This is a genomic window from Streptomyces sp. 35G-GA-8, from assembly GCF_023534745.1.
Classification (GTDB): domain Bacteria; phylum Actinomycetota; class Actinomycetes; order Streptomycetales; family Streptomycetaceae; genus Streptomyces.
Window position 1 is genome coordinate 334,008 of record NZ_JAMHJQ010000007.1, and the last position, 56,417, is coordinate 390,424.

The 56,417-nt window shown below is 71.9% G+C and carries 53 protein-coding genes and 2 riboswitches (2 of these 55 cut by a window edge); of the genes, 24 read left to right on the forward strand and 29 right to left on the reverse strand.

Annotated elements, in window-relative coordinates:
- A protein-coding gene (locus tag M1203_RS18305) for a DUF58 domain-containing protein (protein ID WP_249950799.1) crosses the window boundary here: on the forward strand, positions 1 to 433 show its 3' end. It extends 926 nt beyond the left edge of the window; 433 of the gene's 1,359 nt are visible here — the last part of the coding sequence; its start codon lies off the left edge, out of view; it ends in the stop codon at positions 431 to 433.
- Positions 430 to 2,871 (forward strand): DUF3488 and transglutaminase-like domain-containing protein, encoded by a 2,442-nt coding sequence (locus M1203_RS18310; protein ID WP_249950800.1) that lies wholly within the window; start codon positions 430 to 432, stop codon positions 2,869 to 2,871. The genes M1203_RS18305 and M1203_RS18310 overlap by 4 nt, the downstream gene beginning before the upstream one ends.
- A gap of 143 nt (positions 2,872 to 3,014) precedes the next feature.
- On the opposite strand, the gene M1203_RS18315 is transcribed toward M1203_RS18310, so the two are convergent.
- The 3 genes from M1203_RS18315 to M1203_RS18325 form a co-directional block, all read right to left on the reverse strand.
- Positions 3,015 to 3,416: a DUF3040 domain-containing protein gene (locus M1203_RS18315; RefSeq protein ID WP_249950801.1), complete on the reverse strand. Its 402-nt coding sequence runs from the start codon at positions 3,414 to 3,416 to the stop codon at positions 3,015 to 3,017.
- 440 nt (positions 3,417 to 3,856) lie between these two features.
- Complete coding sequence (locus tag M1203_RS18320; RefSeq protein WP_249950802.1) at positions 3,857 to 4,642, reverse strand: bifunctional 2-polyprenyl-6-hydroxyphenol methylase/3-demethylubiquinol 3-O-methyltransferase UbiG; 786 nt, start codon at positions 4,640 to 4,642, stop codon at positions 3,857 to 3,859.
- Between the two features lie 93 nt (positions 4,643 to 4,735).
- The gene (locus tag M1203_RS18325; RefSeq protein WP_249950803.1) at positions 4,736 to 5,275 is read right to left on the reverse strand and encodes an SAV_6107 family HEPN domain-containing protein; all 540 of its coding nucleotides are present in this window, start codon (positions 5,273 to 5,275) and stop codon (positions 4,736 to 4,738) included.
- 250 nt (positions 5,276 to 5,525) lie between these two features.
- Between M1203_RS18325 and M1203_RS18330 the strand changes: the two genes are divergently transcribed.
- The 4 genes from M1203_RS18330 to M1203_RS18345 all read left to right on the forward strand — a co-directional run bounded on the left by M1203_RS18330 (position 5,526) and on the right by M1203_RS18345 (position 10,995).
- Entirely contained in the window at positions 5,526 to 6,293 is a 768-nt protein-coding gene (locus M1203_RS18330) for an ATP-binding cassette domain-containing protein (RefSeq protein ID WP_249950937.1), read from the forward strand.
- Positions 6,265 to 8,394 (forward strand): YhgE/Pip family protein, encoded by a 2,130-nt coding sequence (locus tag M1203_RS18335; RefSeq protein WP_249950804.1) that lies wholly within the window; start codon positions 6,265 to 6,267, stop codon positions 8,392 to 8,394. The genes M1203_RS18330 and M1203_RS18335 overlap by 29 nt, the downstream gene beginning before the upstream one ends.
- Before the next feature lie 28 nt (positions 8,395 to 8,422).
- Positions 8,423 to 9,031 (forward strand): TetR/AcrR family transcriptional regulator, encoded by a 609-nt coding sequence (locus M1203_RS18340; RefSeq protein ID WP_249950805.1) that lies wholly within the window; start codon positions 8,423 to 8,425, stop codon positions 9,029 to 9,031.
- Between the two features lie 440 nt (positions 9,032 to 9,471).
- Positions 9,472 to 10,995, forward strand: a complete 1,524-nt coding sequence (locus M1203_RS18345; protein ID WP_249950806.1) for an NAD(P)/FAD-dependent oxidoreductase — start codon at positions 9,472 to 9,474, stop codon at positions 10,993 to 10,995.
- 114 nt (positions 10,996 to 11,109) lie between these two features.
- Here the strand turns inward: M1203_RS18345 and M1203_RS18350 are convergent, their stop codons facing one another.
- The 5 genes from M1203_RS18350 to M1203_RS18370 form a co-directional block, all read right to left on the reverse strand.
- Positions 11,110 to 12,090 carry a hypothetical protein gene (locus M1203_RS18350; RefSeq protein WP_249950807.1) on the reverse strand — a complete coding sequence of 327 codons (981 nt, stop codon included), beginning with the start codon at positions 12,088 to 12,090 and terminating at the stop codon, positions 11,110 to 11,112.
- A gap of 51 nt (positions 12,091 to 12,141) precedes the next feature.
- The gene (gene metF / locus M1203_RS18355) at positions 12,142 to 13,059 is read right to left on the reverse strand and encodes a methylenetetrahydrofolate reductase [NAD(P)H] (protein WP_249950808.1); all 918 of its coding nucleotides are present in this window, start codon (positions 13,057 to 13,059) and stop codon (positions 12,142 to 12,144) included.
- A 174-nt stretch (positions 13,060 to 13,233) separates the two neighbouring features.
- The gene (gene thiE / locus M1203_RS18360) at positions 13,234 to 13,884 is read right to left on the reverse strand and encodes a thiamine phosphate synthase (protein WP_249950809.1); all 651 of its coding nucleotides are present in this window, start codon (positions 13,882 to 13,884) and stop codon (positions 13,234 to 13,236) included.
- 97 nt (positions 13,885 to 13,981) lie between these two features.
- Complete coding sequence (locus tag M1203_RS18365; RefSeq protein WP_249950810.1) at positions 13,982 to 14,347, reverse strand: Rv2175c family DNA-binding protein; 366 nt, start codon at positions 14,345 to 14,347, stop codon at positions 13,982 to 13,984.
- A gap of 103 nt (positions 14,348 to 14,450) precedes the next feature.
- Complete coding sequence (locus tag M1203_RS18370; RefSeq protein ID WP_249950938.1) at positions 14,451 to 15,614, reverse strand: NAD(P)/FAD-dependent oxidoreductase; 1,164 nt, start codon at positions 15,612 to 15,614, stop codon at positions 14,451 to 14,453.
- Between the two features lie 192 nt (positions 15,615 to 15,806).
- A riboswitch (TPP riboswitch) is annotated at positions 15,807 to 15,920 on the forward strand.
- Here M1203_RS18370 and thiO point away from each other — a divergent pair.
- From thiO to M1203_RS18395, 5 genes are all read left to right on the forward strand, one after another.
- The gene (gene thiO, locus M1203_RS18375; RefSeq protein ID WP_249950811.1) at positions 15,918 to 17,117 is read left to right on the forward strand and encodes a glycine oxidase ThiO; all 1,200 of its coding nucleotides are present in this window, start codon (positions 15,918 to 15,920) and stop codon (positions 17,115 to 17,117) included. It overlaps the preceding riboswitch by 3 nt.
- Positions 17,114 to 17,314 carry a sulfur carrier protein ThiS gene (thiS, locus tag M1203_RS18380; protein ID WP_249950812.1) on the forward strand — a complete coding sequence of 67 codons (201 nt, stop codon included), beginning with the start codon at positions 17,114 to 17,116 and terminating at the stop codon, positions 17,312 to 17,314. Before thiO ends, thiS begins: the two co-directional genes overlap by 4 nt.
- A gap of 3 nt (positions 17,315 to 17,317) precedes the next feature.
- Entirely contained in the window at positions 17,318 to 18,115 is a 798-nt protein-coding gene (locus M1203_RS18385; protein ID WP_249950813.1) for a thiazole synthase, read from the forward strand.
- Between the two features lie 586 nt (positions 18,116 to 18,701).
- The gene (gene pknB / locus M1203_RS18390; protein WP_249950814.1) at positions 18,702 to 20,609 is read left to right on the forward strand and encodes a Stk1 family PASTA domain-containing Ser/Thr kinase; all 1,908 of its coding nucleotides are present in this window, start codon (positions 18,702 to 18,704) and stop codon (positions 20,607 to 20,609) included.
- A gap of 5 nt (positions 20,610 to 20,614) precedes the next feature.
- Positions 20,615 to 21,469 carry a deoxyribonuclease IV gene (locus tag M1203_RS18395; RefSeq protein ID WP_249950815.1) on the forward strand — a complete coding sequence of 285 codons (855 nt, stop codon included), beginning with the start codon at positions 20,615 to 20,617 and terminating at the stop codon, positions 21,467 to 21,469.
- 6 nt (positions 21,470 to 21,475) lie between these two features.
- Here the strand turns inward: M1203_RS18395 and M1203_RS18400 are convergent, their stop codons facing one another.
- Entirely contained in the window at positions 21,476 to 22,108 is a 633-nt protein-coding gene (locus M1203_RS18400; RefSeq protein WP_249950816.1) for a sulfite oxidase-like oxidoreductase, read from the reverse strand.
- Positions 22,109 to 22,263: 155 nt separating this feature from the next.
- Between M1203_RS18400 and bfr the strand changes: the two genes are divergently transcribed.
- Positions 22,264 to 22,743 carry a bacterioferritin gene (gene bfr, locus M1203_RS18405; RefSeq protein ID WP_249950817.1) on the forward strand — a complete coding sequence of 160 codons (480 nt, stop codon included), beginning with the start codon at positions 22,264 to 22,266 and terminating at the stop codon, positions 22,741 to 22,743.
- Positions 22,744 to 22,745: 2 nt separating this feature from the next.
- Here the strand turns inward: bfr and M1203_RS18410 are convergent, their stop codons facing one another.
- The gene (locus M1203_RS18410) at positions 22,746 to 23,012 is read right to left on the reverse strand and encodes a (2Fe-2S)-binding protein (protein WP_249950818.1); all 267 of its coding nucleotides are present in this window, start codon (positions 23,010 to 23,012) and stop codon (positions 22,746 to 22,748) included.
- Between the two features lie 160 nt (positions 23,013 to 23,172).
- Positions 23,173 to 24,525, reverse strand: a complete 1,353-nt coding sequence (locus tag M1203_RS18415; RefSeq protein ID WP_249950819.1) for a class II 3-deoxy-7-phosphoheptulonate synthase — start codon at positions 24,523 to 24,525, stop codon at positions 23,173 to 23,175.
- Positions 24,526 to 24,798: 273 nt separating this feature from the next.
- Between M1203_RS18415 and M1203_RS18420 the strand changes: the two genes are divergently transcribed.
- The gene (locus M1203_RS18420) at positions 24,799 to 26,709 is read left to right on the forward strand and encodes an anthranilate synthase family protein (RefSeq protein WP_249950820.1); all 1,911 of its coding nucleotides are present in this window, start codon (positions 24,799 to 24,801) and stop codon (positions 26,707 to 26,709) included.
- 96 nt (positions 26,710 to 26,805) lie between these two features.
- Here the strand turns inward: M1203_RS18420 and M1203_RS18425 are convergent, their stop codons facing one another.
- The 4 genes from M1203_RS18425 to M1203_RS18440 all read right to left on the reverse strand — a co-directional run bounded on the left by M1203_RS18425 (position 26,806) and on the right by M1203_RS18440 (position 30,628).
- The gene (locus M1203_RS18425) at positions 26,806 to 27,834 is read right to left on the reverse strand and encodes a 6-phosphofructokinase (RefSeq protein WP_249950821.1); all 1,029 of its coding nucleotides are present in this window, start codon (positions 27,832 to 27,834) and stop codon (positions 26,806 to 26,808) included.
- A 145-nt stretch (positions 27,835 to 27,979) separates the two neighbouring features.
- Positions 27,980 to 28,654 (reverse strand): response regulator transcription factor, encoded by a 675-nt coding sequence (locus M1203_RS18430; RefSeq protein WP_249950822.1) that lies wholly within the window; start codon positions 28,652 to 28,654, stop codon positions 27,980 to 27,982.
- Positions 28,651 to 29,832 carry a MacS family sensor histidine kinase gene (gene macS / locus M1203_RS18435; protein WP_249950823.1) on the reverse strand — a complete coding sequence of 394 codons (1,182 nt, stop codon included), beginning with the start codon at positions 29,830 to 29,832 and terminating at the stop codon, positions 28,651 to 28,653. The genes M1203_RS18430 and macS overlap by 4 nt, the downstream gene beginning before the upstream one ends.
- Positions 29,833 to 29,914: 82 nt before the next feature.
- Positions 29,915 to 30,628, reverse strand: coding sequence for a 1-acyl-sn-glycerol-3-phosphate acyltransferase (locus M1203_RS18440; RefSeq protein ID WP_249950824.1), 714 nt, complete (start codon positions 30,626 to 30,628; stop codon positions 29,915 to 29,917).
- A 148-nt stretch (positions 30,629 to 30,776) separates the two neighbouring features.
- Here M1203_RS18440 and M1203_RS18445 point away from each other — a divergent pair, with 148 nt between their 5' ends.
- Complete coding sequence (locus M1203_RS18445; protein ID WP_249950825.1) at positions 30,777 to 31,556, forward strand: carboxylesterase; 780 nt, start codon at positions 30,777 to 30,779, stop codon at positions 31,554 to 31,556.
- Positions 31,549 to 32,202, forward strand: coding sequence for a hypothetical protein (locus M1203_RS18450; protein ID WP_249950826.1), 654 nt, complete (start codon positions 31,549 to 31,551; stop codon positions 32,200 to 32,202). Before M1203_RS18445 ends, M1203_RS18450 begins: the two co-directional genes overlap by 8 nt.
- A 27-nt stretch (positions 32,203 to 32,229) precedes the next feature.
- Here M1203_RS18450 and M1203_RS18455 read toward each other — a convergent pair whose 3' ends face one another.
- The 6 genes from M1203_RS18455 to M1203_RS18480 all read right to left on the reverse strand — a co-directional run bounded on the left by M1203_RS18455 (position 32,230) and on the right by M1203_RS18480 (position 37,181).
- Complete coding sequence (locus tag M1203_RS18455; RefSeq protein WP_249950827.1) at positions 32,230 to 32,982, reverse strand: endonuclease/exonuclease/phosphatase family protein; 753 nt, start codon at positions 32,980 to 32,982, stop codon at positions 32,230 to 32,232.
- Positions 32,983 to 33,104: 122 nt separating this feature from the next.
- Positions 33,105 to 34,046 (reverse strand): ROK family glucokinase, encoded by a 942-nt coding sequence (locus M1203_RS18460; protein ID WP_249950828.1) that lies wholly within the window; start codon positions 34,044 to 34,046, stop codon positions 33,105 to 33,107.
- Between the two features lie 102 nt (positions 34,047 to 34,148).
- Positions 34,149 to 34,619: a DUF5304 domain-containing protein gene (locus M1203_RS18465; RefSeq protein ID WP_249950829.1), complete on the reverse strand. Its 471-nt coding sequence runs from the start codon at positions 34,617 to 34,619 to the stop codon at positions 34,149 to 34,151.
- 89 nt (positions 34,620 to 34,708) lie between these two features.
- Entirely contained in the window at positions 34,709 to 35,890 is a 1,182-nt protein-coding gene (locus M1203_RS18470; RefSeq protein ID WP_249950830.1) for an ArsA family ATPase, read from the reverse strand.
- Between the two features lie 5 nt (positions 35,891 to 35,895).
- Positions 35,896 to 36,339, reverse strand: a complete 444-nt coding sequence (locus M1203_RS18475; RefSeq protein WP_249950831.1) for an SRPBCC family protein — start codon at positions 36,337 to 36,339, stop codon at positions 35,896 to 35,898.
- Positions 36,340 to 36,413: 74 nt separating this feature from the next.
- On the reverse strand, positions 36,414 to 37,181 hold the full coding sequence (locus M1203_RS18480; RefSeq protein WP_249950939.1) for a metallophosphoesterase: 768 nt from the start codon (positions 37,179 to 37,181) through the stop codon (positions 36,414 to 36,416).
- 287 nt (positions 37,182 to 37,468) lie between these two features.
- On the opposite strand from M1203_RS18480, the gene M1203_RS18485 reads away from it, so the two are divergent.
- Positions 37,469 to 39,265, forward strand: a complete 1,797-nt coding sequence (locus M1203_RS18485) for a long-chain fatty acid--CoA ligase (protein ID WP_249950832.1) — start codon at positions 37,469 to 37,471, stop codon at positions 39,263 to 39,265.
- A 527-nt stretch (positions 39,266 to 39,792) separates the two neighbouring features.
- Here M1203_RS18485 and M1203_RS18490 read toward each other — a convergent pair.
- Positions 39,793 to 40,947 (reverse strand): glycosyltransferase family 4 protein, encoded by a 1,155-nt coding sequence (locus tag M1203_RS18490; RefSeq protein ID WP_249950833.1) that lies wholly within the window; start codon positions 40,945 to 40,947, stop codon positions 39,793 to 39,795.
- A 113-nt stretch (positions 40,948 to 41,060) separates the two neighbouring features.
- On the opposite strand from M1203_RS18490, the gene M1203_RS18495 reads away from it, so the two are divergent.
- On the forward strand, positions 41,061 to 42,311 hold the full coding sequence (locus M1203_RS18495) for a glycosyltransferase family 87 protein (protein WP_249950940.1): 1,251 nt from the start codon (positions 41,061 to 41,063) through the stop codon (positions 42,309 to 42,311).
- Here the strand turns inward: M1203_RS18495 and M1203_RS18500 are convergent.
- From M1203_RS18500 to M1203_RS18520, 5 genes are all read right to left on the reverse strand, one after another.
- Positions 42,268 to 43,518, reverse strand: a complete 1,251-nt coding sequence (locus M1203_RS18500; protein WP_374403320.1) for a hypothetical protein — start codon at positions 43,516 to 43,518, stop codon at positions 42,268 to 42,270. The genes M1203_RS18495 and M1203_RS18500 overlap by 44 nt on opposite strands.
- A 39-nt stretch (positions 43,519 to 43,557) precedes the next feature.
- On the reverse strand, positions 43,558 to 44,592 hold the full coding sequence (locus M1203_RS18505; RefSeq protein WP_249950834.1) for a C40 family peptidase: 1,035 nt from the start codon (positions 44,590 to 44,592) through the stop codon (positions 43,558 to 43,560).
- 232 nt (positions 44,593 to 44,824) lie between these two features.
- Positions 44,825 to 45,862 carry an NlpC/P60 family protein gene (locus M1203_RS18510; RefSeq protein ID WP_249950835.1) on the reverse strand — a complete coding sequence of 346 codons (1,038 nt, stop codon included), beginning with the start codon at positions 45,860 to 45,862 and terminating at the stop codon, positions 44,825 to 44,827.
- A gap of 360 nt (positions 45,863 to 46,222) precedes the next feature.
- The gene (locus M1203_RS18515; protein WP_249950836.1) at positions 46,223 to 47,587 is read right to left on the reverse strand and encodes an NYN domain-containing protein; all 1,365 of its coding nucleotides are present in this window, start codon (positions 47,585 to 47,587) and stop codon (positions 46,223 to 46,225) included.
- 37 nt (positions 47,588 to 47,624) lie between these two features.
- Positions 47,625 to 47,867: a hypothetical protein gene (locus tag M1203_RS18520; protein WP_249950837.1), complete on the reverse strand. Its 243-nt coding sequence runs from the start codon at positions 47,865 to 47,867 to the stop codon at positions 47,625 to 47,627.
- Between the two features lie 205 nt (positions 47,868 to 48,072).
- Between M1203_RS18520 and M1203_RS18525 the strand changes: the two genes are divergently transcribed.
- From M1203_RS18525 to M1203_RS18555, 7 genes are all read left to right on the forward strand, one after another.
- Positions 48,073 to 48,783, forward strand: a complete 711-nt coding sequence (locus tag M1203_RS18525; RefSeq protein ID WP_249950838.1) for a rhomboid family intramembrane serine protease — start codon at positions 48,073 to 48,075, stop codon at positions 48,781 to 48,783.
- Complete coding sequence (locus tag M1203_RS18530) at positions 48,780 to 49,061, forward strand: Lrp/AsnC ligand binding domain-containing protein (RefSeq protein WP_249950839.1); 282 nt, start codon at positions 48,780 to 48,782, stop codon at positions 49,059 to 49,061. The genes M1203_RS18525 and M1203_RS18530 overlap by 4 nt, the downstream gene beginning before the upstream one ends.
- A gap of 89 nt (positions 49,062 to 49,150) precedes the next feature.
- Complete coding sequence (locus tag M1203_RS18535) at positions 49,151 to 49,456, forward strand: small hydrophilic protein (protein ID WP_249950840.1); 306 nt, start codon at positions 49,151 to 49,153, stop codon at positions 49,454 to 49,456.
- Positions 49,407 to 50,870 carry a cell wall metabolism sensor histidine kinase WalK gene (locus tag M1203_RS18540; protein ID WP_249950841.1) on the forward strand — a complete coding sequence of 488 codons (1,464 nt, stop codon included), beginning with the start codon at positions 49,407 to 49,409 and terminating at the stop codon, positions 50,868 to 50,870. Before M1203_RS18535 ends, M1203_RS18540 begins: the two co-directional genes overlap by 50 nt.
- Positions 50,867 to 51,526: a response regulator transcription factor gene (locus tag M1203_RS18545; protein ID WP_249950842.1), complete on the forward strand. Its 660-nt coding sequence runs from the start codon at positions 50,867 to 50,869 to the stop codon at positions 51,524 to 51,526. Before M1203_RS18540 ends, M1203_RS18545 begins: the two co-directional genes overlap by 4 nt.
- Before the next feature lie 80 nt (positions 51,527 to 51,606).
- Complete coding sequence (locus tag M1203_RS18550) at positions 51,607 to 53,040, forward strand: SLC13 family permease (RefSeq protein ID WP_249950843.1); 1,434 nt, start codon at positions 51,607 to 51,609, stop codon at positions 53,038 to 53,040.
- Entirely contained in the window at positions 53,037 to 54,212 is a 1,176-nt protein-coding gene (locus M1203_RS18555; protein WP_249950844.1) for a glycerate kinase, read from the forward strand. Before M1203_RS18550 ends, M1203_RS18555 begins: the two co-directional genes overlap by 4 nt.
- 2 nt (positions 54,213 to 54,214) lie before the next feature.
- Here M1203_RS18555 and M1203_RS18560 read toward each other — a convergent pair whose 3' ends face one another.
- Both M1203_RS18560 and trpD read right to left on the reverse strand, forming a co-directional pair.
- Positions 54,215 to 55,597, reverse strand: coding sequence for an aminotransferase class V-fold PLP-dependent enzyme (locus M1203_RS18560; protein ID WP_249950845.1), 1,383 nt, complete (start codon positions 55,595 to 55,597; stop codon positions 54,215 to 54,217).
- 197 nt (positions 55,598 to 55,794) lie between these two features.
- Positions 55,795 to 55,912: riboswitch (SAM riboswitch) on the reverse strand.
- A gap of 471 nt (positions 55,913 to 56,383) precedes the next feature.
- Positions 56,384 to 56,417, reverse strand: the 3' portion of a protein-coding gene (trpD, locus tag M1203_RS18565; protein ID WP_249950846.1) for an anthranilate phosphoribosyltransferase. 1,031 nt of this gene lie beyond the right edge of the window; the window shows 34 of its 1,065 coding nt (coding positions 1,032–1,065); its start codon lies beyond the right edge, outside the window; it ends in the stop codon at positions 56,384 to 56,386.

The window sequence follows — 56,417 nt, forward strand, 5'->3', positions numbered from 1 at the left end:
CGACGGCTTCGCGGGGGCGACCCAGGAGTCCGCCGACTCGGCCGGACTGATGATGGACACCCTCGCGGTCGTCGAGCACTCCGACAGCGTGGACCTCTCCCCCGCGTACGCGGTCCTGCGCGGCGGCACCGAAGGACTGCTGGTCGCGTTCTTCGGCGATCTGGACGAGGAGCAGACGGCGGTGGCGGCCCGGATGCGGCAGCGCAGCGCCGTGGCCGTCGCCTTCGTACTGGACAGCGCCGGCTGGACGCAGGGCGCCGGACCCGCCGGGACCGTCGAGGACCGGCTGCGGCAGCTGCGCGAGGCCGGGTGGACGGCGCTCGCCGTGCCCTCGGGGGCCGCGCTGCCCGAGCTGTGGCAGCAGGCCGCGCGGCAGCGATCGGAGTCGGCCGTCACGGGCGGTACGACAGGCTTCTCCGGAGGTTGGTCATGAGCGGTAGCGGAAGGCTGGCGCTGTGCGCTTTCGCCGCCACGCTGATGGCGGCGGGCGCACTGCTGCCGCTGGTCCAGTCCACCGCCTGGCTGCTGCACGCCGGGATCATGCTGGCGGTCGTCGGCGGGGTCGGCGCGCTGACCCGTCGGGTGCCGCTGGCCAGGACCCTGACCGTCGCGCTCCAGGGCCTGGCCGCCCTGCTGATGCTCACGGTGGTCTTCGCCCCGGACCAGGCGCTGCTCGGCATCGTGCCCACCCCCGAGGTGTTCGCGCAGTTCGGCCGGCTGCTCACCGAGGGCGGCGACGACGTCGGGCGGTACGCGATACCGGCGCCCGCGACCGACGGCATCCGGCTGATGCTGATCGGCGGCGTGCTGGTGATCGGGCTCGCGGTGGACGCGATCGCGGTGACCTTCCGCGGCGCGGCCCCGGCGGGACTGCCGCTGCTGGCGCTCTACTCGGTCGCGGCGGGGCTCTCCGGCGGCGCCGGGGGCTGGCTGTGGTTCCTGCTCGCGGCCGGCGGCTACCTCCTGCTGCTCCTGGCGGAGGGCCGGGACCGGCTGTCGCAGTGGGGCCGGGTGTTCGGCGGGGCGCCGCGCGCGCCGGGCCGGTTCTCGTCCGGCTCCGACGCCTCGGGCGGGCGCGCCCCGGTCCGTACCGGACGCCGGATCGGTGTGGTGGCGCTGGGTGTCGCGCTGGTGGTCCCGGCCGCCCTGCCCGCGCTGGACGGCGGCCTGCTGGCCGGCACCGGCGCAGGGAACGGCTCGGGGGTGGGCGGTGGGGGCACGATCTCCGCCGTCAACCCGCTGGTCTCGCTCCAGGACAATCTGAACCAGCCGGAGGACCGCGAGGCGCTGCGTTACCGGACGAACGCGCCCGACACCCAGGACATGTATCTGCGGATCATGGCGCTGGACAAGTTCGACGGCACGTCCTGGCGGTTCTCGCAGCGCAAGGTCGAGGACGTACCCGACCGGCTGCCCGGCTCCCCCGGGCTGGGCCCCGGGATCAGCACGACCGAGGTCAGGACCAATATCTCCGCCGCCGAGTGGTACCGGCAGAACTATCTGCCGATGCCCTACCCGGCGACCCAGGTGGACGTCGAGGGGCGCTGGCGCTTCGAGCCCGCGGGCAGGACGCTGGTGGGCGACCGCGGACAGTCGACGCGCGGCGTGCGGTACGAGGTCTCCAGCCTGCTGGTGAACCCGACCCGGGAACAGCTCGCCGCGGCGCCCCCGGCGCCGTCGTCCCTGCGCCGTGAGTACACCGAGGTCCCTGCGGTCCTGCCGGACGTGGTGAAGTCGACGGCGCTCGATGTCACCGAGGGCGCGGCCAACGACTACGAGAGGGCCGTCAGGCTCCAGGACTGGTTCGCGCTGGACGGCGGCTTCACCTACAACACCGAGGTGGACTCGGGCACCGGCGTCACGGCGATCACGCGGTTCCTCAGGAACAAGGAAGGCTTCTGCGTCCACTTCTCCTTCGCGATGGCCGCGATGGCCCGGACGCTGGGCATCCCGGCGCGGGTCGCGGTGGGCTTCACGCCGGGCACGCCGCAGCCGGACGGCAGCGTGTCCGTCGGGCTGCGTGACGCGCACGCCTGGCCCGAGCTGTATTTCGAGGGCGTCGGATGGACCCGGTTCGAGCCGACGCCGAGCCGAGGCAGCGCGCCCGACTACACCCGCGAGGACGCGCCGTCGGACGGGCCGAGCGACGCGGCCCAGCCCGACGCCGGCGCCACGACCGCCCCGTCGGCGGAGCCGTCGGCCTCGGACAGCTGCCAGGCGCAGTCGCCCCAGGCGGCCGAGTGCGGACCGGTCGCTCCCGGCGCCGCCGTGCCGCCGACGGACCCGGGGTTCCCCCTGAAGACCGTGGGGTGGATCCTCCTGGGCGGGCTGGCGGTGGTGGCTCTGCCGCTGCTGCCGCTGCTCTGGCGGACCAGAACCCGGGCCCGGCGGCTTGGCTCCGCCGGGCGGCTGGGCTCCGCCGGGCGCGCCCCGGCGGACGCGACGGCCCGGACGCTGATGGCCTGGCGGGAGATCACCGATACGGCCTGGGACCACGGTGTGCCGCCCGACGAATCAAGAACGCCGCGGAAGGCGGCGGAGCGCATCGTGCGGCTTGGCCGGCTGGAGGGAGCGGCGGCCGAGGCGGTGCACCGGGTGGCCGGTTCCGTGGAGCAGGTGCTGTACGCGCCCGAGCCACGGCCGGGTACGGGCCTCGCCGACGACGCCCGGCGGGTCCGGGAGGGGCTGGGTGCCTCGGTCGGCCGCTGGACCCGGCTGCGGGCACTCCTCGCGCCGCGCTCGTCCGTACGGGTGGTCTGGGCCGCCTCGAAGCGCTGGACGTCCCTGACGGCCCGCTGGAGCCCCCAGCGGCTCTCGGGGGCCACCCGAGCGGTCACCGCGCGCTGGCGCCCCTCGCGTCAGCGGGGCTGAGCGGTACGTGGTCGTACGGCCGCGCGGCGCCGAAGGGGCGCCGTGCAGCCGCCCGGGAACGACTCAGGGACGCGGAAAACGACTGAGGGGCGAACGCCTTCGCGTTCGCCCCTCAGTCGTACCGTTCAACGAACCTGATCGTCTCACTGGCCCTGTTCATCGCGGCGGCGCTGCCACCGCTGCTCGATGCGGTTCATCATTGAGCGGCGCTGTCTCGATTGTGCGGGCGCGGGGCCGCCGGATGCGCCGCCCGCCGCCTGCTGCTGACCTGGTTTGGGCGCTTTGCGCCAGCCGGTGACCGCCAGGACCGCACATCCCAGCATGACGAGGAACCCCACCACGCTGATCCAGATCTGCTGGGCGACCATTCCGGCCATGAGGAGCGCGATACCCACCAGGAAGCCTGCGACCGCCTGGTAGACCCGTCGCCGGGTGTACGTACGCAGCCCGCTTCCCTCAAGCGCTGTCGCGAACTTGGGATCTTCGGCGTACAGCGCTCGCTCCATTTGCTCGAGCATTCGCTGCTCGTGCTCCGAGAGCGGCACGGAGTCCTCCTAGTCGTCGGTCGCGGGGGGCGACCGGTATGCGGCTCCTTCAAGGATAGGCAGGGAATCGCCCCCGTGAAACCCGCCCTCAACGCCAATTCGCCATTCCGGGCCGCCATGTCGACTCGGCCGCTGAGGCGTTGATTCCCCAACCGTCGATCCGTCATGCCGGATGTCGTACCCCGATCATACGGCGCTGAGGGCCCCACTGGGGGGCCTGTGGCGTACTCCATGTGCCGCTGCGCCGCTGATCAGCAAGGCGATCAGCGTCCCGGAGGAGCCCCGGAGGAGCCTCGGAGGTGCCCCGGAGGTGCCCCGAAGGGGCTCCGGACGGCCCAGGACGGCTCCGGAACGGCTCGGCGAAGGGCCGGGGAAGACTCCAGGACGGCTCGGAGAAGACTCGGGAAAGACTCGGGGAAGACCCCGGGGCCGGGTTCGCGTCAGTCCCGCTTCTCGCCCAGAACGTGCAGCTGGGTGGCGATGGAGTGGAAGGCGGGCAGCTCGGCCGCCGCCGCTTCCAGCTGGAGCAGCGCGTCCAGGGCGCCCGGCTGGGTGTCCACCAGCCCGCCGGGGACCAGGTCCGCGAAGACCCGTACACCGTGCACGGCGCTGACCCGGAGGCCGGCTCCGGAGGCCAGCTCCGTCAGCTGTTCGGCGGTGAAGCGCCGGGGCACCGGGTCGCCCTGCCCCCAGCGGCCCGCCGGGTCGGTGAGCGCCTGCCGGGCCTCGATGAAATGCCCGGCGAGCGCCCTCGCGAGCACGGCGCCGCCCAGACCCGCGGCGAGCAGGCTGAGCGCCCCGGCCGATCGCAGGGCGTCCACGGCGTTCCGCACGCCTTCCGCCGGGTCGTCCACGTACTCCAGGACGCCATGGCAGAGCACCGCGTCGAAGCCGCCGCGCTCGACCACGTCGAAGAGGCCGTGGATGTCCCCCTGCACCCCGCGGACGCGCTCGGCTACCCCGGCCTCGGCCGCTCGGCGCTCCAGGGCGAAGAGCGCGTTCGGGCTGGGGTCCACCACGGTGACGCGATGCCCCAGACGGGCGACGGGCACCGCGAAGCTGCCCGTGCCCCCTCCGGTGTCGAGCACGTCCAGAACGTCGCTCCCGGCCGCCTTGGCGCGGCGGCCGAGGGCGTCTTTCAGGACCTCCCACACCACGGCGGTACGCAGGGAGCCGCGGGGGCGGGAGGGCGCCTCCCCACCGGTAACAGGGGAACGGTCCGACACGGCAGTTGACTCCTCGGCGCGGTGCCACCCGTGGTGGCAGGGCGTGAACGGTGCGGGCTCCGCCCACCCTATTGCCTCGGCCGCACGTCCCGGTCACCCAGCGGCATCGCCCTGCCGGGGGTGTTCGGCACGGGGCTGGGGCAGCACCGGATCGAGCACGAGCAGCCGCTCGACCAGGCGCAGGAACATGGCGGCGTCGCGCAGCAGATCGTCCGCGTCACGGCCGGTGGCCGCGCCGGGTATGCCCGCCTCGGCGCGCGCCCTGCGCGGGGCGCCCGAGGCGAAGAGGGCGCTCCACTCCGACAGCTCGGGCGCTATCTCGGGCAGGACCTCCCAGGCGCTTCTGATGCGCCGCCGCCGCTGCGGGGTGGTCTCCGGGCGGCCACGGGCGGCGAGCACCGCGGCGGCGGTGCGCAGGGCGGCGAGATGGGCGGTGGCGTAGCGCTCGTTCGGAGTGTCCAGCTCGGCGGCCTCGCCCAGGCCCGCGTGTGCCTGGGCAAGGAGATCGAGGGCCGCCGGCGGGGCCGTGGCCCGGCGCAGGACGGGGTGGACATCGCTCGGCGGACCGGTCAGGGCGGGGGCAGGGCCGTCTGTACGGCGCCGACGTGCGGCACCGGCGTAGGAGCTGGCCATGACGGAACCTCCTGTCGTCGTGTGACGGTGCTGTAGCCGTATGTGTCCATGGTGGAGGGCACCACTGACAATCGGCCCTGACCTGCGACTTTGTATCGCACAGCGGTTCGGGGTAGCTTTTGAACTGACCAGTCAGTACAAAGAAATCGAGGCACCCGTGGACAGCCGGGAACGCGTGGACAGCCGGGAACGCACAGGCAGCCGGGTACGCACAGGCGGTCGACCGGACGGCCCGCACGGCGCGGCCGTCATCGCCGAGGACTTCGGGCTCAAGGGCGCGCGCGGCTGGGCGTTCCGCCATGTGCACGTCGATGCCGCGCCCGGCACGGTCGTGGTGATCGAGGGCCCCTCGGGCTCGGGGCGCACCTGTCTGCTGCTCGCGCTCACCGGCCGGATGCGCCCCACCGAGGGCCGCGCCGAGATCGCCGGTCTGCCCCTTCCCCGCGCCATGGCGGCCGTACGCCGCGTCAGCGGTCTCGGCCATGTCCCGGGCGTCAGCGATCTCGATCCGGCGCTGACCGTCGCCGAGCATCTGCGGGAACGCGCGCTGCTCCAGCGCCGGTTCGGCGGCTCCCCGCGCGCCCTGCTACGACCCCGCGCCCAGCGGGCGGCCGAGGCCCGAGGCCGTATCGACGCCGCGCTGACGGCCGCCGGGCTCGACACGTCCGCCCTGCCCAAGGGCGAGCGCACGGCGGCGCGCGATCTGGAGCGGCTGGAGGCGCTGCGTCTCTCGGTCGCCCTCGCGCTGATCGGCCGGCCCCGGCTGCTGGCGGTGGACGATCTGGACCTCAAGCTCTCCGACGCCGACCGCGCGGAGGCCTGGCGGCTGCTGCGGTCCGTCGCCGAGGACGGCACGACCGTGCTCGCCGTGTGCGGCCAGGCCCCCGGAGCCGCCGGAGCCCCCGGAGCCGCCGGAAACACGGACACCGTCGGCCGCGGCGGCGAGCCGGACACCGTCATCATCCGTACGAACGAGGAGGGGGCGGCCGATGCGCTCGCCGAAACTGGCCGCGCTTGAGCTGACGCGGTTCGGCAGGGGAAGGCTGCCGCGCGCCGCGCTCGTCGCGATCCTGCTGCTGCCGCTGCTCTACGGCGCGCTGTATCTGTGGTCGTTCTGGGATCCGTACGGACGACTCGACCGGCTCCCCGTCGCGCTCGTCAACGACGACAAGGGCGCCACGGCCGCGGGCCGGAAGATCGCGGCCGGTGACGAGATCACCCGGGGGCTGCGCGACAGCAAGGTCTTCGCCTGGCACGAGGTGAGCGCGGCCGAGGCGCGCGAAGGCGTGGAGGACGGTTCGTACTACCTCTCGCTGACCATGCCGGCCGACCTGAGCGAGCGCATCGCGTCCAGTTCCGGAGACGCCCCCGAGACCGGCGCGCTCCAGGTGCGTACGAACGACGCGAACAACTACATCGTCGGGCAGATCTCCAGGACCGTCTTCGCCGAGATACGGACCGCCGCCTCGACCAACGCCTCCCGCTCCTTCCTCGACCGGATCTTCATCTCGTTCTCGGACATCCATGACGCCACCGCGAAGGCGGCCAAGGGCGCCGACGAGCTCAAGGGCGGTATCGGAAAGGCCCAGAAGGGTTCGAAGGACCTCGTGGAGGGGCTGAAGACCGCCAAGGAGGGCAGCGGGGACCTGGCGGGCGGGCTGAAGAAGCTCGGCACGGGCGCGAGTGATCTGGACACCGGTGCCCAACAGGTCGCCGCCGGTACCCAGTCGCTCGCCGACAAGATCAACGCGATGGCCGGCACCGTCCGTCCGTACCTCAAGGACAACGGGAAGACGATCGGTGATTCGGCCCGGCACGTGGCGGACTCCTCCCAGTCGATACGGGACAACCTCGGGCTGCTCGTGAAGGCCGCGCCCCGCGCCGCGACTCAGGCCCGCCAGGCCTCGGACGAGCTGAACTCCCTCTACACGGAACGCTGCGAGAAAACTCCCGCCGACCCCGCCCCCGATCCCGCCCCCAGTGTCGCCGCCGGGGGCGCGGACCCCAGCGCCTGCCCGCCCCTCAAGCGCGCCAGGACCGCCGCCGCGGACGTGGCCGCCGTCGCCGATGACGTCAACACCCTGGTGAAGAACAACAGCGGCGCCCTGAAGGAGCTGGACGGCCGGCTCGCCACCCTCCAGAAGCAGGCGAAAGCGCTCGCCGAGCACGCGCCGAAGCTGGACGAGGACCTGGAGACCGCCGTCACGAAGATCAACGCTCTCAACAGCGGTGCCCAGAAGGTCGCCGAGGGAGCGGGCCGGCTGCGCAGCGGACTGACCGACGCCGAGAAGGGCTCCGCCGGCCTCAACACCGGTGTCGGCAAGCTCAGTACCGGCGCGAACACCCTCGACGGCGGTCTCTTCAAGCTCGCCGACGGATCGGCCGAGCTCGCCGGAGGGCTCAACGACGGCGTCGGAAAGATCCCCGACTACGACAAGACCGACCGGGACCGGCGGACGGACGTGATGGCCGACCCCGTCCAGCTCGCCTCGCGCTCGCTGCACGCCGCCCCCAACTACGGCACCGGCTTCGCCCCGTACTTCATCCCGCTCTCCCTCTGGGTCGGCGCGATGGTGGCGTACATGCTGATCCAGCCGCTGAACCGGCGCGCGCTGGCCGCCGGCGCCTCGGCCTGGCGCATCGCGCTCGCGGGCTGGCTGCCGGTCGCCGCGATCGGACTGCTCCAGGTCGGCGCGCTGATCTCCGTACTGCACTGGGCCATCGGCCTGGAGATGGCGCGCGCCGCCGGAACGGTCGGCTTCCTGGCGCTGGTCACCTGCTGCTTCACCGCGATCGTCCAGTGGCTCAACGCCCGCTTCGGACCCGCGGGCCGGATCCTCGTCCTCGCCCTGCTGATGCTCCAGCTGACCTCGGCGGGCGGCACCTATCCCGTCCAGACCAGTCCGGGCTTCTTCGGCGCCATCCACCCGTTCCTGCCGATGAGTTACGTGGTCGACGCGTTGCGCAGACTCATCTCGGGCGGCGGGCTCGGCCCCGTGTGGCAGGGCTGTGCCGTGCTCGCCGCCTTCACCGCGGGCGCGCTGGCGCTGACCGCCCTGTCCGCGCGGCGCAAGCAGGTATGGACGCTCGACCGGCTCCATCCCGAGCTGAGTCTGTGAGCACGGGGGACCTGTGACAATCGTCGCCATGGACAGCAGCAGCACCCGCCGCCAGGCCACCCGGCAGAAGCTCTACGAGGCCGCGGTGACCCTCATCGCCGAACAGGGCTTCTCGGCGACGACCGTGGACGAGATCGCCGAGCGCGCCGGGGTCGCCAAGGGCACGGTCTACTACAACTTCAAGAGCAAGACGGAGCTTTTCGAGGAGCTGCTGCGGCACGGCGTCGGGCTGCTCGCCTCGTCCCTGCGGACCGCGGCCGACACCACGGCGGAGCGCGGCGGCAGCAAGATCGAGGCGCTGGACGCGATGATCGGGGCCGGACTGGTCTTCATCGACCGCTATCCCGCCTTCACCCAGCTGTACGTCGCCGAGCTGTGGCGGACCAACCGGGCCTGGCAGTCCACACTGCTGGTGGTGCGCCAGGAGGCCGTCGCGGTCGTCGAGAGCGTGCTCCGGCAGGCCGTGGAGGGCGGTGAGCTGAGCGACGAGATCGACGTTCCGCTGACGGCGGCGGCGCTGGTCGGGATGGTGCTCGTGGCGGCGCTCGACTGGCAGGCGTTCCAGCCCGAGCGGTCGATGGACGAGGTGCACGCGGCTCTCTCGCGGCTGCTGCACGGCCGGGTCGGCGGACGCTGAAGCCGGTACGCGGGCGCGAGCACGCGGACGCGAGTGCGCCGGTCCGGCGAGGCTCCATCCCCCTGAGCCTCACCGGACCGGCGCGTTACCCCCGTACCCCGTACCCCCGTATCCCCGTTCCCCCCTGTCCCCGTTCCCCGTTCCCTGTTTCCGGCGATGCCGGAGAGCCCGCTTCCCCGTGATCCCCCGTGACCCCCGTGGTAGCTGGGCTCCCCGTTCGCACCCCCGTTACGGCAGGAGAGCCGCGCCGTTCCGCCACCCCGTGTCGGCGGTGCCGGCGCCGCGCCCCTTCCGTGCTCCCCACTCTTCCGTCCGCGCAGGTCGGAGCCCATCCGCGTGCCTACTCATCTCGCCGCCTAGGTACCGGTACTCAGTCCTGCGTACTGCCGCCCAGCGCGGGCGCCGCCTGGGCTCTTCCCCGGCGCTCTAAAATCGCTCCCATGGCACGGATTGCGGTGATCGGCGCCGGGATGGGCGCCATGGCGGCGGCTGCCCGGCTGGCGGTGGCGGGACAGCGGGTGACGGTGTACGAACGCGCCGCCACCTATGGCGGCTCGGTGGGCCGGTTCGAGCGGGACGGGTTCGTCTTCGACACCGGGCCCGGTCTGCTCCATCTGCCGGCCGTCTACCGCGATCTGTTCGTCAAGACCGGTAAGGAGCCGCTGGAAAGCCGCGTCCGGCTCGGCCAGGTGGATCCGGCGAGCAGACATGTCTTCGCCGACGGTACCGACGTACGGCTGCCCAACGCGTCGCGCGGCGGGGTGGTCTCCGCCCTGGACACGGCGCTCGGCGCGGGCGCCGGGGAGCGCTGGGGGGAGTTCCTCGGCCGCGCCCGGGACGCCTGGGACCGCTCGCGCCGCCCGCTGCTGGAGGAGCCGTTGTGGGCGGACTGGCGGGTGCTCGGCCGGGATCCGTATCCGGCCGTACGGCAGCGACGGCTGCTCCGCGGCGCCCGGCGGGCCACGACGGTCGCGGAGATCGGCGCCTGGGAGCTGGCCGACCCGCGGCTGGCGGCGCTGCTGGACGGCTACGCCCTGTCGTACGGGCTCGACCCGCGGCACGCCCCGGCGAGCGCCGCCCTGCTGCCGTATCTGGAGCAGACCTTCGGCAGCTGGTATGTCGGCGGCGGCATGCGGGAGTTGGCCCGCGCGGTGTACGAACGGTGCCTGGCCCGCCGGGTGGAGTTCGTCTTCGGCGCCGAGGTGACCCGGATCGTCGAGAAGGACGGCGCGGCGACAGGGATCGAGCTGGCGGACGGCACGGTCGCGGAGGCCGACCATGTGGTGGCGGGCATCGCGCCCGGTCCTCTCGTGGAGTGGCGGCTCGACGCGGACGGTGACGTACGGCCTTCGGCCGGGGAGGCCGGTGAGGCCGGTGAGGCCACGGCGCCCGGCCGGTTCACCGTGCTGCTGGCGCTGCGCGGAGCCCGTGACCCCGGCGCCGCGCACCGGACGGTGGTGCACTCCCCCGACGGGAGCGCCGAGGCGGCCGAGATCTTCGCGGGCCGGACCGCGGCGCGGCCCACGGTCACGGTGCTGCGGCCCGACGACACGGCGACGCGCCCCGACGACGGCCATGAGGCGGTCACGCTCACCGCGACCGTGGCCCCGCAGGGCCCGGTCGACTGGTCGGACGCGGCGCTGCGCGAGCGGTACGCCGATGTGCTGGTGGCGGCCGTCGGCGCGGCCGTGCCGGAGATCGCGGAGCGGATCGTCTGGCGCGAGGTGCGTACCCCGGCCGATACGGCGGCGCTGACGGGGGCCGCGGGCGGTTGCGTACCGGCGCCCGCGCTGGCCGGGGCCGAGGGCCGGATGCTGCTTCCCGGGAACTCCACCCGGCTGTCCGGGCTGTACCGGGCGGGGGGCTGGGCGCATCCGGGCGGCGGGCTCGCGCACGCCGGGATGTCGGGGGCGCTGGTCGCCGGACTGATCGTCGAGGGGGCGGACTTCCGCGGCTCCCAGTGAGCGGCGCCTGGTGAGCGGCTCCCGGTGAGCCGGGCGCACCGCCACCGCGCCCGCCCGGTCATCAAGTGCTCCGCGAGCCAGCCGTCCTGACGGGACGTCAGTGCGTGGCGGGTGTCAGTACCGGTACTGCTGTTCGTTGTAGTCGGGGTCCGGGTAGCCCTGCCGGCGCGGCTCTTCCGGGGGCGTCGGCGGGAACTGCTCGCCGTCGCGGTCGCGCTGCTGCGGCACCCACACACCGCCGGGCGGGGTCTCGCCGCCGTACTGCTGCTGGCCGGGGTACGGGTCGGCGTACTGCTGCCGGCCGCCGAAGCTGTCGTACGAGCCGTACTGCTCGCCGCTGTTGACCGAGCCGGTGTACGGGTCGGTGTACGCGGCGTACTGCTGTTGCTGTCCCGCGTCGTAGCCGTACTGCTGCGCGTAGCCGTCCTGGCCGGGATACATGTCCTGACCTGAGTGGTAGGCGTCCTGGGGTACGTAGCCGTCGTGGCCCGCCGACTGCTGCTGTCCGTACCCCGGATACGCGTCGTATCCGCCGCCGTACTCATGCCCGCCGACGCCGGCCGCCGCGCCCGCGCCCGCGTGGGGCTGCTGCTGGTGGGCCTCACGGGCGGCGTCGTCGTATATCCCGTACTGCCCGGTGTCGTCGGGCAGCGGCTCGGGCTCGTACACCGCGGCGGCCGGCGCGGGCGGCTCCACCGGGTCGTACGCGGCGGGCTCCACCGGGTCGTACGCGGGCGGGTCGTACGCGGGCGGCTCGTACTCCAGGTCCGAGACCTCAAGCGCGGGCTCGCGCTCCTCGGCCTGCTCCTTCCCGGCCTTGCGGCGGCGGCTCGCGCCCGGGCTGCCGCCTATCGCCCAACCTGTCGAGAAGCCGCGGCGGAAGGACAGCGTCACATATGTCTGACCGACCGCGAACATGATCGCGCCCAGCGCGATGACATATATGGAGGGGATCAGTACGCCGAGGACGACGCCCATGAAGCCGGTGAAGGCGAGCAGTCGCCAGCGCAGCCGCGCCTTGTACTGGAGCAGCACCTCACCGAGCAGCCACAGCGCCACGATGCCGAACGCGATGTAGAGGACCGTCCAGCCCATGCCCGCCCCTCTCCTGGGTCCACCGCCCCGGGACAGGGCGGGTACGGCCGGTCACGACTGCTCGTGCAGTCCGAGATTCTCGTAGATTTCGAGCGTCGCCGTGGAGTTGTTGAGCGTGATGAAGTGCAAGCCGGGGACACCCTCGGAGAGCAGTTCACCGCAGAACTCCGTCGCGAACTCGATGCCAATGGAGCGTACAGCGGCGGGATCCTCCTTGACCGAGAGGATCCGCTCTTTCAGCTCGGGCGGGAAGACCGCGGTGGAGAGCTGTGGCAATCGCTCCAGCATCTTCACACTGGTGACCGGCATGATTTCCGGAATGATCGGTGTCTCGCAACCGGCGCCGGCGACGCGGTCGCGCAGCCGCAGATAGCCCTCGGGGTCGAAGAACATCTGCGTGATCGCGTAATCGGCGCCCGCGCGGCACTTGTTCACGAAGTGGCCGACATCGGTCTCCCAGTCGGTGGAGCGCGGATGCATCTCGGGGAAGGCCGCCACTCCGACACAGAAGTCCCCGGACTCCTTGATCAGGCTGACCAGTTCGGCGGCGTAGCGCACACCGTCGGGGTGCTTGATCCACTCGCCCATGGGGTCGCCGGGCGGATCCCCCCGTACGGCGAGGATGTTGCGGATCCCGGCGTCGGCGTACTGCCCGACCATGTTGCGCAGTTCGGCGACCGACTGGCCGACCGCCGTGAGGTGCGCGACCGGTGTGAGCGTGGTGTCGGCGGCGATCCGCTCGGTCGCCCGGACCGTGCCCGCGCGGGTGGAGCCGCCCGCGCCATAGGTCACGGAGACGAAGCTCGGGGCGACCGCCTCGATCCGGCGCAGCGCGTTCCAGAGGTTCCGCTCGCCCTTCTCCGTCTTGGGCGCCCAGAACTCGAAGGAGAACGAAGTCTTGCCGGTCGCGAGCAGATCACGCACGGTCAGCGCGTGATCCGATCTGGTCGAAGCTGTGCCTAGGGCCATATGTGCAGGTTATCGATGGCGTGACGGTCCCCCAACCGGGGGCGGGGGTTTTGGCCGGATTGCCGGGTAAGTGGCCGCGCTTCTTCACGGTGCGTTCCCGTACGGCGCGCCGCCGTCATCCGCATGTAAACATCGCCGTCATCCGGCGCACCGCCGTCATCCGCGGCACCGCCGTCATACGGCACGGTCCCGCACACGCTTCGCCAGGGCCGCGGTCGCCGCCGCCGGATCGTCGGCCTCGGTGATCGCCCGTACGACGACGACCCTGCGCGCACCGGCGTCCAGCACCTGGTCGAGGTTTGCCGCGTCGATCCCGCCGATCGCGAACCAGGGCCGCTCCGTGGCACGGGACGCGGCGTACCGCACCAGACCGAGCCCCGGCGCGTGACGCCCCGGCTTGGTGGGTGTGGGCCAGCAGGGGCCCGTACAGAAATAGTCCACGCCGGGCTCGGCGACCGCCGCGTCCACCTCGGCCTCCGCATGGGTGGAGCGGCCGATCAGCGGGGCGTCCCCGATGATCGCGCGCGCGGCGGGGACGGGCAGATCACCCTGTCCCAGATGCAGCACGTCGGAGCCGATGGCATGGGCGACATCGGCGCGGTCGTTCACGGCGAGCAGCCGGCCGTGCCGACGGCAGGCGTCCGCGAAGACCCGGAGATGGTCCAGCTCCTCGGCCGCCTCCATGCCCTTGTCGCGCAGCTGCACGATGTCCACGCCCGACGCGAGCACCGCGTCGAGGAACTCGGGGAGATCCCCCTGCCGCTTACGGGCGTCCGTGCACAGATAGAGCCGGGCGTCGGAGAGCGACGCGGAAGCCGTGGACATGAAGATCCCCCCGTGGTGTCGGTTCGGCGGCGCACGGCGGCCGACGCGCGACCGGACGGTCGTACGGGGCCACCGCGCACCGCGGATGGTGATGTCGTCAGACGGCGAGCGCCTGGGCCCGGCGCTTCACCTCCGTGCCGCGATTCTCACTGAGTGCCTGCGCGGGCGTGCCCGGCAGCGTGGGGTCGGGGGTGAAGAGCCACTCGAGCATCTCTTCGTCGGTGAAGCTGTCGTCCCTCAGGAGCGTCAGGGTGCCCGCGAGCCCCTTGACGACCTTGTTGCCGTCGATGAAGGCGGCGGGCACCTGGAGCGTCCTGTTCTCGCCGCGGCGCACCGCGATCAGCTGGCCTTCCTTCACCAGCTGCCGCACACGCGTCACCTCGACACCAAGCTTTTCCGCGATGTCGGGCAGGTGGAGCCAGGCGGGGACGAGAGCATCGATCTTTGCGTCAATCTCGGTCACAAGGACAAGCGTGCCATCCCGGACTGACAGACGGTAGCCGAGGAGCCCCAATCGGGCCGCCGCCCCGGAGGGGCCGGGCCCCCGGGCGCGTGCCCGCCGGGGATCAGAGAGCGGCCTTGCGCAGCGGTACGGACGGGTCCGCGGTCCGCCCGGGGTCCAGCCGCGCGCCCGCCTCGATCAGCTTGCGCCCCTGGGCCAGATCCCGGGGCCTGCCGACGGCCAGCAGCGCGGTCGGCAGGCCGTCCCGCAGCCACACCGCCGACCAGGCGCTCTCGGCCGGATCGCCGCGCCACACCAGGGTGTCGCCGGCCTCGTGGTGGCCCGCGTACTGCACGAAACGGCCGAACTGCTCGGACCAGAAGTACGGCACGGGGTCGTAGACCTCGTCGGTCTCGCCGACCACCTGCGCGGCGACCGTGCGCGGCCCCTGGAGCGCGTTGTCCCAGTGATGTACGAGCAGTCGCTCTCCGTAACGGGTCGAGGGGAACGAGGCACAGTCACCGACCGCGTACACCTCGGGCAGCGAGGTCCGCAGCCGCTCGTCCGCCACGATGGCGCCGTCCGGGCCCAGCTCGATCCCCGATCCGGCCAGCCAGCCCGTCGCGGGCCGCGCGCCGATGCCCACGACCACCGCGTCGGCCGCCAGCCGCCGGCCGTCCGCGAGGATCACCGCGCCCGGTTCGACACCGGCCACCGGGGCGTCCGTCAGCAGTTCGGCCCCGCACTCCGTGTACCAGCCGGTCATGGGCGCGACGACCTCGGCGGGCAGCGCGCCCGCGAGCGGCCGGTCGGCGGCCTCGACGACAGTCACGGCGCAGCCCGCCTCCCGGGCGGCCGTGGTGAACTCCGCGCCGATCCACCCGGCGCCGACGACCACGACCCGCTGCCGTCGGCCGAGTACCGGACGCAGCCGCTCCGCGTCGTCCAGCGTGCGCAGCAGATGGACCCCGGGCAGCGACTCGGTGCCCGGCAGACCGATCGGTTCCGCGCCGGTCGCGATGACCAGCACGTCGTACGGGACGGGCCCGCGCGCGGTGTCCAGTTCGCGCGCGCCGGGGCGCAGTCCCGTGACATCGAGCCCGAGCCTGAGCCGGACGGAGAGCGCCGCGAAGTCGATGTCGAAGGACGAGCTCTCGGCCTTGCCCAGCAGGACCGCCTTGGAGAGCGGAGGCCGGTCGTACGGCGGATGCGGCTCGGCGCCGAGCACGGTGACCGGGCCGCCGAAGCCCTTCTCCCGCAGGGCCACCGCGGTCTGCACCCCCGCCATGCCCGCGCCCACGATGACCACCCGCGGCTGTCCGGCCGGGGCCGGCTCCCGCTGTCCCTGCTCTCGCTCGCTCACGCGATCACCTTAGACAGCTCTCCGCACACAGCTGACGGAACATCCGCCGGAAGCCGTACGGGCCACGGCGATCGCTCCCTTACAACGCGAGGGGACAGAGCGTTAGTCTGGCTTTCGACACTACCTCGCGGGAGTCCGGACGCACCGGGCTGAGAGGGAGGCTGAGGCGGCCTCCGACCGTACGAACCTGATCCGGGTCATGCCGGCGAAGGGAGGGGCTGGACGCCCATGCAGTCACCCCATCAAGGAACCGGTACGGGCTCCGACGTCCTCGTCATCGGGGGCGGGCTCATCGGCCTGGTCACCGCCTGGCGCGCGGCGGGGCGCGGGCTGCGTACCGCCGTCACCGACCCCGAGCCCGGCGGCGGCGCGGCGCGGGTCGCGGCGGGGATGCTCGCCGCCGTCACCGAACTCCACCACGGCGAGGAGACGTTGCTCGGCCTCAACCTCGCCTCCGCCGCGCGCTACCCGGACTTCGTCGCCGAACTGGAGGCGGCGAGCGGGCAGGACACCGGCTATCGTGCCTGCGGCACCCTCGCCGTCGCCCTCGACACCGACGACCGCGCCCAGTTGCGCGAACTGCACGACCTCCAGCAGCGCTCGGGGCTGATGTCCCAGTGGCTCACGGGCCGCGAGTGCCGGCGTCTGGAGCCGATGCTCGCGCCGGGCGTGCGCGGCGGTCTGCGGGTCGACGGCGACCACCAGATCGATCCCCGCCGGCTGGCCGCGGCCCTGCTGACCGCGTGCGAACGGGCCGGGGTGGTCTTCCACCGCGCCCACGCCGACCGGCTCTCCGTCGTGCGCGACCGGGCCACCGGCGCCGTCCTGGCCGACGGCCGTGCGCTCACCGCGGACCAGGTGGTACTGGCGGCCGGCAGCCTCAGCGGCCGGCTCGGGGGCGTACCGGCCGGTGTCCTGCCCCCCGTACGGCCCGTCAAGGGCCAGGTCCTGCGGCTGACCGTGCCCCGTACGTACGCGCCCTTCCTCTCCAGGACGGTTCGGGCCGTGGTGCGCGGCAGCCACGTCTATCTGGTGCCGCGCGAGAACGGCGAACTGGTCGTCGGCGCCACCAGCGAGGAACTCGGCTGGGACACCACCGTCACGGCGGGCGGGGTGTACGAACTGCTGCGGGACGCGCACGAACTCGTCCCCGGCATCACGGAACTGCCGCTCACCGAGACCCTCGCCGGGCTGCGCCCCGGCTCACCGGACAACGCGCCGCTGCTCGGGCCCACCGCGCTGCCGGGGCTGTCCCTCGCCACCGGGCACTACCGCAACGGGGTGCTGCTCACACCCGTCACCGGCGACGCGATGGCCGCGGTGCTGACGACCGGTGAGCTGCCCCCGGAGGCCCGCGCCTTCTCCCCCTCGCGTTTCTCCTCGCGCCGCTCACCCGTCGCGGCCATCCCTCAGGAGCAGCCCGTATGAACATCTCCGTGAACGGCGAGCCCCGCGAGCTCGCGCCCGCCACCACCCTCGACGTCCTGGTCGCCACGCTCACCCCCGCCCCCTCGGGGGTCGCCGCGGCCGTCAACGAGACGGTCGTCCCGCGCACCCGCTGGTCCGGCACACCACTCAGCGAGGGCGACCGCGTCGAGGTCCTCACCGCGGTCCAGGGGGGCTGAACCATGGCCGACGATCCGCTGACCATCGGCTCCACCACATTCGCCTCCCGGCTGATCATGGGCACGGGCGGCGCGCCCAGTCTCGACGTGCTGGAACGGTCCCTGGTCGCCTCCGGCACCGAACTCACCACGGTCGCGATGCGCCGCATCGATCCCGCCGTGCACGGCTCCGTGCTGTCCGTACTCGGCTCACTGGGCATCCGCGCGCTGCCCAACACGGCGGGCTGCTTCACCGCCGGCGAGGCGGTGCTCACGGCGCGGCTCGCCCGCGAGGCGCTCGGTACGGACTGGATCAAGCTGGAGGTCGTCGCGGACGAGCGCACGCTGCTGCCCGACCCCATCGAACTGCTCGACGCGGCGGAGACCCTGGTCGACGACGGCTTCACGGTCCTGCCGTACACCAACGACGATCCCGTGCTCGCCGCGAAGCTGGAGGACGTGGGGTGCGCGGCGATCATGCCGCTGGGCTCACCGATCGGCTCCGGGCTCGGCATCCGCAACCCGCACAACTTCGAGCTGATCGTGGAGCGGGCGGGGGTGCCGGTGATCCTGGACGCGGGGGCGGGTACGGCGTCGGACGCGGCGCTGGCGATGGAGCTGGGGTGCGCGGCGGTGATGCTGGCGTCGGCGGTGACGCGGGCGCGGGAGCCGGTGCTGATGGCGGAGGCGATGCGGTACGCGGTGTCGGCGGGACGGCTGGCGTGGCGGGCGGGGCGGATGCCGCGACGGCGGATCGCTTGGGCGTCGTCGCCGGTGGAGGGGGTGGCGTCACTGGACAGGGAGAGACCGGCGTTCCCCTAGAGCGGGGGGCGCCTCCGGCGGGGGGCGGCGTGTTCGGGGTGCGGTTTCGGTTGCGGTTGCGTGTTCGTCGGCCGGGGGCCGGGGCCTCCGGAGGTACATGTCCGGACGGCACGATTTACGGCGCGACCCTGCCCAGACGATGGTTCGGGCGTCCACGCGCCACAAATCACGCTTTAGTGTCCGGACACGCACCTCCTACGACCCCGACCCCCTCCCCCGGTGGCCCCGGCGATCCGCCGTCCCGGCCGGGGGTGAGTGGGCTGGTGCGGGAGGGTGCCGCCGCCTCCCCCTCCCACCCTCGCGCACGACCGGGCCGCTTGAGCGGGCGGTGAAGGGGGGCGCGCAGGGGTCGTGTCCGGGACGTAGAGCGTGATTTGTGGCGCGCGACCGCCCGAACCAACGACAAGGCAGCTACGCGCCGTAAATCATGCAGTCCCGGACGCGAGCCCGGAGCGACCACCGGCAACAACCCGCACACGAAAACCGGCCCCAGCCAAAACGCACCCCGGCGACAACCCGCAGACGAAAACCGGCCCCAGCCAAAGACGAACCAGACCCCGCCCCCACAGATCGTAGACTCGGGCGCGTGGATACGAGCCTCGAAGACCCCATCGTCGGGCGCGTGCTCGACGGCCGCTACCGCGTGGACGCGCGGATCGCTGTCGGCGGTATGGCCACGGTCTACCGGGCCGTCGACACCCGCCTCGACCGGGTCCTCGCCCTCAAGGTGATGCACCCCGCCCTCGCCGCCGACGCCACCTTCGTCGAGCGCTTCATCCGCGAGGCCAAGTCGGTGGCCCGGCTCTCGCATCCCAATGTCGTCGCGGTCTTCGACCAGGGCGCCGAGGGCGCGTACGTCTATCTGGCGATGGAGTACGTCGCGGGGTGCACGCTGCGCGACGTCCTGCGGGAGCGTGGGGCGCTTCGGCCGCGGGCCGCGCTGGACATTCTGGAGCCGGTGCTGGCCGCGCTGGGGGCCGCGCACCGCGCGGGGTTCGTGCACCGGGACATGAAGCCGGAGAACGTGCTGATAGGGGACGACGGCCGGGTCAAGGTCGCCGACTTCGGACTCGTGCGGGGCGTCGGCGATGTCACGAACACCACCGGGAGCGTCCTCGGCACGGTGTCGTATCTGGCGCCCGAGCAGATCGAGGACGGCACGTCCGACACCCGCGTCGATGTGTACGCCTGCGGGGTCGTCCTCCACGAGATGCTGACGGGTGCGAAGCCGCACGGCGGGGACACCCCCGCGCAGGTGCTCTACCGGCATCTGAACGAGGACGTGCCCGCGCCGTCGGCCGCCGTGCCGGGGCTCGCCGTCGAGCTGGACGAGCTGGTCGCGGCGGCGACCGCCCGTAACCCCGAGGTGCGGCCCGTCGACGCGGTGGCGCTGCTGGCGATGGCGCGGGAGGCGCGGGCCGCGCTGACCGACGCGCAATTGGACGCCGTTCCGCCGCGGGCCAGGCCCGAGTCGGCCGGCGGGGCCGGCGCCATCAGCCGTACGACGGTGATTCCGCGCATCCGGCCCGTCGAGGAGGCGGAGGAAGGAACGCCGAACCGCACCAGCCGGCTGGAGATGGCGCCCGCGCCGGGCCGCCGTTTCGTCGGGCCCCGGCGGGGCGTCGTCGCGGCGGTGGTCGCCGTACTGCTGGTGCTCGGTATCGGTACGGGTGTCTGGTACATCAATTCCGGACAGTTCACACACGTCCCCTCGGTGCTCGGCCGGAGCGAGCAGGAGGCCAGGAAGCGGCTCACCGACGCGGGGCTCGACGTGAAGGTCACCAGGGACTTCAGCGACTCCTTCGACCGCGGCACGGTCATGGGCAGCGACCCCGAGCCCCGCGCGCGTATCCGCGGCAATGGTTCGGTGACGATCGTGATCTCGCGCGGCCCGGAGATCGTCAAGGTCCCGGATCTGGAGAGCATGCCGCTGGGCGAGGCCCGGCGGGCGCTGAACAAGGTGGGGCTGGCGGCCGGGGTCGTCACGCGGGAGTTCGACGACAACATCCAGCAGGGCGCCGTGATCGGTTCGACCCCGGCGTCCGGGAGCGAGGTACGGCCGGATTCCGGGGTCGCGCTCGTGGTGAGCAAGGGCAGCCCGGTCGAGGTCCCCGATGTGACCGGTGAGTCCGTCGAGGACGCGACCTCCGAGCTGGAGGGTGAGGGGCTCAAGGTCGAGGTCGCGGCCGAGCGCGTGAACTCCGAGGAGGACGCGGGATCGGTCGCCCGGCAGTCCGCTGCCGAGGGTGACCGGCTGGCCCGGGGCGAGACGATCACGCTGACGGTCTCCAAGGGGCCGCGGATGATCTCCGTACCCGATGTCACCGGCAAGAAGACCGACGAGGCCACACGGCTGCTGGAGGAGGCGGGCTTCGAGGTGACCGTGGACCGGGGCTTCCCCTTCCTGGGGGACACCGTGGGCAAGCAGTCGGTCGAGGGCGGCCGGCAGGCCCCCGAGGGCAGTTCCATCACCATCACGACCAAGGGGCTCTAGGAACCATGCGCAACCCTGTCGGCGGCCATGTCCCCGTGGCCGGCGGCCTCGCCTCGACCGGCCTGGCCTACGCACGCGAGCTGGGCGCCGAGACCGTCCAGGTGTTCGCGGCCAATCCACGCGGCTGGGCGACGCCCCCGGGCAATCCGGCGCAGGACGAGCTGTTCCGCGCGCGGTGCGCGGCGGAGGGGATTCCGGCGTATGTGCACGCGCCGTATCTGATCAACTTCGGTTCGCACACGGAGGCGACCGCCGAGAAGTCCGTGGAGTCCCTGCGGCACAGCCTGCGCCGGGGCCGGGAGATCGGCGCGCTGGGTGTGGTCGTGCATACGGGTTCGGCGACCGGCGGACGGCCGCGCGAGGTGGCGCTCGCGCAGGTACGGGAGCTGATGCTGCCGCTTCTCGACGAGCTGACCCATGACGACGATCCGTTCCTGCTGCTGGAGTCGACGGCGGGACAGGGCTTCTCGCTCTGCTCACGGACCTGGGACTTCGGCCCGTACTTCGAGGCGCTCGACGCCCACCCCAGGCTGGGCATCTGTCTGGACACCTGCCATGTCTTCGCGGCCGGGCACGATCTCGCGGGACCTCATGGAATGCGCCAGACGCTGGATCTGCTGGTGGACACGGTCGGTGAGGGGCGGCTCAAGCTGATCCACGCCAATGACTCCAAGGATGTGGCGGGAGCGCACAAGGACCGTCACGAGAACATTGGCGCGGGACACATCGGCGAGGAGCCGTTCCGGGAGCTGTTCTCGCATCCGGCGACCGAGAACGTTCCGCTGGTGATCGAGACCCCGGGCGGCAAGGAGGGGCACGCGGCGGATGTGGCGCGGCTGAAGAAGCTGCGCGACGGCTGACGCCGGTTACAGCTCGGGGCCGTCTCCCGGGACCTCCTGGTAGGAGTAGCGCTGCTCGGCCCAGGGGTCGCCGACGTTGTGATAGCCGCGCTCCTCCCAGAAGCCTCGGCGGTCCGCGGTCATGTATTCGACGCCGCGGACCCACTTGGGCCCCTTCCAGGCGTACAGATGCGGTACGACGAGCCGCACGGGGAAGCCGTGCTCGGCGGTCAGCAGTTCGCCGTCCTTGTGGGTGGCGAATATCGTGCGGTCCGAGAGGAAGTCGGCGAGCCGCAGATTGGAGCTGAAGCCGTACTCGGCCCAGACCATGACATGGGTGACGCTCGGCGCGGGCGGCGCGAGTTCCACGACCGTACGGGCGGGGACCCCGCCCCATTCGGCCCCCACCATGCTGAACTTCGTGACGCAGTGCAGATCGCCGACGACCGTGGAGAACGGCAGTGCCGAGAACTCCTCGTGATTCCAGCAGTGCTTGTCGCCGTCGGCGGTGGCTCCGAAGACCCGGAACTCCCAGCGTTCCTGCCGGAATTTCGGTACGGGCCCGTAATGGGTCACCGGCCAGCCGCGCTGCAGACGCTGGCCCGGTGGTAGCTCGGACTGTTCCGGCTCTTGACGTTCCCGGCTTTCCGGCTGACCCATGCCTTCCATGGTGACAGACCGCGAGGGGTGGTCATGACCAGGTTCGGAACCAATCGGGCAAGCCATGCTAAGCATGCACTTACTGGACGGCCCCCGGTGGCGGTGCGAGGATGCGCGCATTCTGCCCCGTCACATGCCTGGAAGGAGCCTCTGCGATGCAGGGCGACCCCGAGGTCATCGAATTCCTCAATGAGCAGCTGACCGCCGAACTGACCGCCATCAATCAATACTTCCTGCACAGCAAAATGCAGGAGAACAACGGGTGGTACAAGCTCGCGAAATACACCCGGGCCGAGTCGTTCGACGAGATGAGGCATGCCGAGCTGCTCACCGACCGGCTGCTCTTTCTGGAGGGGTTGCCGAACTACCAGCGGCTTTTCCATGTGCGGGTCGGGCAGACGGTGACCGAGATGTTCCGGGCGGACCTGGAGATCGAGGTGGAGGCCGTCGACCGGCTGAAACGCGGAATCGAAGTCATGCGGAGCAAAGCCGATCACACCTCGAAGCGGATCTTCGAAACGATCCTCAAGGACGAGGAACATCACATCGACTATCTCGAAACCCAGCTGGAGCTGATCGAGAAGCTGGGTGAGCCGCTGTATATCTCCCAGCAGATCGAGCAGCCCGACAGCTAGCGCTAGGCGGCGTTCCGCAGCGCGGGCGGGGCCGTGCTCTCCGCCGCGTCGAGTTCCACGAGTGCGGGAGCGCCCTGGTCGAGCAGCTCGCGGCGGGGGCAGCCGCCACGGCCCAGCAGGGACTGGATACGGCGTACGCACGATCCGCAGTCGGTGCCGGCCTTGCTGACCGACGCTATCTGGCGGGGTGTGCACGCCCCGGCGGCCGCGTGTTCCTTCACCTGTGTCTCGGTGATGCCGAAGCAGGAGCAGACGTACACGCGGTTCACCTCCCGGGGGGTTCGCTGGTTCGGGCCACCCCGCATTCGAGGTGAGGCTAACCTAACCTTACCTGCCACCCCCGCAACGCAAAAGCCCGGACAAGACCGATGGGGCACGGATCACATCGATCCGTGCCCCATCGTGGCGTTTCGGTCCGCCGCGGCGTTCCTACTGGTCGCGGTACATCTCGGCGACCAGGAAGGCCAGGTCGAGCGACTGGCTGCGGTTGAGTCGCGGGTCGCAGGCCGTCTCGTAGCGCTGGTGCAGATCGTCGACGAAGATCTCGTCGCCGCCGCCCACGCACTCGGTGACATCGTCGCCGGTCAGCTCCACATGGATACCGCCCGGGTGGGTGCCGAGGCCCTTGTGGACCTCGAAGAAGCCCTTGACCTCGTCGAGCACATCGTCGAAGCGGCGGGTCTTGTGGCCGGAGGCCGCCTCGAAGGTGTTGCCGTGCATCGGGTCGGTCACCCACGCCACCGTCGCACCGGAGGCCGTGACCTTCTCGACCAGTTCGGGGAGCTTGTCCCTGACCTTGTCGGCGCCCATGCGGACGATGAAGGTCAGCCGGCCGGGCTCGCGGTCGGGGTCGAGCCGGTCGATGTAGGTGAGCGCCTCGTCGACCGTCGTCGTCGGACCGAGCTTGATCCCGATCGGGTTGTTGATCTTCGAGGCGAACTCGATGTGCGCGCCGTCCAGCTGGCGGGTGCGCTCACCGATCCAGACCATGTGGCCGGAGACGTCGTACAGCCGGCCGGTACGGGAGTCGATCCGGGTCAGCGCCGACTCGTAGTCCAGCAGCAGCGCCTCGTGCGAGGAGAAGAACTCGACCGTGCGGAACTCCGCCGGGTCGGTGCCCGCGGCCTTCATGAAGTTCAGCGCGTTGTCGATCTCGCGGGCGAGCTGCTCGTAACGCTGGCCCGACGGGGACGACTTGACGAAGTCCTGGTTCCAGGCGTGGACCTGGCGCAGATCGGCGTAGCCGCCGGTGGTGAAGGCGCGGACCAGATTGAGCGTGGCGGCGGACGCGTGGTACATCCGCTTGAGCCGCTCGGGGTCCGGGATCCGGGCCTTCTCGTTGAACTCAAAACCGTTGACGGAGTCGCCGCGGTACGTCGGCAGCGTCACGCCGTCGCGCGTCTCGGTGCTCTTGGAGCGCGGCTTCGAGTACTGCCCGGCGATCCGGCCGACCTTCACCACCGGCACGGACGCCGCGTAGGTGAGGACGGCGCCCATCTGGAGAAGGGTCTTCAGCTTGTTGCGGATGTGATCGGCGGAGACGGCGTCGAACGCCTCGGCGCAGTCGCCGCCCTGGAGCAGGAACGCCTCGCCCTTGGCGACGGCTCCCATCCGGGCGCGCAGCTGGTCGCACTCGCCCGCGAAGACGAGCGGAGGATAGGACCTCAGCTCGGCCACGACCTCGCGCAGGGCTTCCTGGTCCGGATACTCCGGCTGCTGGGCAGCGGGAAGATCTTGCCAGGAGGGCACATGGGCGGCGGGGTTCTCAGCATTCACTGTCACGCGCTCCAGATTACGTGGTCGCGGGCCGTGGCACAGTCGGCGCTCACAGTATGGAACGCGGGGCTCGTGGGGTGGATGCGCTAAGGTGCCGCTCATGTTCGCGCATTCGCATCAGACCTGGTGGTGGACCGCTCGCTCGGCGGCCCACTGATTCACGCGCGCATACGAATCGCGAAGGCCGCCCGAGGGGCGGCCTTCAGTGTTTTCCGGGTCCGGGGTTCGGACCGGAGAAGCGGGCCGTTCCTCCCCCTCCACTCGGAAGGAACACCGCAGATGACCGACGGAACACCGCGGACGCTCGTCGCACGGCTCCTGGACGACGACTGCCCGCCCTTCGCCCTGCTCCGCCGCCGCACCCCCGGCCGTGACCACGGCGTCGTGGAGCTGCTGATCGGATCCGTGCACGAGGCCGACCGGCTGGCCGAGCTGCCTGACGGCGCCGTGCCCTCGCTCGCGCTGGTGCCGTTCCGGCAGATCAGGGAGCGCGGCTTCGACGTACGGGACGACGGGACCCCGCTGGCCGTGCTGGTCGCGGACGAGACCCACGAACTGCCCCTCGCGGAACTCCTCGCCCGGCTGCCCGCCCATGACGTACGGGTCGAGGACGGCGCGTTCGACATCGACGACGAGCGGTACGCGGAGATCGTACGGCGGGTGATCGAGGACGAGATCGGACAGGGCGAGGGCGCGAACTTCGTCATCCGGCGGACCTTCGAGGGCCGTGTCCCCGGTTTCGGGCGGGCCGACGCGCTCGCCCTGTTCCGGCGGCTGCTCGCCGGTGAGCGCGGCGCGTACTGGACATTCCTGGTCCACACCGGCGAACGCACCCTGGTCGGCGCCAGCCCCGAGGTCCATGTCCGGATGAGCGGCGGGACCGTCGTGATGAACCCGATCAGCGGGACCTTCCGCTATCCGCCGCAGGGCCCGTCCCCGGAAGCGCTGCTGGAGTTCCTGGGCGACCGCAAGGAGACGGAGGAGCTCTCCATGGTCGTCGACGAGGAGCTGAAGATGATGTGCGCCGTCGGCGACCGGGGCGGGGTGGTGATCGGCCCCCGGCTCAAGGAGATGGCCCATCTCGCGCACACCGAGTACGAGTTGCGCGGCCGGTCGTCGCTCGATGTGCGCGAGGTGCTGAAGGAGACGATGTTCGCGGCGACGGTCACCGGCTCGCCGGTGCAGAACGCCTGCCGGGTCATCGAACGCCATGAGGCCGGCGGGCGCGGCTACTACGGGGGCGCCCTCGCGCTCATCGGGCGGGACGCCGGCGGGGCTCGGACGCTCGACTCCCCCATCCTGATCCGTACCGCCGACATCGACCGCGACGGCGGGCTGCGGGTGCCGGTGGGGGCGACGCTCGTCCGGCATTCGCGCCCGGAGAGCGAGGTCGCCGAGACCCACGCCAAGGCGGCGGGGGTGCTGGCGGCCCTCGGCGTCCGGCCGGGCCGGCCGCGCGGGGAGTCCGCGCGGCCGCGGCTCGCCGACGACCCGAGGGTGCGGGCCGCGCTGGACGCGCGGCGCGCGGACCTCGCGCCGTTCTGGCTGCGGATGCGGACCGCGTCCGCGACGCTCACCGGGCACGCGCTGGTCGTCGACGGCGAGGACACCTTCACCACGATGCTGGCGCATGTGCTGCGCTCGTCCGGCCTGGAGGTGACGGTGCGGCGCTTCGACGAACCGGGGCTGCGCGAGGGTGTGCTCGGGCACGGGGGGCCGGTGGTGCTGGGGCCGGGACCGGGCGATCCGGGGGATATGGCGGATCCCAAGATGCGGTTGCTGCGGAGGCTGGCGGCCGACCTGATCCGGGGGCGGCGGAACGGGCTGCTCGGGGTCTGCCTCGGCCATGAGCTGATCGCGGCCGAGCTGGGCCTGGAGACCGTACGCAAGCGCGTCCCGTACCAGGGCGCGCAGACCCGGATCGACCTGTTCGGCCGGGAGGAGACGGTCGGCTTCTACAACAGCTTCACCGCGCGGTGCGACGACGCGGCGGCGCGGGAGCTGGCGGCGCACGGGGTGGAGGTGAGCCGGGACGCGGTGAGCGGGGAGGTGTACGGGCTGAGGGGCGGTGGGTTCGCCTCGGTGCAGTTCCATCCGGAGTCGGTGCTGACGCTGAACGGTCCGGAACTGGTGGCGGGGCTGCTCTCGGGGGCGATGGCCCTCGGGCGGGGGGTCGTCGACGTGGGGTGAGGTGAGGTGAGGTGGGGGCCGTGGTCGTCGTGGGACGCGACCACGGCCCCCGGAAGCGAACGGCGCTCAGCAGAACGGGGATCAGCCGGACGGGGATCAGCCGAAGAAGACGCCGGCCTCTTCGTACAGCTCCGGCCTGACCGTTTTGAGCCGGGCCGTGGCCTCGGCGATCGGGACGCGGACGATGTCGGTGCCGCGCAGGGCGACCATCTTGCCGTAGTCGCCGTCGCGTACCGCCTCGATCGCGTGCAGACCGAAGCGGGTGGCCAGCCAGCGGTCGAAGGCGCTCGGGGTGCCACCCCGCTGTACGTGGCCGAGCACCGTCGTCCTGGCCTCCTTGCCGGTGCGCCGCTCGATCTCCTTGGCCAGCCATTCGCCGATGCCCGACAGCCGGACATGGCCGAAGGAGTCCAGCGTGCCGTCCTTGAGGACCAGATCGCCGTCCTTCGGCATCGCGCCCTCCGCGACGACGACGATCGGGGCGTACGAGGCCTTGAACCGGGAGGTCACCCAGGCGCAGACCTGGTCGACGTCGAAGCGCTGCTCCGGTATGAGGATGACGTTCGCGCCGCCGGCCAGACCCGAGTGCAGGGCGATCCAGCCGGCGTGACGGCCCATCACCTCGCAGACCAGGACCCGCATATGGGATTCGGCGGTGGTGTGCAGCCGGTCGATCGCCTCGGTGGCGATGCCGACGGCGGTGTCGAAGCCGAAGGTGTAGTCGGTGGCCGAGAGGTCGTTGTCGATCGTCTTGGGTACGCCGACGCAGGGGATGCCGTGGGTGTCGGAGAGCTCGGCCGCCACCCCGAGGGTGTCCTCGCCGCCGATCACGATCAGCGCGTCGACGCGGTGCGCGGCAAGGGTCTCCCTGATGCGCTGGACGCCGTCCTCGGCCTTGAGCGGGTTGGTGCGTGAGGAGCCGAGTATGGTGCCGCCGCGAGGCAGGATGCCGCGCACCACGGGGATGTCGAGCCGTAGGGTGTCGTCGTCCAGCGGTCCTCGCCAGCCGTCCCTGAACCCCGTGAATTCGTAGCCGTATTCCTGGACACCCTTGCGTACGATGCCGCGGATGACCGCGTTGAGCCCGGGACAGTCGCCGCCCCCGGTCAGTACTCCGACGCGCATGGAAAACACTCCCCTTCGCCATCGATCGGGTACCCGGGCCACAGGAAGGGTGACTCAGGTCACTCCGGCATGGTGCGCAGGGTCATTTGCGTTGCACCAGAGGGCGGATGGAGGCTTCTGGGGTGATTCTTCGGGGGCGGGCGGCTCAGATGTCGTCGAGGCCGCGTTCGATGGCGTAGCGCACCAGCTCGACGCGGTTGTGGAGCTGGAGCTTGCCGAGGGTGTTCTGCACATGGTTCTGCACGGTGCGGTGCGAGATGACCAGGCGTTCGGCGATCTGTTTGTACGAGAGGCCCTTGGCGACCAGCCGCAGCACTTCGGTCTCGCGCTCGGTCAGTTCCGGCGCCTTGGGCTCGTCGGGGGCGGCGGGCGCGGGCTCGGAGGCGAGTCTGCGGTACTCGCCGAGCACCAGGCCCGCGAGGCCCGGGGTGAAGACCGGGTCGCCGACGGCGGTGCGGTGCACGGCGTCGATCAGGTCTTCCGTACGGGCCGACTTGAGCAGATAGCCGGTGGCGCCCGACTTCACCGCCTCCAGGACATCGGCGTGCTCACCGCTGGCGGAGAGCACCAGGACGCGGAGTCCGGGATGGGAGCCGACCAGCTCCTTGCAGACCTGAACGCCCGGCATTCCGGGCAGATTGAGGTCGAGCACGAGCACCCGCGGCATGGTGGCCTTCGCGCGGCGCACCGCCTGGGGGCCGTCCTCGGCGGTCGCTACCACCTCGAAGCCGGCCGCCTCCAGATCGCGGGCGACGGCGTCACGCCACATCGGGTGGTCGTCGACCACCATCACCCTGATCGGGTCCGTCTGTTCGCTCATCGCCGTGTCTCTCCCCGTGGAACCTTCAACTCGACTTCCGTGCCCTGTCCCGGCACCGAGATCAGCTCGGCCGTACCGCCCAGGTCCCGCAGCCGGCCACGGATCGAGAGGGCGACGCCGAGCCGGCCCTCCCCCTCCGCCTGGGCGAGCCGGCCCTCCGGGATGCCGGGGCCGTCGTCCCGTACGGTCACGATCACTTCGTCCGGCCACTCCTCGACCAGGATCCAGGCGTGGGCGTCGGTGCCCGCGTGTCTCCGGACATTGTCCAGGGCGGCACTGACAGCCGCCGCCAGTTCCTTGGCGGCGGCCGGCGCAAGCAGTACCGGAGCGCCCGGTTCCGAGAAGGTGATCCGCGAACCGGCGTACGGCGCGAGGAGCGTGCGCAGGTCGCACGGCTCGTCGTCCTCCACCGCCGTAGGGACCACCGGGTCCTGGGCCGCGCGGGAGGCGGGGACCAGACCGCTGGAGACCAGGGTGCGCAGGGCTATCTCCTGCTCCCCCGCCAGCCTGCCCAGTTCGGCGGCCTCACCGCCCAGCGCCGTACCGCGCCGCTGCACCATCGCGAGCACCTGGAGGACGCTGTCGTGGATGTCACGGGCCAGCCGCTCGCGCTCGCGGGTCGCGGCCTCGATCTCCAGGGCGCGGGCGAGGGTACGTTCGGAGGCGCGGGCCACCTCGACGACGTAACCGATGGCGATGGAGGCGACCCAGACGAGCAGGACATTGTGGAGGGTGTCCCGGCTGGGGTGCGCGCGCTCGACGAGGTTGGCGACGGCGACGACCGAGGAGGCGACCGCCGCCCAGCGCCAGCCGCCCTTGATGGCGAAGGCGAGGACCGCGCCCGCGGCCCATATCGAGGGCAGGGTGGGGCCGTCGACCTGCTGGGCGTGGGTGTCGGCGAGCGGCGTGAGCAGGATGCCGGTGACCGCGACGGTCAGATCGGCGACCAGGAAGCGCTTGGTGCAGCTGGCGGCGTTCGCCACTCTGGGCAGGGTGGCGAGGGTCCATACGGCCAGGAACGCGAGGAACCAGGCGGCGATCCAGGGGCGTTCGAACCGCTCGCGCTGGAAGAGGAAGATCAGGACCGCGTACACCATGGTCAGTACGCGGTACGCGGTCAGCGCACGCCACAGCGGCTGCTCCACGGACATCCGTACGACGCGCTCGCGCCTGGCCACTCGCCCCCCTGTGTGTTGCTCCGCGGCCCGTTCACCGCCGGCTCGCACCCGGCCTGTACGGCTCACCCTCCGCCGGTACGGCTCACTCCCCGCCGGTGTCCGCCGCCTTCGCCGCTTCGGCGAGTTGGCGCTTGGCCGCCGTCGCGTAGATGTCGACATACTCCTGGCCCGAGAGCTTCATGATCTCGTACATCACCTGGTCGGTGACCGACCGCAGGATGAACCGGTCGCCCTCCATGCCCTGATAGCGGGTGAAGTCCAGCGGCTCGCCGATCCTGATCCCCGGGCGCATCAGCTTCGGGACGACCTTGCCGGGCGGCTGGATCTTCTCCGTGTCGATCATGGCGACCGGGATGACCGGGGCGCCGGAGGCGAGCGCCACGCGCGCGAGGCCGCCGGGCTTGCCGCGGTAGAGACGGCCGTCGGGCGAGCGGGTGCCCTCCGGGTAGATACCGAAGAGTTCACCGTTCGCCAGGACCTTGATGCCGCTCTGGATCGCGGCCTCGCCCGCGCCGCGCGCGCCCGAGCGGTCCACCGGCAGCTGTCCCACGCCCTTGAAGAACGCGGCGGTGAGCTTGCCCTTCACCCCGGGCGAGGTGAAGTACTCGGCCTTGGCGATGAAGGTGACCTTGCGGTCGAGCACCGCCGGGAGGAAGAACGAGTCGGAGAACGAGAGATGGTTGCTCGCGAGGATCGCCGGACCGTCGGCGGGAATGTTCTCCAGACCCTCCACCCAGGGCCTGAAGGCAAGCTTCAGCGACCCTCCGATGGAGAACTTCATGGCGCCGTAGATCAACTCGAATGCCTCCTGTGTGCTGTCGCACCGACCTTAACCCGTGGGGCCCCCGCGCTCTCCTTCATGGGTGCCCGACGGATCTGGTCGGTGTCGGTCCGGTCGCGTACGGTGAAGTACAGTTTCCGATCCTCACGAACAGGAGTACCCGGTGCCGGTCCTTCCTGGAGCCGAGCCGTACCGCCATGAGGGCGGTGAGGTCGGCGTCCTTCTCTGTCACGGATTCACCGGCTCCCCACAGTCGCTGCGCCCCTGGGCCGGGTATCTGGCCGAGCGCGGGCTGACCGTCTCGCTGCCGCTGCTGCCCGGGCACGGCACGCGCTGGCAGGACATGCAGGTCACCGGCTGGCAGGACTGGTACGCGGAGGTGGACCGGGCGCTGCGGGAGCTGCTGGAGCGGTGCGCCCAGGTCTTTGTCCTCGGGCTGTCGATGGGCGGGGCGCTGGCCCTGCGGCTGGCGGCCAAGCACGGCTCGGAGGTCAGCGGGGTCGTGGTGGTCAACCCCGGGATCAAGGTGCACGGAGCGGCGGCGTACGCGCTGCCGGTGATCCGTCATCTGGTTCCGACGACCAAGGGGCTGACGAGCGATATCGCCAAGGAGGGGGCGCGGGAGCTGGGTTACGACCGGGTGCCGCTGCACGCCGCGTACTCGCTGCGGAATTTCTTCCGGCTGGTGGACACGGCGCTGCCGCAGGTCACCCAGCCGTTGCTGGTGCTGCACAGCCCTCAGGACCATGTGGTGCCGCCCGCCGACTCGGCCAGGATCCTGTCCCGGGTCTCGTCGGTGGATGTCCGTGAGGTCCTGCTGGAACAGAGCTACCACGTGGCGACGTTGGACTATGACGCGGAGCGGATTTTCGAGGAGAGTCACGCGTTCATCGGCCGGCTCGCTCCGAGTGTCGGGAAGAAGGGGAGCACCACCGGTGGCTGAGCATGACGCGGACCGCGAGCCGCAGCCGATCGACGAGGACGCGGCCTGGGCGGCGATCGTGGCCGGGTACGGCGAGGAGCCGGCGGATCCGCCGGGCGCCAAGCCGTTCAAGTCGGTTGACGATCAGGCCCTGCTGGAGAGCGAACGGAACAGTACGGCCCCGGAGGCCGGGCCGGAGGCGGGGGCCGCGAGTGCGGCGGAGGCTCCGGCCCCGGACAAGACGCTGAGCAAGCCCCCCGAGAAGAAGCCGGAGCAGCGGGCCGAGAAGGAGCCGGATCCGGACGCCGAGGACGGACAGCCCAGGCTGGGCGGTTCGGTGATCTTCGCGCCCGGCGTCGGCGGGCCGCGCGACTACCAGCTGGCCGAGCCGAAGGAGGACGACCTCGACGAGAGCGACGAGGGCCATTTCGTGCCCCCGGAGCCGCCGCCGCTGCCGGAGTCCGACACGACGGCCAGATTCGCCTGGCTCGGGGTGATCGGCGGCCCGGTGCTGATGCTGATCGCCGTCCTGTTGCGGTGGGACATGACGTGGTGGCTGACCACGCTCTGCGTCGGCGGCTTCCTGGGCGGTTTCGTCACGTTGGTGGCGCGGATGAAGCCCGACGACGACGAGAGCGACGACCCGGGGCGCGGCGCGGTGGTCTGACGGGACCGGTCCCGGGGGCGGGGCGGATCAGGACGCCGGTACGCGCAGGGCGGCCAGCACCGGAAGGTGATCCGTCGCCGCCCTCAGGTCGGCCTCGTCGAGGCCGGGCAGATCACGTGGCACGCCGCAGCCGAGCACGTCGATGCCGCCGGTGGCGAAGATCGCGTCAATGCGCTGGCGCGGGTGCTCGGCGGGCGAGGTGTACTCGTCCCCCCAGGGCGCGACGGCCCGGCAGTCCTGGAGTTCCCCGGCGAGCAGCCGGAAACTACGGCCGGTGGGGCGGTCGTTGAGGTCCCCGGCGACGATCGTGTGCGGCACGTCCATGGTCTTGAGCCGGTCGAGCACCATCCCCGCCTGCGCGTGGCGTTCCTCGTCCCGGAGGCTCAGATGGCAGCTGAGCAGACCGATCCGGGCGCCCCCGATCCGTACCACCGCCGTCGCGAATCCCCGCCGGTGGAGCCCCGGGGTGAGCGGCAGCAGGATGTCCTCGGTCCGCTCGACCGTGGCACGCAGGGAGCAGAGCAGCAGCGGTCCCGCCGCGGTGGCGCCGCCGCTCAGCACCACGAGACCGGTGTGCCTCGCCAGCCAGGCCGCGCGTTTGCGCCAGCGGAAGAACCGCGGTGCCTCCTGGACGAAGACCAGATCGGGCGCACAGGCCCTGATCACCCGGGCCAGCGCCTCGTTGTCGTCGCGCAGGGATCGGATGTTGTAGCTGAGCGCCCTGATCACCGCCGAACCATCCGGCTCGGTACGGGAGTCGGGCAGCGTGGGCATCGCCATGCCGCCAAGATATCGGCAGGCGGGACGGCCGTGAGCGCCGACACCGCCCGCCAGGACATGACGGCGCCCGCCGCACCGACGACGCGGTGACGGCGGGCGCGATCGCCTGAGGCCCCGTCCGATCAGCCCTGCCTGGCCAGGTCCGCGGCTCCCACGAGCCCTGCCTCGCCGCCCAGTTGGGCCGCGAGCACCTGGGCGTGCGGGCGCCACTCGCCACCGATCAGCCAGCGCCGGAAGGACTTGCGGATCGGGTCGAGGACCAACTCGCCCTCGTCCGACACCCCGCCGCCGACGATGAACGCGGACGGGTCGAAGAGCGAGGCCAGATCGGCGAGCCCGGCACCCGCCCAACGGGCCAGCTCACGGAAGGAGTCGATGGCGACGGGGTCACCGGCGCGGGCCGCCGCGCTGATGTGCCTGCCCTCGATGCCCTCCGGGGTGCCGTCGCCGAGACCGAGCAGCGTCCCGGCGTTCTCCGGCGTGGCGTTGGCGCGCTGCCTGGCGTACCGGACGAGAGCACGCCCTGACGCGTACTGCTCCCAGCAGCCCTGGCTGCCGCAACCGCACAGCAGCCCGTCGGGCACGACCCGGATGTGCCCGAACTCGGCGGCCACACCGAAGCGTCCGCGGCGCAGCTTGTTGCCGATGATGATGCCGCCGCCGAGCCCCGTGCCGAGCGTGATGCAGATGACGTCGTCATGGCCCTGCCCGGCACCGAAGCGGTACTCGCCCCAGGCCGCGGCGTTGGCGTCGTTCTCCACGACGACCGGCAGTCCGACCCGCTGCTCGACCTTGTCCTTGAGCGGTTCGTGACGCCAGTTGATGTTCGGCGCGAAGAGGACGGTCGCGCGCTTGTCGTCCACGTAACCGGCGGCGCCGATGCCGACGGCCTCGATCTCATGCCCCTCGCCGGCACCGGAGACCGCGGCGCAGATCGCGTCCACGATGCCTTCGGCGGTCGGCGGAGTGGGTACTTTGTGTGTTTCCAGGATGGTGCCCTCTTCGTCGACCACGCCGGCCGCGATCTTCGTGCCGCCGATGTCGACGCCGATGGTGAGTCCCATGTGTCCCTCAGTTTTCGGTCGAGCCCCGCTAATCCCAACCGTACCCGAGGGCGGGCCCGGGACCGGCCGCTGCGGCCCTGGCCAACGCTGTCGGTCCGGTGGTCAGTCCAGGTCGATCCGGCCGTCCGGACCAGGTCCTTCGTCCCTCGGGTCGGTGGGATCGCCCGCCTTCTCGGTCTCCCGTGCGGCGCCGGTGGACGGAGGCGTCCCCTGGGTCCAGCGGGCTTCCTGGGACTCGACGGCGGAGCGGTAGGCGGCGAGCAGTTCGTTGCCCGCGGCGGCGAGATGGTCGAAGACTCCGGGGTTGCGCTCGATGACCGGCTCGACGGCCGCCTTGGCCTGGTTGATGAACTGCTGAACGGCGCCCTGCGCGGCCACGCCGAACAGCGGGCCCGGCAGCGCGGAGACCTTGTCGGCGACGGCGTCGACCAGCTTGCGCAGTTCCTCGGCGGCCGAGCCTGGCCCCGGTCCGTAGGTGGCGCGACGGCGCGCCTTCTCGGCCTCCAGGTCCTCGGCGCATGCCGTGGCCCAGGCGTCCGAGTCGGCGGCGGGGCGCTCGGTGGCATCGCTCATGCGGCACTCCTGCGTCAGAGACAGGGTCTTCCGCCACGGGCAGCGGAAGGGTTCGTACCTTCGACGGTACCCGAACGCCGGTACGTCGTTCAGTGTGCGCGCGGCCACAGTGCGGGGTCGGGGGTGAATCTCACGCGCAGCACGCCGTCCTTGAGTGCCGCGCCGGTGACGGTGCAGCGGCGCAGCGCGGACGGCAGCGGAACGATTCGGCGGAACGTGCCGACGGTGAGCAGGAGTTCATCGTCCCTGCGTACCAGCGCGAGTTCGCTCTTGACCGCTCCGGGCAGTGGCAGGCACCAGACGAGCAGGTTCTCCTCGGCGAGCCGGTCCTCGACCGGCCAGGGGTCCTCGGCGGGGCTTTCGGCGCCGCCTTCCGGCACGCTGCCGAGAAGGGCGAGATCGTCGGGACCGCGCGGGTCCCGGCCCAGATGGGCCACCGGGTGGACGGGCGTCCCGGCCGGCCATTCCTCGTGCCACTCGTCCAGGCACTTGCGCTGCTGGGCGACGAGCGTCGCGAGCCAGGGGTCCGCGGCGTCGCCTGGCAGTATCCGGTTGGGTACGAGCGTGTCGACGCGCAGTCCGTACAGCGCGATCGCGGCGCGGGCGGCGCGCAGGGCCTCGGCCGCCGCGGGCCCCGGCTCGGCGACCAGCCGCAGGGTCGTGGCGGGGTCCTCGACGAGCGACTGGACGGCGGCCAGCTCGTCGTCCCACCGCGCGGCCGTCTCGTACAGCCACTGCGCGGGCATCGGTATCCCGGCGAGCTGGGCCATCACCGGGCGCAGCGCGCGGGCGGCCTGCCGCTCCTGGGGCAGCAGACGGCGCAGATAGCGGCGCAGTTGCTCGGGCAGCGCGAGCAGGGCCAGGGCGTCGCGCAGCGGCGGCAGGTCGACGACGAGGACGTCCCAGTCGCCGGTCGCGGCCCGGCGCAGGGCGTGCAGCAGGGCGGACTGTTCGCTGCCCGGCAGTTCGGTGAGTTCCTCACCGGCCAGCTTGCGGGCTCCGAGCAGGTCCAGCAGGGTGGCCGCCCGCTCCTGGAAGGCGAGTGTCTCCGTACGGAAGTACGCGCCGGAGTCGACGCGCGCGGCCCACAGGCCGTCCCGTACCGGAGCGGGGGCGTCCGGCGGACCGGCCGGCGTGCCGAGGAGATCGCCGAGCGGGTCGGCGGAGAGCAGCAGGACACGTACGCCGGGCCGGGCGGCGGCGAGCGCGGTGGCGGCGGCGATGGTCGTACGGCCCGCCCCGCCGGGGCCGGTGACAAGGACCGTACGCATCGGCGTCAGGCTCCGGGGGCGGATTCGACGCGCTTCTTGAGACCCGCGAGGGCCCGGTCGATGATGACCTTCTCGGCCTTGCGCTTGATCATCCCGAGCATGGGGATCTTGACGTCGACGGTCAGCCGGTAGGTGACCTCGGTGCCGGAGCCGGCCGGCGCCAGCAGATACGAGCCGTCGAGGGCGCGCAGCATCTGGGACTTCACCAGCGTCCAGCTGACCTCGTTGTCGCCGGTCCAGGTGTAGGCGAGGGTGTGGTCGTCCTTGATCGCTCCGGCGTCCAGCACCAGCCTGACCTGCTCGGCACGGCCCCGGCTGTCGGTGGCCAGCACCTCGGCCTCCTTCACCTCGCCGGTCCACTCGGGGTAGCGGTCGAAGTCGGCGATCACGCCCATGACGTCGGCCGGTGCCGCCTCGATCGTGATGCTCGAACTGGTGTGTTCCGCCATCGCCGTGCTCCTCCGGTGCTGGGGCTGTCCCGGCTTCTGGATATGTGTGGTGCAGGCTATCGCGAGTGCGCCGGTCACCATTCCATGGCCCACGGCCGCCCCGTCGACGCGAAGTGCCCCACGTTCACGCACTCCGTGGCGCCGATACGCATCCGGCGGGCCAGCGGCTGATGGACATGCCCGAACAGGGAGTACCGGGGCCTCGTCCGGCGGATGGCGTCCAGCAGCGCGGTGCTGCCGCGCTCGAAGCGGCGGGCGACCGTGTCGTACGTCAGCTCGGGCACGTCCGGCGGAATGTGCGAGCACAGCACATCCACCTCACCGAGCGCCTCGACCTTGGCCGCGTACTCCTCGTCGGAGATCTCGTACGGGGTGCTCATGGGGGTACGCAGCCCGCCGCCGACGAAGCCGAAGACCCGCCCGCCCAGCTCCACCCGCTCACCGTCCAGCAGGGTGGTGCCCGGCCGCGCGTACTCCGGCCAGAGGCCCGGGATATCGACATTGCCGTAGGTCGCGTACGTCGGGGTGGGGAACGCCGCGAACAACTCGGCGTACTGGCGCCGCACACCCTGCTCGATCGCGGCCTTCGGGTCGAGCCCGAGCCCCGCCCACAGCTCCCGGCCGAACTCCCGTGCCTCGTCGAAGCGGCGCGCGGTCCTCAGCGCGACGATCCGGTCGGCGTTCTCGACCCCGAAGAGGTCGGGGAAGATACCGCGCGAATGGTCCGCGTAGTCCAGGAAGAGGACGAGGTCACCGAGACAGATCAGGGCGTCGGCGCCGTCGCCCGCCGTCGCGAGATCCCGCCCGTTCCCATGGACATCACTGATCACATTGACTCGCATGCCTCGCATGCCGATCACCCTAGAACCCCGATTCCGCCCTCGGTAGAGGGGCCGGACCTGCGGTTCCTTCCGTGGTGTGGGAGGTGTGGACTACTCTGCGCGAAGTACCGCACAGCACGTGTGACGCACGGAACATCTGGCCGGGACCCTCTATCGGTACGTCCGTACCGATGGGTAACGTCCGGGCAGTCCAGTTGTGCTCGCCCCGATGGAGCACCTGCCCGATCTTGGACCGCAGCCGACGCGCACAAAGCCGTGGCGCCGGCGCCCGATGAGGAGCAGCAGTCTTGCGCGAGTTCAGCCTTCCGGCCCTGTACGAGGTCCCCACGGACGGCAACCTGACGGATCTCATCCGCCGCAATGCCGCGCAACACCCCGATGTCGCGGTCCTCGGCCGCAAGGTGGCCGGCGCCTGGACGGATGTCACCGCCACCCAGTTCCTCGCCGAGGTACGGGCCGCCGCCAAGGGCCTGATCGCGGCGGGCATCCAGCCCGGCGACCGGGTCGCGCTGATGTCCCGTACCCGCTTCGAATGGGTACAGCTCGACTTCGCGATCTGGAGCGCCGGCGGGGTCACCGTCCCGGTGTACGAGACCAGCTCGGCCGAGCAGGTGCAGTGGATGCTCGGTGACTCGGGCGCGGTCGCGGCGATCGTGGAGAGCCCGGAACACGCCGACAGGGTGGAGTCGGTACGGGACGGACTGCCCGGCCTGCGCAACGTCTGGCGGATCGACGACGGCGCGGTCGCGGAACTGACCGCCGCCGGCGCCGAGATCACGGACGCGACGGTCGACGAGCGCGCCGCGACCGCGAAGGCCGACGACCCGGCGACCATCGTCTACACCTCGGGCACCACCGGCCGCCCCAAGGGCTGTGTACTGACGCACCGCAGCTTCTTCGCGGAGTGCGGCAACGCGGTGGAACGCCTCAAACCCCTCTTCCGCACGGGCGAGTGCTCCGTACTGCTCTTCCTGCCCGCCGCGCATGTCTTCGGGCGGCTGGTCGAGGTGGCGGCCGTGATGGCGCCGATCAAGCTCGGCTGTCTGCCGGACATCAAGAACCTCACCGACGATCTGGCGACCTTCCGGCCGACGCTGATCCTCGGAGTCCCGCGCGTCTTCGAGAAGGTCTACAACTCCGCCCGCGCCAAGGCCCAGGCGGACGGCAAGGGCCGCATCTTCGACAAGGCCGCGCACACAGCCATCGCGTACAGCCGCGCGCTGTCCACCCCGCGGGGCCCGTCCCTCGGCCTGAGGATCCGCCACAAGATCTTCGACAAGCTCGTCTACGGCAAACTCCGCGCCGTCCTCGGCGGACGCGGCGAGTACGCGATCTCGGGCGGCGCCCCGCTGGGCGAGCGGCTGGGCCACTTCTACCGGGGCATCGGCTTCACGGTGCTTGAGGGCTACGGCCTCACCGAATCCTGCGCGGCCACCACCTTCAACCCGTGGGACCGGCAGAAGATCGGCACGGTCGGCCAGCCCCTGCCGGGCTCGGTCGTCCGGATCGCCGACGACGGCGAGGTCCTTCTCCACGGCGAGCACCTGTTCACGGGCTACTGGAACAACCCCGAGGCGACCGCCGAGGCCCTGGCCGACGGCTGGTTCCACACCGGCGACATCGGCACGCTCGACGAGGACGGCTATCTCGCCATCACCGGCCGCAAGAAGGAGATCCTGGTCACCGCGGGCGGCAAGAACGTGGCCCCGGCCGTGATCGAGGACCGCATCAGGGCGCACGCGCTGGTGGCGGAGTGCATGGTCGTCGGCGACGGCCGCCCGTTCGTGGGCGCGCTGATCACCCTGGACGAGGAGTTCCTGACCCGCTGGGCCAAGGACCACGGCAAACCGTCCGACGCGACAGCGGCGACGCTGCGCCAGGACCCGGAACTGCTGGCGGAGGTGCAGCGGGCGGTGGACGAGGGGAACGCGGCGGTGTCGAAGGCGGAGTCGGTACGGAAGTTCCGGGTACTGACGCGGCAGTTCACGGAGGAGGCGGGTCATATCACGCCGTCGCTGAAGCTGAAGCGGAATGTGGTGGCGAAGGACTTCGCCGACGAAATCGAAGCGATTTATCGGGCGTAGTCGCGGTGCGTTTCGGCTGAGGCCGGTGGTGCGGTGCGGGTTGTTGCCGGGTGGCGCTCCGGGCTCGCATCCGGGACTGCATGATTTACGGCGCGCAGCTGCCCAGACGATGGTTCGGGCGGTCACGCGCCACAAATCACGCTCTACGTCCCGGACACGACCCCTGCGCGCCCCCCTTCACCGCCCGCACAAGCGACCCGGCCGTGCGCGAGGGCGGGCGGGGGAGGCGGCGGCACCCTCCCGCACCAGCCCACCCACCCCCAGCCGGAACGGGGAATGGCCGGGACCACCGGGCCGCACCCGCCCCCCACCCCACCGAGTCGGCGCCTGGTGACGACCACCGGGGGAGGGGGTCGGGGTCGTAGGAGGTGCGTGTCCGGACACTAGAGCGTGATTTGTGGCGCGCGGACGCCCGAACCAACGACAGGCCAGCTGCGCGCCGTAAATCATGCCGTCCGGACATGCACCTCCGGAGACCCCGGCCCCCGGCCGACAACGACGAGACCGCACCCCGCGCAACGCACCCGCTAAAGCAGGGACCGAAGACGCGACGCCAGCAAGTCCCAGCGCCACCTCTCCTCCACCCACTCCCGCCCCCGCTCCCCCATCCGCCGCCTCAGCTCCCCGTCCCGCAGCAGCGCCACCACCCGCTCCGCCGTCTCCGCCGACGCCACCGCACGCGGCCCCCCGCGTACCACCCACCCCGTCTCCCCCTCCAGCACCGCGTCCGGCGCCCCGCCCGAGTCACCCGCGATCACCGGCAGCCCCGTCGCCGACGCCTCCAGGTAGACGATGCCCAGGCCCTCGACGTCGAGCCCGCCGCGCCGGGTGCGGCACGGCATCGCGAAGACGTCGCCCGCGCCGAAGTGGGCGGGCAGCTCCGACCAGGGGACGGCGCCGGTGAAACGTACCGAGGCGGCCACCCCCGTGTCCGCCGCCAGCTTCCGCAGTGCCCCCTCGTACGGCCCGCCGCCCACGATCAGCAGCACGGTGTCCGGCACCTGCGCCAGGATCGCGGGCAGCGCCTGGATCAGGGTGTCCTGGCCCTTGCGCGGGACCAGCCGGGAGACACAGACCACGACGGGCCGGTCCGCGAGGCCGAGCCGTTCGCGGACGGCCTGGCCGCCCGAGCCCGGGTGGAAGGTCTTCTCGTCGACGCCCGGCGGCAGTTGCACCATGCGCGCGGCGGCCTCGGGAGTGAGCGCGGCGGCGATGCGCGAGCGGGTGTACTCACCGAGATAGGTGATCGTGTCCGTGCCCTCGCCGATGCGCCGCAGCAACTGGCGGGAGGCGGGCAGCTGGGCCCAGCCCGCCTCGTGGCCGTGCGTGGTGGCGACCAGGCGCCGGGCGCCGGCCGCGCGCAGGGCGGGGGCCATCAGACCGAGCGGGGCCGCCGCGCCGAACCAGACCGACTCGCAGCCGTGCTCGCGCAGCAGCCGCGTGGCTCTGCGGGTGACGCGCGGCGTCGGCAGCAGCATCGTCGTACGGTCGCGTACGACGGTGAACGGCTGCTCCGCGTCGAACGCCGCCGTCGCCTCCGCGCCCTCGCGCCCGCGCTTCCAGGTGGACGCGTAGACGACGAGCCGCTCGGGGTCCAGACGGAGCGCCATGTTGTGCAGGAACGCCTGGATGCCCCCCGGCCTGGGCGGAAAGTCATTGGTCACGATCAATGTCTTGTGCATCGCCGCAGACAGTACCCAACGCACCGGCGGCCCTGCCTCGTGGCTCCCGCACAGCAGCGCCCGGCATCATGACTCCCGCGATCATGTACGAGTCGGACGAGGATGAGGCGGTCATGGCGGGCGCGCACGGCAGGCGGTTCCCGGTCGCGGTGTGGGCCCTCACCAGGGCGGCGCTGCTGCTCTGTGTCTTCAAGGTCGTCACGCTGCCGGGGCCCGACGTCACCGGCGATGTCGCGGTGATCTACCAGGGCTGGTACGAGGTGCTGAAGACCGGCACCTATCCGCTGGACGATGTGACCTGGCAGTATCCGCCGGCGGCGGCGCTGGCGATCGTCTCGCCCGCGGTGCTGCCGTTCCTCGGCTACTCCTCCGCCTTCTTCGTGCTGGCGCTGCTCTGTGACGCGGCGGCCTTCGGTCTGCTGCTGTACGCGGGCCGGCGGACCGGCCGGTCACCGGGGGGCGCGTGGGTGTGGGTGGCGGGGGTGCCGCTGCTGGGTCCGACGGCGTACTCGCGCTACGACCTGATGGTGACGGCGGTGGCGATAGCGGCCCTGCTCGCCGGGGCGCGTCGGCCACGGCTGCTGGGGGCGCTCGCCGGGTTCGGCGCGCTGCTGAAGGTGTGGCCGGTGCTGCTGCTGGTGGGCACCCCGCGCGGCCGGGCCACCCGGCGGTCCTGGGCGACGGCCGCGGCGGTGGGGGCCCTGCTGATCGTGGTCTGTTCGGCCGCGATGCCCGGGGCGCTGGCGTTCCTCACCTTCCAGCGCGACCGGGGCACCGAGATCGAGTCGCTGGGCGCGATGGTCTTCCAGGTGGCGAGGCATTACGGCTGGAACGGGAGCGTGCTGCTCAACTACGGGTCGGTGGAGTTCGTCGGGCCGTATGTCCCGCTGGTCAGCAATGCCGCGCTGGCGCTGACCGTCCTGTCCTTCGGCTGGCTGCTGGTGTGGCGGCTGAGGGCGCGGGCGTTCGGCGCGGGCACGCTGTACGACGCCGCGTTCGCCGCCGTACTGCTGTTCACCACCACGAGCCGGGTGATCAGCCCGCAGTACATGCTCTGGCTGGTCGGTCTGGCGGCCGTCTGTCTGACGCTGCGGGCGAGCCGGATGTCCCTGCCCGCGTGGCTGGTGGTGGCCGCGACCGCGGTGACGCTGCTCGAATTCCCGCTGCTGTTCTCGCATGTGGTGGCCGGCGACCCGGTGGGTGTCCTGCTGCTCGCCCTACGGAACGGGCTGCTGGTCGCGGCGACCCTGACCGCGTGTGCGCGGCTGTGGCGGGACACGGTCCCGGGGCCCCGGCGGCGCGACCGGGACGCGTCGGCGCTCAGGCCAGACGCTGACGGGCAAAGTCGCGCCAACGTGCCGTGAGGTCGTCCGGCGTGGTGGAGAGCACGTCCTGCGCCGCCTTCTCCACCGCTCCTTCGCGACCCGGGTGCGCGCCCACGGCCCGGTAGAAGTCGATCAGCCGCCGCTCGCCCCAGTCCCGGGCGATCAGTTCGCAGGCCAGCCAGCCGCCCTCATAGGAACGGGCCAGCCGCTCGGCGTCGCCGCCGAAGGCGAAGTCCTCGTCGGAGGGCAGTTGGGCGGGGGTCTCCCCGCGGCGGACGGCGCGCTGGAGTTCGGGGGCGATCTCGCCCGCCGTCCGGTCCGTGCCCCGGTACGCGACCCAGTCGGCGAAGCCCTCCGAGAGCCAGGCCGGAGTGGCGGCCGAGGTGGTGGCCCGGGTCGCGACATGGGTGGTCTCGTGGGTGAGGACGATCCGCTGTCCGTAGCTGCTCAGGTCGCCGTACGCCTCGGGGTTCACCACGATCCGGTCGGCCGGCGCCGCGCCCGGGGAGCCGACCTCGCCGGTGGTGACCGCCGCGATGCCGCGGTATCCGGCCGCCGGCGCCTTCAGGAGCCCGGCCATGGACTCCAGGGAGTCCGGTACGAGCAGGACCACCCGGCGTGCCCAGGGGCCCGGCCAGGCGTCGTCCACGGCGGGTACGGCCCGGTCGGCGGCGGCCGCGATCCCGCGCAGCCGCGCGGCGGCTGCCTCGCCCGCCCCGACGCCGAGGACGAGACTGTGGTCGCCGTGTACGGCCCGTACCTCGCCCTGCTGCCAGAGCTGTGGGCCGCCGCCCGCGCCCGGCCGGTCATCGGTCACGTACCAGCGTCCGCCGCTCTCCTCCAGCGCCAGCGTGCGGGGCGTGGCGACCGGCGCGGTGTCGTAGCCGGCGATCCGGTAGCGCAGTTCGGCCTGGACGGTGGCCCGGTCGCCGGAGCGTTCGATGCCGGTGAGGCGGTACGTCCAGGAGCCGAGCGGCACGTCCGCGAGGTTCTCGAACTCCTCGCGCGCGGTGGCGCGCAGGGTCCGCGCGGAGGGGGCGAGGACGGCGAGATACGCGTCCTCGTCCCGGTCCATCACGGCCGCGGCCCGCCGCTGAAGGGTCCGGCCGATCGCGTCGGTGGCGGTGTCGGGGGCCTTCTCGGGGGCCGTACAGCCCGCCGCCAGCAGCAGCGCGACGAGCCACGGCACGGCCTTACGTCCCCACGCGCCGTGCCGTCCTGCCGCCGTACGCGCCGGACCTGCCACGTCGCCGATCGTACGGGGTGGCCGGCGGGCCGGTCCCGATCAGACGCGCGTGACCGACGAGACCGGCATCATGCCGACCGGGTCGTAGCGCACCGAGGCCCCGGGGTAGGGGGCGTGGATCACCTGGCCGTTGCCCACGTACATGCCGATGTGGCTGGCGTCGTCGCGGTAGGCCACGAGGTCACCGGGGCGCGCGGCGGAGAGCGGGACCTGCCGGCCCGCGTACCGCTGTGCCTGGGAGGTGCGCGGCAGTCCGACCCCCGCCTGCGCGTACGACCACTGGGTGAGTCCCGAACAGTCGAAGCCCGAGGGCCCGTTGGCGCCCCAGACGTAGGGCCGGCCTACCGCGTTGCGGGCGGCGCTCACCGCCGCCGCGGCGTGCCCCGAGGCGGGTACGCCGCCGGAGAGCGCGGAGCCCTCGCCGCGGTCGGAGCGGGAGGCCCGGTCGTAGGAGTCGCGGTCGGCGGTGGGCAGCGAGTCGAGCAGCCGCCGCGCCTCGGTGAGTTTGCGTTCGACGGTGCGCTTGTGCCGGGATACGGCGGCCCTGCTGCGCTCCAGTTCGGTGAGGTCCTGGGCGGCTTCCATGCGCACCTGTCCCAGCCTCCGCTGGGCCTGCTGGAGTTCCCTCAGGGTGCCGGACTGGCGGGCGCCGACCCGGTCCAGGACGGAGGCCTTGTCGAGATAGCTGTCGGGGTCGGAGGAGAGCAGCAGGGCGAGGGCCGGGTCGATACCGCCCGAGCGGTACTGCGCGCCGGCGAGTGAACCGAGCGCTCCGCGCATCGTGTTGACGCGTTCCTGGCCGCGGGCGGCGCTGTCCTGCGCGTGCTCGACCAGGCCGCGCAGCCGTCCCACCTGTTCGCTCGCCTTGTTGTACAACTCGGTGGCCCTCTCGGCCTGTTCGTACAGCTGGTCGACCTTGGCGCGGGTGGCCTCCGGCGTCTGCTGCGGGTCGGCGCCCGCGGGGGCGGCTCCGAGCGCCGCCGCGGCGGTGGCCGCCGCGGCGGACACTGCGATGGCGCTGCCGCGGGCGCCGAGGCCCAGACCGGGCTGTGAGGGGCGGCGATGGGACACCACAGGAAGCCGCACTTCCTTCCGCTGTACGCACTGACGCAGCCCCTGCCGCCCGACGGGCGGACCGCTGGCCGGAGCTGCGCGCAGCAGACAGTAGCCGTGCGACCACGGAGCGACCAACGACCGCCCCGCGCACACAAAACGGCGCCCCACCGGAGACCACAAGGTCATCGATGGGGCGCGGCGTCAGCGTGCGTAGCGGGAATTCGCCCGAATGGGCGGGTGTCAGGGGCCGTCAGGCGATCCGGACACCGAACTGGAACGGCATGTTGTTGATGGACTCGTAGCGCACGTTGGCGCCGGGCTTGGGGGCGTGCAGCACCTGGCCGTTGCCCGCGTAGAAGCCGACGTGGTGCAGGTCGCCGTAGAAGATGACCAGGTCGCCCTGCTTGAGCTGGCTCATCCCGAGGCGCGTACCGGCGTTGGCCTGGGCCTGGGAGGTACGGGGTATGGCGGCGCCGGCCTGCGCGAAGGCCCAGGAGGTCAGTCCGGAGCAGTCGAACGAGCTGGGGCCGCTCGCGCCGTAGACGTACGGGGTGCCGATCTTGCTCTGGGCGGCGGCGAACGCGGCGGCGGCGAGCTGCGAGGAGGAGCCGACGTTGCCGAGGTCGGCGCGCGAGGAGGTGCCGCCGTCGCGGCTGGCGCGGGACTCCTCCTCCTGGGCGAGGGCCTGACGCTCCTGCGCGGTCAGCGTGTTGAGCAGCTTCTGTGCCTCGGCGAGCTTCGCGCGGACCTCGTCCTTCTTCTCGCCGAGCTGCTTGCGGGTCTCCGCGAGGTCCTTGACCTTGCCCTGGGCCTCCTGGCGCTGCTGCGCGAGGGTCCGCTGCTTGGACTGGATCTGCTGGAGCGTGTCGGCCTGCTTGGCGCTCACCTGGTCGAGCGTGGACGCCTTCTCCAGGTAGCTGTCCGGGTCCGAGGAGAGGAACAGCTGCACGGCCGGGTCGATGCCGCCGGTGCGGTACTGGGCGCTGGCCATCGAACCGAGGCCGTCGCGCAGGTCGTTCAGCTCGTCCTGGCCGCGGGCGACCTTGTCCTGGAGTGCGTCGACCTGCTTTTCGAGCTTGCCCTGCGCCTCCTTGGCCCCGTTGTACTTCTCGGTGGCCTTCTCGGCGTCCTCGTAGAGCTTGTCGACCTTCTCCTTGACGTCTTCCTTGCTCGGCTTCGGGGCGGCGTTCGCGGCCTGGGCGCTGAGAGCGACGGCAGCGGCGGCGGTGACGGTGAGCACGGTCACACGGGCGCGGCTCGGCTGCTTGGGTCGACGGTGGGACGCCACGGAGGCGAGCTCCTTCTTCCTCAGCCGCCTACCGGGCCATGGGGGACGCGAAGTCCCGGCTTCCTGCGTCCACCCCTCCAGCGAACTGGACCGAACCGGGCTGAACTACACGAAATCGGCGGTTCCTTCGCTGCCACCCCGGATGGATGATCAACCGCGCGAAGGTTCGAGGCCTGACCTTAGTGACCTACTTGTGATCACTTCAAATCCTTCCAGGGAAAAACTCAGTCGACACGCACATAATTTACCGACACCACACAGGCAGTCATGGACATTTGACGCTGCGCTGCGACACCAAGCGATCAATTCGGTCATTGTTCGCATGACTTGACCAGTGCCGCGATCAGGGCGCGACCGGCATCAGACGCGCGAAAGCCGCTTCAGCAGCAAGGCGGACGCGACCGGCCTGGCACCGGCCCTGGCGACCCCGTCCGCGACCTCCCGGTCGGTGGAGACGACCACCACGGGCCGGCCCGGCGGCTCCGCCCTGACGAGCTGGCGGATCAACTCGTCCGCCGTCACACCCGGTTTCGAGAACAGCACCCGCACCCCGCGCGGCGGGGCGAGCAGCACCGGCGCCGCCAGCTCGGCGCCGTCGAAGACACAGGTCACCTCGGCGCCCGTCTGCGCCGCGAGCATGGCGAGCCCGCCCAGCAGCCGCAGCCGCTGCTTCTCCAGCGGCATCGTCGGATAGCCGGTCTTGGTGACGTTGTAGCCGTCCACGATCAGATGCGCCTGCGGCAGCGCGAGCAACTGGTCGAGCAGCGCGGGATCGGTCTCGGAGAGCGCGCGGGCCGCCACGTCCTTGGGAGACATCCGGCCGGGCTCCACCGCGTCGACCATGTCCGCGGGACGGGCTGCGGCGGGCGGCAGCGCCAGCTCACGGCGCAGCCCCTGCGCCGACTCCAGCACCGTGTCCAGCAGCAGCCGCAGCCGCATGTCCTCCACCGAACGGCCCTCGCGGGCGGCCCGGCGGCTCGCCTCGACGGCCGCCTCCGCCTCACCGAGACGCGCCCTGATCCGGCGCGTCTCGCTCTCCGCGGCGGAGATCTGCGCCGCGGACTCGGCCCGGAACGCCTCGGACTCCGCGTGCGCGCGGCGCAGCGCGGCCTCGCCCCGCTTCACATCGCTGTGGGCGCTGCGCAGCTTGCGATGGAGCGATTCGGACTCCTTGCGGGCCGCCTCCAGCTCCGTACGCAGCCGTTCGGTCTCGCTCTTGGTCAGCGCCCTGGCGACGGCCAGCTCCTCGCGCAGCCGCTCCAGCTCACGCCGGGTCTCCGCACCGGCCCGCTCGGCGTCCGCCCGCTGGGCCTCCTCGCCCGCGGCGGCCACCAGCTTCACCCACCCGGGCGGTCTGAGGACATACGCGGCGGCGGCGACATCGACGGGATCGGCGGCGGCCGGTGGCGAGCCGGCCTCCAGAGCCGCGGCCAGTTCGGGCTGAGCCTGGCCGATCCGCTCCCCGATCCGCTGGCGGAACACCGGGTCGCTCTCCAGGGCGGCGGCCATCGCGTTCCCCGCGAACTTCGCCCGCCTGTTCGGGGTGAACCGGGCGTACTGCCGCAATTGCGCCGGGAGTTCGGTGACGGTCAGCCCGCCGAAGGCGTCGGAGACCAGCGCGACGACCCGGCGCCGTACCCCGTCCGGGAGCGGGCGGTCGAGCGCCTCCGCGGCGTCACCGCCGGCCGCACCGGCCGGCTCAGCACCGCTCGCGGGCTGCTCCACGATCCGTCACCCCATCTACCCCTTTCGGGCGGCTCCCTCAGGAACCGGCCCCTGGCCTGTCCACCAGCTCGATCTGGTCCACGGCATTGCACCAACGGCACCGCACCGACTCGATGGTCTCACTGACCACCTCGCGCTCCTCGACCTTCGGCTCCCCGGCCAGGTCCAGATGGACGTACTCGACGGTCTTCGACGAGCGGGTCACATCGAAGCGCGTGAGATTGCCGCACAGCGTGCAGCGCCACCGGGTAGCGGCCGTCGGCTGGGGAACCGTCGTCATCGTCGCCGTCCTCTTTTCGCGATTTCCGCGGCTTCCGCGGTTTCCGTGGTCGCGTCGTCTCTCGTGCGCTGTCCCGCGGTGCGCCGTCGAAACGCGGAGATGCCGGACCACGCATGTGATGCCTGCAACCCTACGGCCTGGCGGCCACTCAAGGGGGCGGCGAGGCGCTCTGTACCAGTCGGTCCCGGTAGGCGATGCTCTGTCCATGATCAAGTGGCGGACGGCGGCCGACGGCCCAGTGGTGACCTATGGACTGATCGGCCTCTGCTGTCTGGTCTTCCTGGTCAGCCCGCTGTCGGGGTTCAATCCGGGATACGGCGAGGGGGACACGCTGCTCGCGACCCAGAGCGCGTACTTCGAACGGTGGGGCGTCATCCCCGTCAATCTGCTGCACGCCACCCCGTACGCCCTGCTCACCCCGCTGAGCGCGCTCTTCGTCCACGGCAGCTGGCTGCATCTGCTGGGCAACATGCTCTTTCTCTATGTCTTCGGGGCGATGGCCGAGGAGCGGATGGGCCGGGCGTGGTTCGCGCTCTTCTATCTCGCCGTCGGCTACTTCGCGCTGTTCGTGTACGCGGCGGCCAACGCCGACTCGGACCAGACGCTGGTGGGCGCCTCGGGCGCGATCTCGGGGGTGCTCGGCGCCTTCCTCTATCTCTTCCCCAGGGCCCGGGTCACCAGCCTCTTCCCGTTTCTGCTCTTCCTGCCGCTGCGCTTCCCCGCCTGGATCGTGCTGATCTTCTGGTTCGTGCTCCAGTGGGTGGCGGCGCACGGCGCGGGCTCCGGGCCCGGGGTCGCCTATCTCGCGCATCTGGTGGGGTTCGGTACGGGCTTCCTCTACGCCTGGGTGCGGTACTGGCGTACCGATAGAGTGAAAGACCAAACCGCGGCCACCGAGGGAGAACGCCAACCGTGATCACCGCGATCGTGCTCATCAAGACCAGCGTCGACCGGATCCCCGAGATCGCGGAGTCGATCGCGGCCCTCGACAACGTCAGCGAGGTCTTCTCGGTCACCGGTACGTACGACCTGATCGCCATGGTCCGGGTCCCCAAGCACGACGATCTGGCGGATGTGATCCCCGGCCGGATCAGCAAGATCGAGGGTGTCGAGGGCACGGACACGCATGTGGCGTTCCGTACGTACTCCCAGCACGACCTGGAAGCCGCCTTCGCCATCGGACTCGACGCGTAGGGTCCCTCGGTGCCGGCGCCGGCGGCGGATGAAGAATTCCTCATCCGGCGCTCATCCCCGCCTCCTCCGCGCCCGGCACCATGACCGGCATGGCCTTCTCTCCTCGTCTGGCGGCCCTGGCGGCGGTCGTCGCCATCCCGCTCGGTATCGCCGCGACCAGCTACGCGATGACGGACAGTCCCGACGCGCCCAAGGTGCCGCCCAAGGTCGAGCTGGGCACCACACCGTCCGGGACGCCGACCGTGCTGCCGGACACCCCGCCGGCCCCCTCGAAGAGCGCGAGCCCCGGCGCCACCCCGGGCGACGCCGTCGTGCCCGGCCCCTCGGCCACCGACGGTGACGACGATGACGACCGCGGTGACGGCCGCGGAGACGACGCCGGTGAAGACGGCTGACTCCCGCCGTATCTCCGCCCGGGTACGGATCCTGCTCTGGCTGCTGGTGGTGATGGCGGTCGCGCTGGCCGCCGTGGCCACCACCACCCGCTCCATCCTGTTGCGGGATGTCGACCAGCGGATCAGCCAGCTGCTCACCCAGGAAACAGGCGAGTTCGCGAACTTCGTCAACCACGGCGTCGATCCGGAGACCGGCGAGCGGTTCAGCGACCCGCGCAGACTGCTCCGGGTGTTTCTGCAACGCCAGTACTCCGACGCGGACGAGGAGTTGCTCGGCCTGATCAGGGCCGACATACCCGAACCGCATGTGATCCGGCAGCGCCGCGACCTCCCCGACCGGACCGCCCTGTGGCGCGACGACGACGCCCTGACCCGGATCTTCGCCTCCACGGCGGCCTCCGGCACCCTGGACCGCTCGGAAGGCGAGGTGCGCTGGGCGAAGGTCGCCATAGACCCGGCCGGTGACGCGGCGCCCGGCGCGTTCGTCGTCGCCTTCCACGCGGACCGGGAACGAGCCGTCGCGAACGAGACGTTCCGTACGCTGCTGGCCATCTCGGGGGTGGCGCTGCTGATGACGACCGGCATCGGCTGGGCGGTCGCGGGCCGCATACTCGCGCCGGTACGGGTCGTACGGATCACCGCGGCGCAACTCACCGAGCAGGACCTCACCCGCCGCATCCCCGTCAAGGGGCGGGACGACATCGCGGCCCTCGCCGAGACCTTCAACGGGATGCTCGACCGGCTGGAGCGCGCGTTCGCCGCGCAGCGGGAGTTCGTCGATGACGCCGGACACGAGCTGCGGACCCCCATCACCATCGTGCGCGGCCATCTGGAGGTGATGGGCGACGACCCGGCCGACCGGGAGGAGACCGTACGTCTGGTCACCGACGAGCTGGACCGGATGAGCCGCATCGTCGAGGATCTGCTGCTGCTCGCCAAGGCCGAACGGCCCGACTTCATCAGCCCTGAACCGGTCCAGCTCGCCGAGCTGACCGCCGATGTCTTCGTGAAGGCGCGGACGCTGGGCGACCGGGAATGGGTGCTGGACGGGGTCGCGGACCGGGAGGCGCGGCTCGATCCGCAGCGGATCACCCAGGCGATGGTGCAGCTCGCGCAGAACGCCGTGCAGCACACCGTGCCCGGACAGCGCATCCGGATCGGCTCGCGGTCGCACGGCGACCGGATCGAGCTCCAGGTCACCGACAACGGGCCCGGCGTACAGCCGCAGGACGCCGAGGTGATCTTCGAACGCTTCCGCCGCGGTACGGCCCGCCGCGGCGCCCGCACCAGCGGCGCCGGGCTCGGCCTGGCGATCGTCAGGGCGATCGCCGAAGGCCACCGGGGCCGGGTCGAGCTGCGCCCCACCGAGGGCGGCGGCGCCACCTTCGTACTCATCCTGGAGACGACTTCATGAACCGCATTCTGATCGCCGAGGACGAGGAGCGCATCGCCTCCTTCGTGGAGAAGGGGCTGCGCGCCAACGGCTTCACCACCACCGTGGCCGCCGACGGCGACTCGGCCCTGGAGTACGCCGTCACCGGCGGCTTCGATCTGGTCCTGCTCGACATCGGGCTGCCGGGGCGCGACGGCTTCACCGTGCTGCGGGAGTTGCGCGAGGCGCGGGTGACGCTGCCGGTCATCGTGCTGACGGCGCGGGATTCCGTACGGGACACCGTGGCCGGTCTTGAGGGCGGCGCCGACGACTGGATGACGAAGCCGTTCCGCTTCGAGGAGCTGCTGGCGCGGATACGGCTGCGGCTGCGCACCGCGGCCCGCGCGCCCGAGGTGACGATGTTGCGCAGCGGCGACCTCAGCCTGGATCTGCGTACCCGCAGGGCGCGTTCGGGCGAGCTGACCGTCGATCTGACGGCCCGTGAGTTCGTGCTGCTCGAACTGTTTCTGCGCCATCCGGGCCAGGTGCTCTCGCGTGAGCAGATCCTCTCCCATGTCTGGGGGTACGACTTCGACCCCGGCTCCAATATCGTGGACGTGTACGTACGGGCGCTGCGCAGGAAACTGGGCGCCCAGCGGCTGGAGACCGTACGGGGCATGGGCTACCGGATGCCCTGACGGCCGCCCGGCCCACCGCATGAACTCCCTTTCATAAAGCGTTCATTCGGGGCTCACCGCACGGACAGAAGCTGTTCGTCGTGACCCTCTCGTTCCGGCAGGCAGGCTGGCTCTGCGCCGTACTCAGCATCTGCGCGCTGCTCGCCGTGCCCGGTTCCCTGCCGGGCCTGAGCGGCGACGCGCGGCTCACCCTGGGCGTCTTCGCCCTCGCCACCTGCGCCTGGATCGCCACCCCGGTGGACGACACGTATATCGCCCTGGGCGCCGGGCTGGCGCTGACCGCGACGGGCGTGATCAGCAGCGAGACGCTGTTCGCGACGCTCGGCGACGAGACGGTGTGGCTGCTCATCTGCGCGTTCGTCCTGGCGGCGGCCGTCACGGGCACCGGGCTCGCGGGCCGGGCCGCGGCCTTCCTGGTCGGCGGGGCCCGTACCGTACGGCAGTTGACGCATCTGACCACGGCCGCGCTGGTGGTCACCGCCTTCGCCGTACCGGCCACCTCGGGGCGCGCGGCCCTCGCCCTGCCGGTGTTTCTCGCGCTCGCCAAGGCGCTCGCCGACCGCACCCGCCTCGTGGTGATGCTCGCGCTGCTCTTCCCGACGGTCATCCTGCTCTCCGCCGTCGCCACCCTGATCGGCGCGGGCGCGCATCTGATCACCGTCAGCGTGCTGTGGGAGCAGACCGGACAGCGGCTGGGGTTCGTCGAGTGGCTGCTGCTCGGGCTGCCGCTCGCCGTCGTCTGCTCCCATCTCGCCGCCGAGGCGGTGCTCCTGACGACCACGACCCGCGCCGACCGGCGCGGGCCCGTCCGGATCACCGCCGCGGAGATCCAGCAGCACTCGGGCACCCCGGTCGAGGGCCCGCTTACCTCGTCGGAGGCGCGGTGCGCGCTGCTGCTCGGGACCGTGGTCGTGCTGTGGTGCAGCGAGCCGCTGCACGGTGTGTCACCGGCGGTGGTCGCGCTGATCGGCGCGGTCGTCGCCGCGTCCCCGGCGCTCGGGACCGTCGGCCTCAAGGACGGACTGCGGACCGTGCCCTGGCCGCTGCTGCTCTTCATGGCGGCGACCATGGCGATGGGTGTCGCCCTCGCCGAGTCGGGAGCCGCCGCATGGCTGGTCGGCTGGGTGCCCGGCGGCTCCACCGTCCCGCCGTGGGCGTTCCTCACCGGAGTGGTGCTGATCAGCACGGCGGCCCATCTGGCCCTTCAGTCCCGTTCGGCCAGATCCTCCGTACTGGTCCCGCTGGTGGTCGTCGCGGCCATCGGCGCCGGCGTCAACCCGATGGCCGCCGCGCTCGCCTCGACCGCCGCGGCCGGGTTCTGCCACACCCTGCCCGCCTCCGCGAAGCCCGTCGCGCTCTTCGCCGATCTGCCCGGCACCCCCACCTACACCCCGCGTGATCTGCTCCGGCTCTCCGCCGTGCTCGCGCCGCTCACAGCGGCCCTCGTCCTGCTCTTCGCCCTCGTCGTCTGGCCGCTGCTCGGCGTGCCCGTTCGTCTGGAGTCCCAGCCATGAGCTACCGCATCGCCATCGCCCCCAGCGGCTTCAAGGAGTCCCTCTCCGCCCGCCAGGTCGCCGAGTCCATCGCCGAGGGCCTGCTCAGGGTGGTCCCCGACGCGGAAGTCGACCTGATCCCGCTGGTGGACGGGGGCGAGGGCACCGCCGAGGCGCTGGCCGCCGCGACCGGCGGCCGGCTGGTCCCGCACACCGCGACCGGCCCGGTCGGTGACCCCGTCAGCAGCCACTTCGCACTCCTCGGGGGCACCGCGCCCGGTACGCCGACCGCCGTCGTCGAGATGGCCGCCGTCGCGGGCCTCTCGCTCGTACCGGCAGCCCGGCGCGACCCGGGCGCCACCACGACCCGCGGCGTCGGCCAACTCATCGGCGCCGCACTGGACCTGGGCGTCCGACGCGTACTCGTCGGCTGCGGCGACTCCGGTACGTCGGACGGCGGCGCCGGAGCACTGCGCGCACTCGGCGCCCGGCTCCTCGACCACCGCGGCCGGGAACTGCCCCCGGGCGGCGCCGCGCTGCGCGGACTGGACCGTATCGATACGAGCGGACTCGACCCCCGGCTCACCGGCACCGAACTGCTCGTCGCCTGCAACCCGTTCAACGTACTGTGCGGCCCGCGCGGAGTGGCCCGGGTGTTCGGCCCGCAGAAGGGCGCGGGACCGGCCATGGTGGAGGAGCTGTCCCTCGCGCTGGAGCGCTGGGCGGCCGTCCTCACCAGGGACCTGTCCCCCGCGACCGACCTGCGCACCGCCCCCGGCACGGGCGCCTCCGGCGGTCTGGGAGCCGGTCTGGCCGCCCTCGGCGCGCGCCTGCTGCCCCGTTTCGACGTCCTGCTCGACCGGCTCGACCTCGACGCCCGGCTGGCCCGCGCCGATCTGGTGATCACCGCGGAAGGCGCGCTCGACCACCAGACCGTACGCGGCAAGATCCCGGCCGAAGTCGCCCGCCGCGCCCACGCGTCCGGGGTGCCGGTCCTGGTACTGGCCGGCACCATCGGGCAGGGCGCGCACGAGGTGCGGGCCGTGGGCGTCGACGCGTACAGCTCGATCCTGCCCGCACCCGTAGCGCTGCCGGAAGCCCTCGACCGGGGCGGTGAGTTCCTCGCCGACGCGACCGAACGCGCCCTGCGGATGGTTCTGCTCGGCACCCGCCTCGCACCCGTCGCGGCCTGACCTCAGCCGCGGTCGGGGACGCAGCGGCCGTCCTCCGTACGGTAGTTCCACCGCGCGCCGTCAGTCACCAGCTCCCGCACGGCCCGGACGAACCGGTCGACATGCTCGTCCGGCGTCCCGGCGCCGAAGCTCACCCGGATCGCGTTGAGCGACCGCTCGCCCGGCTCGGCATCGGGGGCGCCGCACTCCCCCGGGTCGCTCGGGTCACTGCCCAGCAGCGTCCGTACCAGCGGATGGGCGCAGAAGAGCCCGTCCCGTACACCGATGCCGTACTCCGCGGAGAGCGCGGCGGCGAAGTGCGAGCTGTTCCACCCCTCGACCACGAACGACAGCACGCCGACCCGCGGCGCGTCCTCGCCGAACAGCGAGAGCACCTTCACCTCGGGCACCCCGGCCAGCCCCTCCCGCACCCGGGCCACCAGCCGCTGTTCGCGCGCCACCAGCGCGTCGAACCCGGCGTCGGTGAGCGCCTTGCAGGCCGAGGCGAGCGCGTACACCCCGATGACATTGGGCGAACCGGCCTCATGACGGGCCGCCGTGGTGTGCCAGTCGACATCCACCCCGCCATCGGCCCGGCGCGCGACCTTACGGCTGGCGCCACCCCCGGCGAGATACGGCTCCGCGTCCTGGAGCCAGTCGGCCCGCCCGGCGAGCACCCCGGACCCGAACGGCGCGTACAGCTTGTGCCCGGAGAAGGCAACCCAGTCGACGTCCAACTCCGCGATGTCCACGGGATGGTGCGGCGCGAGCTGAGCGGCGTCCAGCACGATACGGGCGCCCCCCGCGTGCGCGGCGGCGGCCAGCTCCCGTACGGGCCACAGCTCACCGGTCACATTGGACGCACCGGTCACACAGACCAGCGCGGGCCCCTCGGAACCCCGCCCGGCGAGCGCCCGCTCCAGCGTGGCGACGGCCTCGCCCGGCGTCCGAGGAGCGTTGAGATAGGTCACCTGTGCGTCCCGCCAGGGCAGCAGCGAGGCGTGGTGCTCGGTCTCGAACACGAACACCTCGCACTCCGCGGGGACGACGGCCGCCAGCAGATTGAGCGAATCGGTGGTCGAACGGGTGAAGACGACCTGGTCACCGGGGCGGCAGCCAAGGAACTCGGCGACTGTGCGGCGGCTGTTCTCGAACAGGTCGGTGGAGAGCTGCGAGAGATAACCGGCGCCCCGGTGGACACTGCCGTAGTACGGGGCGTACGCGGCGACGTCGTCCCACACCCGCTGAAGGGCGGGGGCGCTGGCCGCGTAGTCGAGCGCGGCGTAGGTCACCTCGCCGCCGGTGACGAGCGGGACGGTCACCTCACGCCCGAGCACGGGGAGCGGGGTGGCGTGGGCGGGGTCGTTTGAGGGGGTCGTGGCGGCGGCGTTCGGGCGTGCGGACATGGCGATATCTCCCGGCGGGACAAGTCGGAACGGCTTCAAGTCCCCGCGGTGCGCGGCTGCGCCGCGGTGGTGGCGGGGTGTGCCTCGACGCACGGGGTCGCCGTGCGGAGGTGTTGAAGAAGGGGCGCGCTCGCCCTAACGCATTCGCTTGCTCACGAGACTGCTCCCTTGAGGACCAGGACCCCAAAGGTGGCAGGGGTCCGCGCTTGCCGCAGACCTCGCTGCCTACGGCCTGGTCTTCACCCGGGGCACCCCGCCACGGACGGAGGGTTGCCGGACAGCGAGCCGGGGCCTTAATCGCTGTCGCTCATGACCTTGCCGGAGAGTATGCCATACGGGTGGCGGTGCGCCTCCGGCGGGGGCGGTGCGGGTGCGTGCGTCGTTGTCGGCCGGGGTCCGGGGCCTCCGGAGGTACATGTCCGGACGGCATGATTTACGGCGCGAACCTGCCCAGACGATGGTTCGGGCGTCCGCGCGCCACAAATCACGCTTTAGTGTCCGGACACGCACCTCCTACGACCCCGACCCCCTCCCCTCGGTGGGCACACTCGGCCCCGCGCACGGCCGGGCCGCTTGAGCGGGCGGTGAAGGGGGGCGCGCAGGGGTCGTGTCCGGGACGTAGAGCGTGATTTGTGGCGCGCGAACGCCCGAACCATCGTCTGGGCAGCTGCGCGCCGTAAATCATGCAGTCCCGGATGCGACCCCGGAGCGCACACCGGCAACAACCCGCACCCGAAAACCGGCCCCAGCCGAAACGCACCCGAGAACCCGGCCCCCGCGGAAAACCTACGACTGCGACGACGCGATCCAACGCGCCAAC

Bases quoted from the DNA above. Each gene is read 5' to 3' on its own strand.
- M1203_RS18310 (WP_249950800.1), top strand. From the start codon at position 430: ATGAGCGGTAGCGGAAGGCTGGCGCTGTGCGCTTTCGCCGCCACGCTG.
- M1203_RS18325 (WP_249950803.1), bottom strand. From the start codon at position 5,275: ATGGCCAGCTCCTACGCCGGTGCCGCACGTCGGCGCCGTACAGACGGC.
- M1203_RS18335 (WP_249950804.1), top strand. From the start codon at position 6,265: ATGCGCTCGCCGAAACTGGCCGCGCTTGAGCTGACGCGGTTCGGCAGG.
- M1203_RS18340 (WP_249950805.1), top strand. From the start codon at position 8,423: ATGGACAGCAGCAGCACCCGCCGCCAGGCCACCCGGCAGAAGCTCTAC.
- M1203_RS18345 (WP_249950806.1), top strand. From the start codon at position 9,472: ATGGCACGGATTGCGGTGATCGGCGCCGGGATGGGCGCCATGGCGGCG.
- M1203_RS18350 (WP_249950807.1), bottom strand. From the start codon at position 12,090: ATGGGCTGGACGGTCCTCTACATCGCGTTCGGCATCGTGGCGCTGTGG.
- metF (WP_249950808.1), bottom strand. From the start codon at position 13,059: ATGGCCCTAGGCACAGCTTCGACCAGATCGGATCACGCGCTGACCGTG.
- thiE (WP_249950809.1), bottom strand. From the start codon at position 13,884: ATGTCCACGGCTTCCGCGTCGCTCTCCGACGCCCGGCTCTATCTGTGC.
- M1203_RS18370 (WP_249950938.1), bottom strand. From the start codon at position 15,614: ATGGCGGGGGTGCAGACCGCGGTGGCCCTGCGGGAGAAGGGCTTCGGC.
- thiO (WP_249950811.1), top strand. From the start codon at position 15,918: ATGCAGTCACCCCATCAAGGAACCGGTACGGGCTCCGACGTCCTCGTC.
- thiS (WP_249950812.1), top strand. From the start codon at position 17,114: ATGAACATCTCCGTGAACGGCGAGCCCCGCGAGCTCGCGCCCGCCACC.
- M1203_RS18385 (WP_249950813.1), top strand. From the start codon at position 17,318: ATGGCCGACGATCCGCTGACCATCGGCTCCACCACATTCGCCTCCCGG.
- M1203_RS18395 (WP_249950815.1), top strand. From the start codon at position 20,615: ATGCGCAACCCTGTCGGCGGCCATGTCCCCGTGGCCGGCGGCCTCGCC.
- M1203_RS18400 (WP_249950816.1), bottom strand. From the start codon at position 22,108: ATGGGTCAGCCGGAAAGCCGGGAACGTCAAGAGCCGGAACAGTCCGAG.
- bfr (WP_249950817.1), top strand. From the start codon at position 22,264: ATGCAGGGCGACCCCGAGGTCATCGAATTCCTCAATGAGCAGCTGACC.
- M1203_RS18420 (WP_249950820.1), top strand. From the start codon at position 24,799: ATGACCGACGGAACACCGCGGACGCTCGTCGCACGGCTCCTGGACGAC.
- M1203_RS18425 (WP_249950821.1), bottom strand. From the start codon at position 27,834: ATGCGCGTCGGAGTACTGACCGGGGGCGGCGACTGTCCCGGGCTCAAC.
- M1203_RS18430 (WP_249950822.1), bottom strand. From the start codon at position 28,654: ATGAGCGAACAGACGGACCCGATCAGGGTGATGGTGGTCGACGACCAC.
- M1203_RS18455 (WP_249950827.1), bottom strand. From the start codon at position 32,982: ATGGCGATGCCCACGCTGCCCGACTCCCGTACCGAGCCGGATGGTTCG.
- M1203_RS18460 (WP_249950828.1), bottom strand. From the start codon at position 34,046: ATGGGACTCACCATCGGCGTCGACATCGGCGGCACGAAGATCGCGGCC.
- M1203_RS18465 (WP_249950829.1), bottom strand. From the start codon at position 34,619: ATGAGCGATGCCACCGAGCGCCCCGCCGCCGACTCGGACGCCTGGGCC.
- M1203_RS18470 (WP_249950830.1), bottom strand. From the start codon at position 35,890: ATGCGTACGGTCCTTGTCACCGGCCCCGGCGGGGCGGGCCGTACGACC.
- M1203_RS18475 (WP_249950831.1), bottom strand. From the start codon at position 36,339: ATGGCGGAACACACCAGTTCGAGCATCACGATCGAGGCGGCACCGGCC.
- M1203_RS18480 (WP_249950939.1), bottom strand. From the start codon at position 37,181: ATGCGAGTCAATGTGATCAGTGATGTCCATGGGAACGGGCGGGATCTC.
- M1203_RS18490 (WP_249950833.1), bottom strand. From the start codon at position 40,947: ATGCACAAGACATTGATCGTGACCAATGACTTTCCGCCCAGGCCGGGG.
- M1203_RS18495 (WP_249950940.1), top strand. From the start codon at position 41,061: ATGGCGGGCGCGCACGGCAGGCGGTTCCCGGTCGCGGTGTGGGCCCTC.
- M1203_RS18520 (WP_249950837.1), bottom strand. From the start codon at position 47,867: ATGACGACGGTTCCCCAGCCGACGGCCGCTACCCGGTGGCGCTGCACG.
- M1203_RS18525 (WP_249950838.1), top strand. From the start codon at position 48,073: ATGATCAAGTGGCGGACGGCGGCCGACGGCCCAGTGGTGACCTATGGA.
- M1203_RS18535 (WP_249950840.1), top strand. From the start codon at position 49,151: ATGGCCTTCTCTCCTCGTCTGGCGGCCCTGGCGGCGGTCGTCGCCATC.
- M1203_RS18540 (WP_249950841.1), top strand. From the start codon at position 49,407: ATGACGACCGCGGTGACGGCCGCGGAGACGACGCCGGTGAAGACGGCT.
- M1203_RS18545 (WP_249950842.1), top strand. From the start codon at position 50,867: ATGAACCGCATTCTGATCGCCGAGGACGAGGAGCGCATCGCCTCCTTC.
- M1203_RS18555 (WP_249950844.1), top strand. From the start codon at position 53,037: ATGAGCTACCGCATCGCCATCGCCCCCAGCGGCTTCAAGGAGTCCCTC.
- M1203_RS18560 (WP_249950845.1), bottom strand. From the start codon at position 55,597: ATGTCCGCACGCCCGAACGCCGCCGCCACGACCCCCTCAAACGACCCC.